54 protein-coding genes (2 of these 54 only partly in view) are annotated in these 56,563 nt (G+C 72.2%); 24 read left to right on the plus strand and 30 right to left on the minus strand.

The window, feature by feature from the left end; all coding sequences use genetic code 11:
• The 4 genes from ASG88_RS20070 to ASG88_RS20085 all read left to right on the plus strand — a co-directional run.
• Positions 1-779 carry the 3' portion of a polysaccharide deacetylase family protein gene (locus tag ASG88_RS20070; RefSeq protein WP_056889210.1) on the plus strand. The gene continues 4 nt to the left of window position 1, outside the view, so only the last 779 of its 783 coding nucleotides appear in the window; the start codon falls outside the window, past its left edge; it ends in the stop codon at positions 777-779.
• A gap of 1 nt (position 780) precedes the next feature.
• Positions 781-1,383 (plus strand): glycosyltransferase, encoded by a 603-nt coding sequence (locus tag ASG88_RS20075; RefSeq protein WP_056889211.1) that lies wholly within the window; start codon positions 781-783, stop codon positions 1,381-1,383.
• Between the two features lie 128 nt (positions 1,384-1,511).
• Positions 1,512-2,312 carry a class II glutamine amidotransferase gene (locus tag ASG88_RS20080; protein WP_200956513.1) on the plus strand — a complete coding sequence of 267 codons (801 nt, stop codon included), beginning with the start codon at positions 1,512-1,514 and terminating at the stop codon, positions 2,310-2,312.
• 102 nt (positions 2,313-2,414) lie between these two features.
• Entirely contained in the window at positions 2,415-3,257 is an 843-nt protein-coding gene (locus ASG88_RS20085) for an SDR family NAD(P)-dependent oxidoreductase (RefSeq protein ID WP_200956514.1), read from the plus strand.
• Positions 3,258-3,321: 64 nt separating this feature from the next.
• On the opposite strand, the gene ASG88_RS20090 is transcribed toward ASG88_RS20085, so the two are convergent.
• Entirely contained in the window at positions 3,322-4,239 is a 918-nt protein-coding gene (locus ASG88_RS20090; protein WP_056889213.1) for an NAD-dependent epimerase/dehydratase family protein, read from the minus strand.
• A 34-nt stretch (positions 4,240-4,273) separates the two neighbouring features.
• Between ASG88_RS20090 and ASG88_RS20095 the strand changes: the two genes are divergently transcribed.
• Complete coding sequence (locus tag ASG88_RS20095; RefSeq protein ID WP_056889214.1) at positions 4,274-4,930, plus strand: SDR family oxidoreductase; 657 nt, start codon at positions 4,274-4,276, stop codon at positions 4,928-4,930.
• Here the strand turns inward: ASG88_RS20095 and ASG88_RS20100 are convergent.
• A complete protein-coding gene (locus ASG88_RS20100; RefSeq protein ID WP_056889288.1) occupies positions 4,918-5,268 on the minus strand; it encodes a DUF2200 domain-containing protein in 351 nt (116 codons plus the stop codon). The genes ASG88_RS20095 and ASG88_RS20100 overlap by 13 nt on opposite strands.
• A gap of 25 nt (positions 5,269-5,293) precedes the next feature.
• On the opposite strand from ASG88_RS20100, the gene ASG88_RS20105 reads away from it, so the two are divergent.
• Entirely contained in the window at positions 5,294-6,544 is a 1,251-nt protein-coding gene (locus tag ASG88_RS20105; RefSeq protein WP_056889215.1) for a sulfatase-like hydrolase/transferase, read from the plus strand.
• 2 nt (positions 6,545-6,546) lie between these two features.
• Here ASG88_RS20105 and ASG88_RS20110 read toward each other — a convergent pair whose 3' ends face one another.
• Positions 6,547-8,232: a bifunctional 3'-5' exonuclease/DNA polymerase gene (locus ASG88_RS20110; RefSeq protein ID WP_082600790.1), complete on the minus strand. Its 1,686-nt coding sequence runs from the start codon at positions 8,230-8,232 to the stop codon at positions 6,547-6,549.
• A 316-nt stretch (positions 8,233-8,548) separates the two neighbouring features.
• Between ASG88_RS20110 and ASG88_RS20115 the strand changes: the two genes are divergently transcribed.
• Positions 8,549-9,493: a DMT family transporter gene (locus tag ASG88_RS20115; RefSeq protein WP_056889216.1), complete on the plus strand. Its 945-nt coding sequence runs from the start codon at positions 8,549-8,551 to the stop codon at positions 9,491-9,493.
• Between the two features lie 7 nt (positions 9,494-9,500).
• Here ASG88_RS20115 and ASG88_RS20120 read toward each other — a convergent pair whose 3' ends face one another.
• The gene (locus ASG88_RS20120) at positions 9,501-10,670 is read right to left on the minus strand and encodes a PucR family transcriptional regulator (RefSeq protein ID WP_157559846.1); all 1,170 of its coding nucleotides are present in this window, start codon (positions 10,668-10,670) and stop codon (positions 9,501-9,503) included.
• A gap of 113 nt (positions 10,671-10,783) precedes the next feature.
• Here ASG88_RS20120 and ASG88_RS20125 point away from each other — a divergent pair, with 113 nt between their 5' ends.
• Positions 10,784-12,439 (plus strand): FAD-binding dehydrogenase, encoded by a 1,656-nt coding sequence (locus ASG88_RS20125; RefSeq protein ID WP_056889218.1) that lies wholly within the window; start codon positions 10,784-10,786, stop codon positions 12,437-12,439.
• A gap of 13 nt (positions 12,440-12,452) precedes the next feature.
• Positions 12,453-13,382: an MBL fold metallo-hydrolase gene (locus tag ASG88_RS20130; RefSeq protein WP_056889289.1), complete on the plus strand. Its 930-nt coding sequence runs from the start codon at positions 12,453-12,455 to the stop codon at positions 13,380-13,382.
• Between the two features lie 6 nt (positions 13,383-13,388).
• On the opposite strand, the gene ASG88_RS20135 is transcribed toward ASG88_RS20130, so the two are convergent.
• Genes ASG88_RS20135 through ASG88_RS20150 form a run of 4 tightly spaced genes read right to left on the minus strand, consistent with a single transcriptional unit; the run spans position 13,389 to position 16,826 of the window.
• Positions 13,389-14,168: an MBL fold metallo-hydrolase gene (locus tag ASG88_RS20135; RefSeq protein ID WP_056889219.1), complete on the minus strand. Its 780-nt coding sequence runs from the start codon at positions 14,166-14,168 to the stop codon at positions 13,389-13,391.
• 5 nt (positions 14,169-14,173) lie between these two features.
• Positions 14,174-14,677, minus strand: a complete 504-nt coding sequence (locus ASG88_RS20140) for a hypothetical protein (protein WP_157559847.1) — start codon at positions 14,675-14,677, stop codon at positions 14,174-14,176.
• Between the two features lie 4 nt (positions 14,678-14,681).
• Positions 14,682-16,331: an alpha/beta hydrolase gene (locus ASG88_RS20145; protein ID WP_082600792.1), complete on the minus strand. Its 1,650-nt coding sequence runs from the start codon at positions 16,329-16,331 to the stop codon at positions 14,682-14,684.
• A gap of 3 nt (positions 16,332-16,334) precedes the next feature.
• A complete protein-coding gene (locus ASG88_RS20150) occupies positions 16,335-16,826 on the minus strand; it encodes a DUF1269 domain-containing protein (RefSeq protein WP_056889222.1) in 492 nt (163 codons plus the stop codon).
• A gap of 180 nt (positions 16,827-17,006) precedes the next feature.
• On the opposite strand from ASG88_RS20150, the gene glsA reads away from it, so the two are divergent.
• From glsA to ASG88_RS20170, 4 genes are all read left to right on the plus strand, one after another.
• Complete coding sequence (gene glsA / locus ASG88_RS20155) at positions 17,007-18,005, plus strand: glutaminase A (RefSeq protein ID WP_056889223.1); 999 nt, start codon at positions 17,007-17,009, stop codon at positions 18,003-18,005.
• 105 nt (positions 18,006-18,110) lie between these two features.
• Positions 18,111-19,625 (plus strand): leucyl aminopeptidase family protein, encoded by a 1,515-nt coding sequence (locus tag ASG88_RS20160; protein ID WP_056889224.1) that lies wholly within the window; start codon positions 18,111-18,113, stop codon positions 19,623-19,625.
• A complete protein-coding gene (locus ASG88_RS20165; RefSeq protein ID WP_056889225.1) occupies positions 19,622-21,277 on the plus strand; it encodes an AbgT family transporter in 1,656 nt (551 codons plus the stop codon). Before ASG88_RS20160 ends, ASG88_RS20165 begins: the two co-directional genes overlap by 4 nt.
• Positions 21,278-21,296: 19 nt before the next feature.
• A complete protein-coding gene (locus tag ASG88_RS20170; protein WP_056889290.1) occupies positions 21,297-23,090 on the plus strand; it encodes an SLC13 family permease in 1,794 nt (597 codons plus the stop codon).
• Between the two features lie 3 nt (positions 23,091-23,093).
• On the opposite strand, the gene ASG88_RS20175 is transcribed toward ASG88_RS20170, so the two are convergent.
• Entirely contained in the window at positions 23,094-23,594 is a 501-nt protein-coding gene (locus ASG88_RS20175; RefSeq protein ID WP_056889226.1) for a hypothetical protein, read from the minus strand.
• 236 nt (positions 23,595-23,830) lie between these two features.
• On the opposite strand from ASG88_RS20175, the gene ASG88_RS20180 reads away from it, so the two are divergent.
• Complete coding sequence (locus ASG88_RS20180) at positions 23,831-24,631, plus strand: META domain-containing protein (protein WP_056889227.1); 801 nt, start codon at positions 23,831-23,833, stop codon at positions 24,629-24,631.
• 57 nt (positions 24,632-24,688) lie between these two features.
• On the opposite strand, the gene ASG88_RS20185 is transcribed toward ASG88_RS20180, so the two are convergent.
• The gene (locus ASG88_RS20185; protein WP_056889228.1) at positions 24,689-25,522 is read right to left on the minus strand and encodes a universal stress protein; all 834 of its coding nucleotides are present in this window, start codon (positions 25,520-25,522) and stop codon (positions 24,689-24,691) included.
• A gap of 121 nt (positions 25,523-25,643) precedes the next feature.
• On the opposite strand from ASG88_RS20185, the gene ASG88_RS20190 reads away from it, so the two are divergent.
• The gene (locus ASG88_RS20190; RefSeq protein WP_056889229.1) at positions 25,644-25,859 is read left to right on the plus strand and encodes a hypothetical protein; all 216 of its coding nucleotides are present in this window, start codon (positions 25,644-25,646) and stop codon (positions 25,857-25,859) included.
• A 112-nt stretch (positions 25,860-25,971) separates the two neighbouring features.
• Positions 25,972-26,661, plus strand: a complete 690-nt coding sequence (locus ASG88_RS20195; RefSeq protein ID WP_056889230.1) for a M23 family metallopeptidase — start codon at positions 25,972-25,974, stop codon at positions 26,659-26,661.
• A 4-nt stretch (positions 26,662-26,665) separates the two neighbouring features.
• On the opposite strand, the gene der is transcribed toward ASG88_RS20195, so the two are convergent.
• The 7 genes from der to ASG88_RS20230 form a co-directional block, all read right to left on the minus strand.
• Entirely contained in the window at positions 26,666-28,027 is a 1,362-nt protein-coding gene (der, locus tag ASG88_RS20200) for a ribosome biogenesis GTPase Der (RefSeq protein ID WP_056889231.1), read from the minus strand.
• Positions 28,024-28,770 carry a lysophospholipid acyltransferase family protein gene (locus ASG88_RS20205; RefSeq protein ID WP_056889232.1) on the minus strand — a complete coding sequence of 249 codons (747 nt, stop codon included), beginning with the start codon at positions 28,768-28,770 and terminating at the stop codon, positions 28,024-28,026. The genes der and ASG88_RS20205 overlap by 4 nt, the downstream gene beginning before the upstream one ends.
• Complete coding sequence (gene cmk, locus ASG88_RS23215) at positions 28,767-29,456, minus strand: (d)CMP kinase (protein ID WP_157559848.1); 690 nt, start codon at positions 29,454-29,456, stop codon at positions 28,767-28,769. Before cmk ends, ASG88_RS20205 begins: the two co-directional genes overlap by 4 nt.
• A gap of 11 nt (positions 29,457-29,467) precedes the next feature.
• A complete protein-coding gene (locus tag ASG88_RS23220; protein ID WP_056889234.1) occupies positions 29,468-30,541 on the minus strand; it encodes a prephenate dehydrogenase in 1,074 nt (357 codons plus the stop codon).
• Positions 30,531-30,917 carry a chorismate mutase gene (aroH, locus tag ASG88_RS20220; RefSeq protein ID WP_056889235.1) on the minus strand — a complete coding sequence of 129 codons (387 nt, stop codon included), beginning with the start codon at positions 30,915-30,917 and terminating at the stop codon, positions 30,531-30,533. Before aroH ends, ASG88_RS23220 begins: the two co-directional genes overlap by 11 nt.
• A gap of 127 nt (positions 30,918-31,044) precedes the next feature.
• Entirely contained in the window at positions 31,045-33,315 is a 2,271-nt protein-coding gene (gene katG / locus ASG88_RS20225; protein ID WP_056889236.1) for a catalase/peroxidase HPI, read from the minus strand.
• 19 nt (positions 33,316-33,334) lie between these two features.
• Entirely contained in the window at positions 33,335-33,769 is a 435-nt protein-coding gene (locus ASG88_RS20230; protein WP_056889237.1) for a Fur family transcriptional regulator, read from the minus strand.
• A gap of 144 nt (positions 33,770-33,913) precedes the next feature.
• On the opposite strand from ASG88_RS20230, the gene ASG88_RS20235 reads away from it, so the two are divergent.
• The 4 genes from ASG88_RS20235 to ASG88_RS20250 all read left to right on the plus strand — a co-directional run bounded on the left by ASG88_RS20235 (position 33,914) and on the right by ASG88_RS20250 (position 37,665).
• Entirely contained in the window at positions 33,914-34,552 is a 639-nt protein-coding gene (locus ASG88_RS20235) for a TetR/AcrR family transcriptional regulator (protein WP_056889238.1), read from the plus strand.
• 205 nt (positions 34,553-34,757) lie between these two features.
• The gene (locus tag ASG88_RS20240; RefSeq protein WP_056889239.1) at positions 34,758-35,918 is read left to right on the plus strand and encodes an ABC transporter substrate-binding protein; all 1,161 of its coding nucleotides are present in this window, start codon (positions 34,758-34,760) and stop codon (positions 35,916-35,918) included.
• A gap of 25 nt (positions 35,919-35,943) precedes the next feature.
• Positions 35,944-36,339, plus strand: coding sequence for a rhodanese-like domain-containing protein (locus ASG88_RS20245; protein WP_056889240.1), 396 nt, complete (start codon positions 35,944-35,946; stop codon positions 36,337-36,339).
• Positions 36,340-36,426: 87 nt separating this feature from the next.
• Positions 36,427-37,665: a cation:proton antiporter gene (locus ASG88_RS20250; RefSeq protein WP_056889241.1), complete on the plus strand. Its 1,239-nt coding sequence runs from the start codon at positions 36,427-36,429 to the stop codon at positions 37,663-37,665.
• A 15-nt stretch (positions 37,666-37,680) separates the two neighbouring features.
• Here the strand turns inward: ASG88_RS20250 and ASG88_RS20255 are convergent, their stop codons facing one another.
• Genes ASG88_RS20255 through ASG88_RS20275 form a run of 5 tightly spaced genes read right to left on the minus strand, consistent with a single transcriptional unit; the run spans position 37,681 to position 41,426 of the window.
• Positions 37,681-38,481: a pseudouridine synthase gene (locus ASG88_RS20255; RefSeq protein ID WP_056889242.1), complete on the minus strand. Its 801-nt coding sequence runs from the start codon at positions 38,479-38,481 to the stop codon at positions 37,681-37,683.
• Complete coding sequence (gene scpB, locus ASG88_RS20260) at positions 38,478-39,224, minus strand: SMC-Scp complex subunit ScpB (protein WP_082600800.1); 747 nt, start codon at positions 39,222-39,224, stop codon at positions 38,478-38,480. The genes ASG88_RS20255 and scpB overlap by 4 nt, the downstream gene beginning before the upstream one ends.
• Positions 39,221-40,150, minus strand: coding sequence for a segregation and condensation protein A (locus ASG88_RS20265; RefSeq protein ID WP_082600802.1), 930 nt, complete (start codon positions 40,148-40,150; stop codon positions 39,221-39,223). The genes scpB and ASG88_RS20265 overlap by 4 nt, the downstream gene beginning before the upstream one ends.
• On the minus strand, positions 40,147-40,503 hold the full coding sequence (locus ASG88_RS20270) for a hypothetical protein (protein WP_056889243.1): 357 nt from the start codon (positions 40,501-40,503) through the stop codon (positions 40,147-40,149). Before ASG88_RS20270 ends, ASG88_RS20265 begins: the two co-directional genes overlap by 4 nt.
• Complete coding sequence (locus tag ASG88_RS20275) at positions 40,488-41,426, minus strand: ParA family protein (protein ID WP_321163836.1); 939 nt, start codon at positions 41,424-41,426, stop codon at positions 40,488-40,490. The genes ASG88_RS20270 and ASG88_RS20275 overlap by 16 nt, the downstream gene beginning before the upstream one ends.
• Before the next feature lie 437 nt (positions 41,427-41,863).
• Between ASG88_RS20275 and ASG88_RS20280 the strand changes: the two genes are divergently transcribed.
• Entirely contained in the window at positions 41,864-43,252 is a 1,389-nt protein-coding gene (locus tag ASG88_RS20280; protein WP_056889244.1) for a GntP family permease, read from the plus strand.
• A 20-nt stretch (positions 43,253-43,272) separates the two neighbouring features.
• On the opposite strand, the gene ASG88_RS20285 is transcribed toward ASG88_RS20280, so the two are convergent.
• Positions 43,273-43,959, minus strand: coding sequence for a FadR/GntR family transcriptional regulator (locus ASG88_RS20285; RefSeq protein WP_056889294.1), 687 nt, complete (start codon positions 43,957-43,959; stop codon positions 43,273-43,275).
• Between ASG88_RS20285 and ASG88_RS20290 the strand changes: the two genes are divergently transcribed.
• Both ASG88_RS20290 and ASG88_RS20295 read left to right on the plus strand, forming a co-directional pair.
• Complete coding sequence (locus ASG88_RS20290) at positions 43,945-44,520, plus strand: gluconokinase (protein WP_235534931.1); 576 nt, start codon at positions 43,945-43,947, stop codon at positions 44,518-44,520. The genes ASG88_RS20285 and ASG88_RS20290 overlap by 15 nt on opposite strands.
• Positions 44,521-44,607: 87 nt before the next feature.
• On the plus strand, positions 44,608-45,714 hold the full coding sequence (locus tag ASG88_RS20295; RefSeq protein WP_157559850.1) for a lysylphosphatidylglycerol synthase transmembrane domain-containing protein: 1,107 nt from the start codon (positions 44,608-44,610) through the stop codon (positions 45,712-45,714).
• Positions 45,715-45,760: 46 nt separating this feature from the next.
• On the opposite strand, the gene ASG88_RS20300 is transcribed toward ASG88_RS20295, so the two are convergent.
• The 4 genes from ASG88_RS20300 to ASG88_RS20315 form a co-directional block, all read right to left on the minus strand.
• Entirely contained in the window at positions 45,761-48,361 is a 2,601-nt protein-coding gene (locus ASG88_RS20300) for a DEAD/DEAH box helicase (RefSeq protein ID WP_056889246.1), read from the minus strand.
• Positions 48,358-49,260, minus strand: coding sequence for a site-specific tyrosine recombinase XerD (gene xerD / locus ASG88_RS20305; RefSeq protein WP_200956526.1), 903 nt, complete (start codon positions 49,258-49,260; stop codon positions 48,358-48,360). The genes ASG88_RS20300 and xerD overlap by 4 nt, the downstream gene beginning before the upstream one ends.
• A gap of 23 nt (positions 49,261-49,283) precedes the next feature.
• On the minus strand, positions 49,284-50,399 hold the full coding sequence (ald, locus tag ASG88_RS20310) for an alanine dehydrogenase (protein WP_056889247.1): 1,116 nt from the start codon (positions 50,397-50,399) through the stop codon (positions 49,284-49,286).
• 82 nt (positions 50,400-50,481) lie between these two features.
• Entirely contained in the window at positions 50,482-51,120 is a 639-nt protein-coding gene (locus ASG88_RS20315) for an NUDIX domain-containing protein (protein ID WP_056889248.1), read from the minus strand.
• A 26-nt stretch (positions 51,121-51,146) separates the two neighbouring features.
• Here ASG88_RS20315 and pepN point away from each other — a divergent pair, with 26 nt between their 5' ends.
• Positions 51,147-53,594: an aminopeptidase N gene (pepN, locus tag ASG88_RS20320; protein WP_056889249.1), complete on the plus strand. Its 2,448-nt coding sequence runs from the start codon at positions 51,147-51,149 to the stop codon at positions 53,592-53,594.
• 49 nt (positions 53,595-53,643) lie between these two features.
• Here pepN and ASG88_RS20325 read toward each other — a convergent pair whose 3' ends face one another.
• The 3 genes in view from ASG88_RS20325 to steA are tightly spaced (at most 11 nt apart) and all read right to left on the minus strand, a layout consistent with a single transcriptional unit that may run on beyond the window.
• Positions 53,644-55,341, minus strand: coding sequence for a CTP synthase (locus ASG88_RS20325; RefSeq protein ID WP_056889250.1), 1,698 nt, complete (start codon positions 55,339-55,341; stop codon positions 53,644-53,646).
• Positions 55,342-55,352: 11 nt separating this feature from the next.
• A complete protein-coding gene (locus tag ASG88_RS20330) occupies positions 55,353-56,231 on the minus strand; it encodes a copper transporter (RefSeq protein ID WP_056889251.1) in 879 nt (292 codons plus the stop codon).
• Positions 56,231-56,563: the 3' end of a putative cytokinetic ring protein SteA gene (gene steA / locus ASG88_RS20335; RefSeq protein WP_056889252.1), read on the minus strand. Its footprint extends 867 nt past the window's final position; only the last 333 of its 1,200 coding nucleotides appear in the window; its start codon lies off the right edge, out of view; it ends in the stop codon at positions 56,231-56,233. The genes ASG88_RS20330 and steA overlap by 1 nt, the downstream gene beginning before the upstream one ends.

Genomic DNA, 56,563 nt, shown 5'->3' on the forward strand with positions numbered 1-56,563 from the left:
ACCACAGCGTGGCGGCCGCGGCGTCGCCGGCGTTCCGGACCTTCGTGACCGACCCTGCTGTCTTCCGGGACCACATGGCCGCCCTGGTGGACGCCGGCTACGCGGCGACGACCGTGAGCGACCACGTCTCCGGGACGCGCACCGAGCCGGGCGACCGGGGAGTGGTGCTGACCTTCGACGACGCCTTCCAGGACTTCCACACGACAGTCCTGCCCGTGCTGGCCGACCTGGGTCTGAGCGCGACGCTCTACGTCCCCACGTCGTACGTCGGGCGGACCAGCCGGTGGCTGCAGCCCGACGGCGAGGCGGACCGACCGATGATGTCGTGGTCCGCCGTCGCCGAGGCCGCGGCGTCGGGGGTCGAGATCGGCAGCCACAGCCGGACCCATCCCCAGCTCGACCGGCTCCCGGGCGACCGGGTGCGTGCGGAGGTGCGCGACTCGAGGAGCCTGCTCGAGGACCAGCTCCAGCAGGAGGTCCGGAGCTTCGCCTACCCGTTCGGCTACCACGATGGGTCCGTCAAGCGCGCGGTCGCGGAGGCCGGATACCTGTCGGGCTGCGCCGTGCGGGACCTGCTCAGCACGACCGACGACCCGTTCGCGATCAGCCGGCTGACCGTCACACACGACACCGACGCAGCCGCGCTGCTCGACCTCCTGGACCGCCGGAGCGGTCTGCTGGACGAGGTCCGGTCGGCAGCCCGGGCGCGGGTCTCCCGCGCCCTGCGCCGGGTGGGAGCCAAACGCCGCCATGCTGCTGCGTCGTGGGACGAGGACTGACATGGCGACACCTCCCACGACCACCGCTCGACAACCGTCGTCGTCGTTGCTGCTCGTGACCGTCGGCTCTGACCACCACCCCTTCGACCGGCTCATCGACTGGGTCGACGGCTACCTCGACTCCCGGCACCACACCGACCTGCGCTACGTCACCCAGCACGGGGCCGCGCGTCGACCGCGGCTCGGCGAGCACCATACGTTCCTCGACCACGACCGCCTCCTGCAGCTGCTCGGGGAGGCGTCCGCCGTGGTCTGCCACGGTGGACCGGGCACCCTGCTGGAGAGCCTGCGCTGCGGTCGCATCCCGATAGCCGTGCCCAGGCAGAAGCGCCTCGGCGAGGTCGTCGACGACCACCAACAGGCCTTCTGCGAGTTCCTCGCGCAGCGGCAGCAGGTCCTGCTCGCGGACACCGAGGCGACGCTTCACCAGCTGCTGGACCGGGTGCTGGGCGCCCCCGGTGCCTTCACGGCCCGCAACCCGACGTACGACACGGAGCACGCGGCGACCATCGAGAGGTTCGCGGAGCTGGTCGACCACTGCCGGCCGGCCGGGCGGGGTCAGCTGCTCACCTCGTGGCGACCGCGGCGACCCGGGAGGGTGTGACTTCCCCGAGCCCCCCGGTCGGGAGTTCATCCTCTCCGGATGAGGCGCCGCACCTCTCCCCCGCCCGAGCATGGGTGACGACCAGGGAGGTCGACATGTGTCGTTGGCTGGCGTACTCAGGGTCCCCGGTGTCCCTGGAGGACCTGCTGTTCAAGCCCAAGAACTCATTGGTGGTCCAGAGCCAGCACTCGAAGCTGGGGGCGACCACGACCAACGGGGACGGCTTCGGGGTGGGGTGGTACGGCGCCTCGGCCCGACCGGGCGTCTTCCGGAGCATCGAGCCGGCGTGGAACGACCGCAACCTGCGGGAGCTGTCCGCCCTCGCCAGCTCACGGCGGGTCTTCGCGCACATCAGGGCGTCAACGGGCTCGGCCGTGCAGCAGACCAACTGTCACCCGTTCCGGTACGGCAACTGGCTGTGGATGCACAACGGGGTGATCGCCGGGTTCCACGAGATGAAGCGGGACCTGGCGATGGCGGTGGAGCCGACCCTGTTCCCGGAGATCGAGGGGTCCACCGACTCGGAGATGCTCTTCTTCCTGGCCCTCACCTTCGGCCTGGCCGACGACCCGCCCGCGGCGGTGGCCCGGGCGGTCGGGCTGGTCGAGGCCACCGCCCGGACGCACGGCGTCGAGTTCCCGGTGCAGATGACCGTCGCGACCACCGACGGCGACACGACCTGGGCGTTCCGGTACTCCAGCGAGGGCCGGTCCCGTTCGTTGTTCCACAGCACCGACGTGTCGACCCTGCGCGAGCAGCACCCCGACAACCCCGTGCTGCACGCGCTGTCCGAGGACTCCCGTCTGGTGGTCTCGGAGCCCCTGGGCGACCTGCGGGGCGCCTGGCGCGAGGTGCCCGAGTCGTCGGTGCTCACCGTCCACGGGGACGGGGAGCAGCTGAGCGACTTCGCCCCCATCGACCTCGGGTAGCCGGCCCGACAGCGCCCCGACCGGGGCACCGACCCCGGCAGCGCGATCCGGTCCGCAAGAGGCACGTCCGGGGTGTGCCGGTGCCCCACCTAGGCTCGCGGCATGACTGATCAGACGATGGCGGGCCGCACGGTCCTGGTGACCGGGGCGAGCGACGGGATCGGGGCCGAGGCCGCGCGCGTGCTCGCCGGCAAGGGCGCGACGGTGCTCGTGACCGGACGCTCCGCCGACAAGCTGCGTCCCGTGGCCGAGGCGGTCGGCACCGAGCCGCTGGTCGCCGACTTCGCCCGTCTGGACGACGTACGACGCCTCGCGTCCGAGGTGGGCGAGCGGGTGGAGAGGCTCGACGTGCTGATGAACAACGCCGGCGGCACCATCTCCCCGAAGAAGCGGACCGCTGACGGCCATGAGCCCAACTTCCAGGTCAACCACCTCGCACCCTTCCTGCTGACCAACCTGCTCCGGCCGCAGCTCGCGGCCGCCGGCTCGTCGCTGGTCGTCAACACCTCGAGCGTCGGCAACCTGATCGGCAAGATCGTGCTCGACGACCTCGACTACGAGCACCGGCGGGCGATCGAGTTCCCCGCCTACGGCACCGGCAAGCTGATGAACATCGTCTTCACCCGAGGCATCGCCCAGCGCTGGGCCGACGACGGCATCGTCTCGGTGGCGGTGCACCCCGGTCCGGTGGGCAGCTCGTTCGGGCGCGACTCGTGGCTCGTCGGCCTGCTCTACCGCTCACCGCTCAAGCGTTTCGCCACCATCAGCGTGCCCGAGGGCGCGGCACCGCTGATCGCCCTCGCCGAGCGGGGTCCCGACCCGGCCGTCAACGGCCGCTACTGGAGCCAGTTCAAGGCCGACGGGCGTGAGAACAGGCAGGCGAGCGACCAGGCGATCATCGAGGGCCTCTGGGAGCGGTCCGCCGCGCTGGTCGGCCTGGCCTGAAACGGACGCGGCACCCGCTGGTCCGACAGCAGCCGCGGCTCCGGACAGGAGGTCGTGCGCGCCGTCAGTCGCGCAGCCCGGCCTCGAGCTCGGCGAGCGCCTCGTCCAGGCCGGTCCTCGGCGACCATCCCCAGCGTCGGGCCCGGTCAGCCATGATCCGCCCGGTCCACGCGGGACCGTCCTCCCACACCGGCTCGACGCCGAGGGCCCGGGTCACGGTCCCCAGGTAGTCGCGTTGCGTGGCCACCTCGGCGGCCACGTTGACCGCGGTGCACCCGCCGGCCACCGGTCCGGCCTCCGGGTCGTCGGAGGTCGCCACCGCACCGACCGCGACGTCCGCCGCGAGGTCGGCCAGGTCGTCGACGTGGACCCAGTTGAAGGACTGCTCGGGGATCGAGCGGCGCGCGCGCTCGTCGTCGCGGACGTGCGCCGGGCGCACCGAGTTCCAGACCGAGGTCTCCCCCGCGCCGAGGATCGCCGGCGGTCGCAGCAGCACCCGGGTCGGGCCATCGACCTCGGCCAGGGCGAGGTCGACGTCGCGCTTGACCACCGCGTAGTCGCCGGCGTCGTCGGGCGCGAGGGCGGCGTGCTCGTCCACGTCGCCCAGCCCGGGGCTGCGGTCGTAGACCGCGGCGGTCGAGACGTGCACGAGCCGCTCGACACCGGCGTCCGCGGCGGCCCTGGCGATGACGAGCGTCCCGTCGAGCCCGACCTTCCGCTGGCTCTCGCCGTCCCCGCCGAGGGGATGCACGGTGGTGACGAGGGCGTCGGCGCCGGCGACCACCTCGGCGGCGTACGCCGGGTCGGCGAAGTCGCCGACCCGCTCCTCGACGCCGGGGAGGTCCGGTGCCGTGCCGGCGCGGCGTACGACGGCGCGCACGGTCGCGCCGCGCTCGCTGAGGGCCGCGACGATGCGGCTTCCCACCAGGCCGTTGGCCCCGGTGACGACGACGGACGAGGGGGACGAGGTCGGGTCGGTCATGGCCCCACGATGTCAGGCGGAGTAGAACGTCTCCATGAGCAGACCAGTCATCGTCGTGGTGGGAGCGGGTCCGGGGGTGAGCGGGTCGGTGGCCCGCCGTTTCGCCGACGAGGGGTACGACGTGGGGTTGCTGGGGGTGGACCGCCAGGTGCTCGACGACCTCACCGCCGACCTCGAGGGCCGGGGCGCCACCGTGCTGCCGGCGCAGGTCGACGTCACCGACACCGCCGCTGCCACGGCGGCTGTCCGGGCCGCGGGTGAGGCGTGGGGGCGGATCGACGTCCTGCACTTCAACCCCAGCGCCTACCGGGAGAAGGATCCGCTGGAGCTCACCGTGCCCGAGCTGCTCGAGGACGTCGCGCTCGGCGTCGGCGCCCTGCTGACCGCCGTACAGGCCGCGCGGCCGTTCCTCGCTGCCGGCAGCCGGATCAGCGTCACCGGGTCGATGGCCGCCGACCGGCCGTGGCACGGCGCGGCGTCGCTCGGCGTGCAGAAGGCCGGGGTCCGCAACCTCGTGCGCAGCCTCGACGACGCCCTCGCACCGGAGGGGATCCGGGCGGTGTCCCTCACCGTGCGGGGCACTCTGGCGCGGGAGGGCGCCTTCACGCCCGACCGGGTGGCCGACGCGATCTGGCGCGCGGTCACCACCGGCGAGGAGGAATGGGCCAGCGAGGTGCCCTACGCGGGCTGAGTGCGCAGGACCTTCTCCATGGGGCGGCCCTTCGCCACCTCGTCCACGAGCTTGTCGAGGTAGCGGATCTTCTGCATGAGCGGGTCCTCGACGTCCTGCACCTTCACGCCGCAGACGCTGCCCGTGATCGTGGACGCGAGCGGGTTGAGGCGGGCGTCGGCGAAGAAGTCCTCCAACGTCGTGCCGGCCTCGAGGTGGTGGGTCAGCGCCGCCTCGTCGAAGCCGGTGAGCCACTCGATCACCTCGTCGAGCTCGGCCTTGGTGCGGCCCTTGCGCTCCACCTTGTTGACGTAGTGGGGGTAGACCGACGCGAAGCTCGTGGTGAAGATCCGGCTCATCCACGAGAGCGTAGTCTCGCGCCACATGGCCGACAACGTGCTCTGGATCATCAGCGACGACCAGCCCCGCTCGACGTTGCGCAGCATGGACCGGACGTGGACGCGCCTGGTCGAGAAGGGTGTCCGCTTCCGTCGCGGCTACACGGCGATGCCGTGGTGCGGTCCGGCCCGTGCCTCGATCCTGACCAGCCGCTACCCGCACGACCACGGCTGCCCGGACAACCAGACGCACCAGCCCTTCGTCGCCCAGGGACACGACCGCGACACCGTCGCGACCCGGATCCGCGGCGCCGGCTACGACACCGGATACTTCGGGAAGTACATGAACGGCCTCGGCGAGGACCCGGAGTACGTCGCCCCCGGCTGGGGCCGCTGGGTGGCCACGGTGGGCAAGCGCGGGCAGGTCAACGTCGACGGGGAGCTCCGCGACCTCGACGGCCAGCGCCCGGCCGACGCCTTCGCCGCGGAGCGGCTGCGCACCTTCGTCGAGCGGCACCGCGACACCGGTCCGTGGTTCGCGGTGTGGGGGCCGTCGATCCCGCACGACCCCTACCGCCCCAGTGCCGAGCACCGGCACGACTTCGACGGCGTCACCTGGGACCCGCCGGCCCTCAACGAGGCCGACATGTCCGACAAGCCCAGCTGGCTGCGGGGCCTGCCCGCGCAGGACCCGGACCGGATGAGGGACGTCCGCGAGGGCAAGCTCGAGGAGCTTCGGGACCTCGACGACGAGATCGGCCGGCTGCTCGACGTCCTGTGGCGGACCGACCAGCTGAGCCGGACGTGGGTCTTCTTCGTCTCCGACAACGGCTACCTCCTCGGGGAGCACCGGCTCTTCCGCAAGGAGCAGCCCTACGAGGAGTCCGCCGGCATCCCGTACGTCGTGCGCGGGCCCGGCGTCGCTCCCGGCACCTCGAGCGCGTTCGTGTCCCAGGTCGACCTGATGCCCACCGCGCTCGACATCGCCGGACTCGACCCGGACGAGGGTCGCGAGCTCTCCGGCCGCTCGATGCTGCAGCCCCTGCGGACCGGCGACTGGTCCTCGTGGCGGCGCCGACTGCTGGTCGAGAACACCAACCTCGACTGGGCGATGCTGCGCGAGGGTTCCGAGGCGTACGTCGAGCACCACGAGACCGACGAGTGGGAGCTCTACGACCTGGCCGCCGACCCGCACCAGCTCGCGAGCATCGCGGACGCCGACGTCACGGAGCAGTCGGCGCTGGTCACGGCGATGCGGCAGGCCCGCGGCCGGGCGCTGCGGGACCTGGAGGAGTAGCGCTACTCCCCCGCCGGGCCGGTGTGCGGCGTGCCCGCGTCCGGATGGTCTGGGGCACCGGGCTTTCCCGCGTCGGCGTACGACTGCACGACCGAGACGTTGAGCGGGAAGTCGATGCTGAGGTCACGGAAGAGCAGGCCCGCGGCGGTCGAGGCCGCCGCGGCTGCCTGGGCGGCGACCTGGTCGGCGAGGGCGGCCGGGGTGTGCACGACGACCTCGTCGTGGAGGAAGAAGACCAGGTGCGGCCGGTCGACCAGGCTCCCGGCGGCACCCAGCCCCCACAGCCGGTTGCGCAGGTCGGCGATCCAGCACAGCGCCCACTCGGCACCGGTGCCCTGCACCACGAAGTTGCGGGTGAAGCGCCCGTAGGCCCGGCGGAGACGGGCCTGGCCGTCAGGATCCGGCGGACCGTCGTCGACCACCCGGTCCCACACCTCGCCGAGGCCCGGCGAGCCCCGTCCCAGCAGCGTGCGCACCACCTGGCCGTGCTCGCCGGCCCGGGCCGCGGTCTCCACGAGCCCGAAGGCGTCCGGGTAGCGGCGGGTGAGGCCGGCGACCATCCGGCCGCTCTCGCCGCTGGTCGCGCCGTACATCGCACCGAGCAGGCCGAGCTTGGCGTCGTTGCGGCTCGCCACCGCACCGTCGTCGACCATCCCCTGGTAGAGGTCCGCACCACGGGCGGAGCGGGCCAGCGCCCGGTCGCCGCTCATGCCGGCCAGCACCCGGGGCTCGAGCTGGGCGACGTCGGCGACCACGAAGGTCCAGCCGTCGTCGGCCACCGCTGCGGGTCGCACCTGCACCGGGAAGGACAGCGCTCCCCCGCCGTTGGAGGACCAGCGTCCGGTGCTGGAGCCGGCCGGCTGGTACGACGGCCGGAACCGGCCGCCGCCGACCCACTGGTCGATCCACGTCCACCCGTTGGTCTGGAACAGGTGGGCCAGCTGCTTGTAGCGCAGCAACGGTTCGATGCCGGGGTGGTCCAGCGCGCGCAGCGAGGAGGCCCGGGTGTCCGTGACCTCCAGGCCGGCGCGGCGCAGCGCGGCCAGCAGCTCGGGACGCGAGTCCGGGTTGAGACCGGGTGCCTCGAAGGCCCGGCGTACCTCGGCGACCAGGGCCTCGAGCCGCTGCGGCCGGGCCCCGCGCGGCGGCCGGGGACCGAGGAGGTCGGCGAGCAGGCGCTCGTGCACGTCGACGCGCCACGGCACGCCGGCCCACGTCATCTCGGCCGCGACGAGCGCCCCCGCCGACTCGGCGGCGAGCAGCAGGCCGAGGCGGGCGGCCTCGCCGGACGCGGCGACGGTCGCCCGCTGCCGGGCGTCCTCGACGTCGGCGCGCAGGTGCTCGGCCGTGTCGTCGACCGAGAAGAGCGTGGGGTGCGAGGGCGTGCTCGGCCCCAGCCGGTCCCAGTGCTCCGCGTGCTCGCCCTCCATCAACCGCTGATCCGCCGCCGGTGCCCGGCGCAGGATCCGTCGCCCGAGCCGCAGGTCGTGACAGCGCGTGATCCTCACCCCGGCGGTCAGCAGGGGCGGGTACCACCGCACCGTGTCGTCCCAGACCCAGCGGGGCGCGTCGGCCTCCCGCTCCGCGACGTACGACGGGAGGTCGGCCAGGGCGAGCTCGCGCTCGACGTCGCCGTCCACGACGAGCACCCGCTCCTCCGGCAGGCGCGAGAGCGCGACGCGGGTCATCGGGTCCGCCTCACCACGGGCGGGACGGGACGCTGCCCCGCACCCGATCCCTCATGGCCGCGAGCGTGCCACACGCGACCGACGCTGCTCCCGCGGCGTACAGGAATCTCTCCGTGTGTGCGGTCCCGACGAGTGTGCGTGGAAGCACCCCTTACCCGGCGCAGGTGGTGCTTCCACGCACACTCGTCGTCACGGCCGGGCCACCGTGCCGGCGTGGTGGAGCTCGACGCCGGTCGCGGCGTCGGGCGACGGCCGGACCGTGCCGAGGCGCGGTCGCAGGAGGTCCGGAGGCCCGGCCCTCGGTAGGTTGAGCCGCGTGAGCGTGGAGACCGGGACCGGGCGGCGCAACGCCCGGATCGGCCTCCTCCAGGTCTGCGCGGCCGGCGTCCTGTGGGGCACCGGAGGGCTCGTCGTCACCCTCCTGCACGACCGCGACGGACTGGGGGCGATGACGGTCAGCGCCTGGCGGATGGCCCTGGCGGCCGTGGCCCTGGTCGCCTTCGCCGCGGTGACGGGCCGTGCCCGCACCGTCGTGGAGACGATGCGCACGCACCCGGTGCCGGCGGTCGTGGTCGGCTGCGGCACCGCGCTCTACCAGGGCCTGTACTTCGTGTCCGTCCTGCTCGTCGGCGTCAGCGTCGCGACCGTCGTCTCGCTCGGGCTCGCACCGGTCCTCGCCGCGTCCTGGGAGCACCTCGCCGCACGGACCCGCCCGTCGCGGCGCGAGGTGGGCGTCCTCGCCGCCGCCCTGCTGGGCCTCGTGCTCATCAGCGCCTACGCCGGTCACGGTGCCGGACCGGCTGCGGAACGACCCACCCTCGGGCTGCTCCTCGCGGTCGCCTCCGGGACGACGTACGCCGCGACGACGGTGCTCGCCCACCGGCTCGCCCAGCACGTCGACCCGGTCGCCCTCACCACCTGCGCCACGGGCGCGGGTGCGGTCGTGCTCGCGCCGTTCCTGGTGATCGCGGCGGCCACGCAGCGCCCCGTGGTCCCGACGGACGCCGGGTCGTGGGCGCTGCTGGTCTACCTCGGTGTGGCCACGATGGCGCTGTCCTACGGGCTGTTGTACGCCGGGCTGCGCACCACGTCCGGTTCGGCGGCCACCGTGGCGACGCTGGTCGAGCCCTTGTCCGCGGCCGCCCTGGCCGCGGTGGTGCTGGGCGAGCGCCTCGCCTGGCCCGCCCTCCTCGGCGGTGCGCTGATCCTCGCCGCCGTCGTCGCGCTCCGGCCCGCCGAGGAACAACCGGTGCCTGCGTGAGGAGGACCTACGACCGCCCGCCTCCCAGGACCGCCGCCTCCAGCACCAGTCGGTCCCAGCCGTGGCGCGGGTCACGACCGGTGACCTCGCGGAGTCGGCCCAGCCGGTAGCGCATGGTCTGCGGGTGGAGTCCCAGGAGGACGGCCGCCTCGGCGGCCGATCCGGCGTCGAGGTAGGCCTCCAGGCCCTCGAGCAGGTGGTCGGCAGGTGCGGCGAGCAGCGGCGCGAGCACCACCTGTCGCAGCCGGTCGGCATCGGCGTCGCGGTGGCCGGTGAGCACCGCGATGAGGAGCGCGTCCGCCTCGTCGAGCACCGTCCGGTGCGCGAAGGCGCGCCCGGGGGCGTGGGCCAGCAGGTGCGTGCCGACCCGCAGGGCACGCGGGAGGTCGGCGATGGCCAGCCCGGCCATCAGGCAGCCACGCCACCGCCGCTCGGTCAGCAACGCGGCGGGCAGGGTCGCGTGCTCCGGGACGATGACCACCGCCTCGTCCGCGCGGACCCTCATCAAGGTGCTCGATCCCCCTGCGTGGACCGCGTCGCCGAGCAGGCCCTCCAGCGCCGTGGGCGTGACCTCCGTGCCAGCGCCGCGGGGGCGCAGGACGAGCAGCCCCACCCGCGGGCCGAGCGACAGGCCGAGCTCGCGCAACCGGTCGGCGAGACCGGTCCGGGTCACCTGCCGACCCAGCAGGAGGTCGTCCACGAGGTCGCCGACCGCCAGCGACCGGTCTCCCGCAGCGCGGTCCGCGGCCGCGACGTGCCCGGCGTACAACGCCTCCGAGAGCGTGTCGATCGTCGCCATCCAGAGCCTCGAGAGCGCCAGCACGTCGGACATGTCGAGCCGTGACCGACCATGTGCCTCGACGAGGTCGAAGATCTCGCTGCCGGCGAGGCGGTAGGCACGCAGCACGCCGGGCAGGGGACGGCCGTCCAGTGCCCGCGCGGCACCGATCCCCCGGAACCTGCGGACGTCGGCCTCCCCCAGCTCGCCGTCCTCCACCCACAGGTCGAGCACGCGACGCAGGCCCCACTCCACGATGGCGCTGACCTCGGCCAGCTGCGGGCCGGTCAGGTCGGCGTACGCCGGGATCTCGTTGACGATCGCGGTCACCACCGTGGCCCTGACGTCGTCCAGACCGTCGAGCAGCTCGTCGCGCACGTCGTGCCTCACCCTGCTCACGCCACTCACTGTGGCACAGGATCTCTCATCACCCGCTGACAACCGAGGTTGCCGGTGGACGTGCCCGGGTCGACGGTGTGGCTGAGCACGGATCATCCGACCGGAGGAGAGACATGGACGCCGACATCATCGTCGTGGGAGCTGGCATCGCAGGCCTGGTGGCGGCCGCCGAGGCCGCGGACGCGGGGCGCCGCGTCCTGCTGGTGGACCAGGAGGGCGAGCAGAACCTGGGCGGCCAGGCCTGGTGGAGCCTCGGCGGACTCTTCATGGTGGGCAGCCCCGAGCAGCGCCGCATGGGGGTCAAGGACTCCCTCGACCTCGCCCGACAGGACTGGATGGGCTCGGCCCAGTTCGACCGCGAGGAGGACCGCTGGCCCCGGGCATGGGCGGAGGCCTACCTCCAGTTCGCCGCCGGCGAGAAGCGCTCCTGGCTGCACTCCATGGGGCACCGCCTCTTCCCCGTGGTCGGGTGGGCGGAGCGGGGCGACGGCCGGGCGAGCGGGCACGGAAACTCGGTCCCCCGCTTCCACCTGACGTGGGGCACGGGACCGGGTGTCGTGGCTCCCTTCGAGCGACGTGTGCGTGAGCACATCGCGTCCGGGCGCATCACGGGCGCGTTCCGGCACCAGGTCGACGAGCTGATCGACGAGTCCGGCACCGTGACCGGGGTCCGCGGCACCGTGCTGGAGCCGACGACCGTGGAGCGCGGCAGGCCCAGCAGCCGGAGGGCGGTGGGTGAGTTCGAGCTCCGGGCACAGGCCGTCGTCGTGAGCAGCGGCGGGATCGGTGGCAACCACGACCTGGTCCGCAAGGCCTGGCCGGCGAGGCTGGGCACGCCACCCACCCGCATGGTGTCGGGCGTGCCCGCCCACGTCGACGGCCGGATGCTCGCCATCACCCAGAGGGCCGGTGCGAGCCTCATCCACCCGGACCGGATGTGGCACTACGTCGAGGGGATCCGCAACTGGGACCCCATCTGGGACAACCACGGCATCCGCATCCTGCCCGGCCCGTCCTCGCTGTGGCTGGACGCCGCGGGCAACCGCCTGCCCGCGCCGTACTTCCCGGGCTTCGACACCCTCGGCACGCTGCGGCACCTGCGCTCGACGGGCTACGACTACTCGTGGTTCGTGCTGTCGCAGAAGATCATCGAGAAGGAGTTCGCCCTCTCCGGGTCCGAGCAGAACCCCGACCTGACCGGCAAGGACGTCCGGCTCCTCCTCTCCCGCCTCGGGAGCGGCGCCCCCGCCCCCGTCGAGGCCTTCAAGCAGCACGGCGAGGACTTCGTCGTCGCGGACACGCTCGAGGAGCTCGTGGCCGGGATGAACAGGGTGGCCGACGAGGACGCTCCCCGGCTCGAGGTCGGACCGCTGCGCAGCCTCGTCGAGGAGCGGGACCGCCAGCTCGACAACACGTTCACCAAGGACGCCCAGGTCATGGCCATCCGCTCTGCCCGCACCTACCGCGGCGACAAGCTGGTCCGCACCGCCTCGCCCCACAAGCTCCTCGACCCCGCGGCGGGACCGCTGATCGCCGTGCGGCTCAACATCCTGTCCCGCAAGACGCTCGGCGGGCTGGAGACCGACCTCGAGGGACGCTGCCTGACCGGAGGCGGGTCGGTGGTGCCGGGTCTGTACGCCGCCGGCGAGGTCAACGGGTTCGGTGGCGGCGGGATGATGGGCTACAACGCGCTCGAGGGGACCTTCCTCGGCGGCTGCCTGTTCTCGGGCCGGACCGCCGGTCGGTCCGCCGCTGCCGCCACCGCCTGAGACAGGAACAATGATGCGCCTCAAGCCCGGACGCCCTGACATCGCGACCTACGCGGACCGCTTCGACGTCCCCGGGGCCGGTGACGACTTCTCGGTCACCTTCCTCGGTGTCGCGACCGTCCTCCTCGACGACGGCCACACCGCCGTCATGACGGACGGCTACTTCTCCCGACCGGGACTCCTCCGCGTGCTGGCACGACCGCTGGCGCCCGACCACCCCCGGATCGACGGGGCGCTTCGTCGGCTCGGGTTCGGGCCAGGTGCTCGGTCGCTGGCGGCGGTGGCACCGGTGCACACCCACTTCGACCACGCCCTGGACTCGGCCGAGGTGGCCGGGCGCACGGGCGCGGTGCTGGTCGGTGGCGAGTCCACGGCCAACGTCGGTCGGGGTGGGGGCCTCGGTCCCGACAGCATCTCCCTCGTCGTCCCGGGCGAGCCCCGGACCTTCGGTGGGTTCACGCTCACCCACGTGGTGTCGTCGCACTGTCCCCCCGACCGGTTCCCCGGTGACGTCACCGAGCCGGTGGTGCCGCCGGCCAGGGCGGCCACCTACCGGTGCGGGGAGGCGTGGTCGATCCTCGTGGAGCACAGCAGCGGGCGGACCGCACTGCTCCAGGGCAGCGCCGGGTACGTCGAGGGGGCACTCCTCGGCAGGCACGCCGACGTCGCCTACCTCGGGGTGGGCCAGCTCGGTGTGATGCCCGAGGACTACATCCGGACCTACTGGGCCGAGACCGTCGAGGCCGTCGGGGCCCGGCGCGTGGTCCTCACCCACTGGGACGACTTCTTCCGTGGCCTCGACCGGCCGCTGCGGGCCCTGCCGTTCGCCGGCGACGACCTGCACGTCACGATGCGTGTCCTCACGGCCCTGGCGACCGAGCAGGGCGTCCACCTCCACCTACCCACCGTGTGGCGGCGCGAGGACCCCTGGTCGGGTCTCTGACCCCCGTCAGCCCCCGGTCCCCGGCAGCGTCACCGACCCGCCCACGTCGAGGACGAACGCCCGGCAGTCCGGCGCCTCGCGAGCCAGGGCCTCCTCGAAGCGGGGACCGGCCGCATCCATCCAGCCGCGCGGGCGGTGGGCTCCGGCGGGGACGTGGAGCGTCTTCCAGTGCACGGGGACCGCTGCCCGCGCACCGCTGACGCCGCAGGCGACGGCTGCCTCGTGGGGGCCCATGTGCCCGGGCGACAACCGGGGCCCCCACCCGCCGATGGGTACGACGGCCAGGTCGAGCGCCGCGCCGGCCATCTCGGGCAGCCGCTCCATCGCGGCATGGAGGTCGGTGTCGCCGGCGATCCACACGACACCGGACGGTCCCCGCACCAGGTGCCCGTGCGCGGCGTTGGGCCGGTGCGGCATCGGTCGCGAGTGGTGCACCGCCGGCACCAGCCGGATCGTGACGTCGCCGCTCTCACCGACGGGCACCCACTCGTCGTCCGAGAGACCACGCCCGGTCAGGCCCTTGCCGTCCACCCAGGTGACGTTCTGCGCGCCGGTCAGCACCGGCACGGCGCCCAGCATCCGGAGCGACGCCACCTCGGCGTGGTCGTGGTGCAGGTGCGACAGGAGGACCGCGTCCGCCCCCTCCCACGTCGCCCGTGACGGGGGGTCGCCACGTCGTCGCAGGATGCCGTTGTGACGCCTGAGGAGGGGATCAGCAACCAAACGCACCCCGTCGATGTCGAGGACGACGGTCGCGTGGCCGAGCCAGGTCAGGGTGATCGTCATGGCGCTCAGTCGAACCTCAGGCCCAGGGCCCGGCCGAGCCGGGCCGCGGCGTCGTCGGGGACGTCGGCGTACAACAGGGTCACCCCGCCGCCGGCGAGACCGCGCTCCACCACCGGCCGCACCGTCTCGGGATCAGCCGTGCCCGAGAGCACCATGAGGGTGGAGTGCCCGGGGGCGAGGTGGTCCACCACCTCGAGGAGGAAGCCCGGCGTGATGCCCGTCCCGTCCAGCACCGCGGCCAGACCCGTCAGCGAGCCGTCGGAGGCGTCCGGCGTCCCGTCGAGCGCCAGGCGGCGGAAGAGCCCGGCCAGCACGGAGTGGTCACCGACCGGGGAGGGCATCCGGGGGCGCACCGGGGTCAGCCGGGGCTGGTGCGCGCCCTGGACCCAGGTCACCGTGATCGCGTCCAGCACCTCGAGGGCCTCCAGGTCCACGAGGGTGCGCAGGCGCACCGCTCCCGCCCTGGCTCCCAGGGGGGTCTGGTACTGCCACGCCGTCAGGGTCGCCATCACGTCACTGCTCGCGCCGGAAGACCTGACGGAGCGCCTCGGCGTCGTCCTCACCCAGGTCGTCGATCCCCAGGACGGCCGCCCAGCCGTCCACGTGCTCGCCGCTGAAGTTGTGCCCGTGACCGGGCGTGGTCGAGAAGCCGAGGGCGAGATCGACCGAGACCTGCCAGAAGGTGACGAGCGGGATCCAGCGGGTGTCCTCGAGGACGTCGCGACCGCGCGGCTCGTCGAGCCAGTCGGGCTTGCTCAGGATCAGGTCGGGACTCCACCACGTGACGGGGTCCGACGCGTGCTGCATGTACAGGACCCGGGTGCCCGGCCACGCCGACTGCGGCTCGATGGATCGCGCCGGCAGGGTCGTGAAGCGGATCGTGCGCCCCGCGCGGTAGACCGGCTCCACCTCCTTGCTGCCGGGGTCCCGCCCCTCGACGAAGTCGCGGTAGAGCGGATTGAAGTTGGGCGGACCGACGAACAGGGCGCCGTCGAGCCGGTTGCGCAGGTCGAACTCCCCGCTGAAGGCCGTCTCCCCGCCGAAGGACCCGAGGCTCTCGCCGAAGACGAACAGTCGGGGTCGCTCCTCCGGCGGCATGCGCGACCAGCGCTCGTAGACGGCGTCGAAGAGCCCCCGACCGGCCTCGCGTGCCTTCTCCTGGTCGACCAGGAACGAGAGCCACGACGGGAGATGGGAGTACTGCATGGAGACCACGGCCGAGTCGCCGCGGGTGAGGTACTCGAAGCTCCCGGCGGCGCTCGGCTCCACCCACCCGGTGCCGGTGGCCGTGACGACGAGGAGGCTCTCGCGCTCGAAGCCGCCCGCCCGCCACAGGTCCCGGACGGCCAGGTCGGCGCGCTGCTCGGTGTCGTCGGCCGACGACAGCCCGGCGTAGATCCGGATCGGGTCCAGCGCCGGCTCCCCGTCGTGGAACGCAGAGATCTCCGCGCTGGTCGGCCCGCGGCCCGTGAACGACCTGCCCTCCCGGCCGAGGCTGTCCCACTCCACCAGTGAGCCCGGCCCGCCCGACCGCAACCCGGTGCTCGGCTGGGTGGCGCCGTCCGGTGTCGAGCCGTCGAGGGTCGCGTAGACGCGGTCGGCGAACCGCATGGACGCGTCCCAGAGGACGCCGCTGGCGAGCAGCACGGTCACGGACACGAGCGCCAGCAGGCCCGTTGCCCGCGCGGCCCGCTCACCCATCCGTCGGGCGAGCCACGTGGACACCCGTCCGTACAGGTTGCCGATCGCCCGACCGAGGGCGACCAGCAGCACGAAGACGGCGCCCCCGACCAGGGGCACGAGCAAGGTCGCCCAGGCGCTCTCCGGCTCCGCGTCGACGATCCGGCTCGCCTGCACGTGCCAGCGCCGACCCACCAGGGTGGCGCCGACGAGGGCCAGGACGGCGACCACCCGCCACACCCGGCGGGCCCGCTCCGACAGCTCGCGCGGCCCGCGGTCGGCGAACTCGCGCCACACGAAGGCCCCCAGCACCCCCAAGCCGTAGCCCAGGGCCGCGTCGATGCCGACCACGGCACCCTGGAAGGCCGCCGGCCGGGGCAGGAGGGACGGGGTGAAGGACAGGCACGCGAGGACCAGCGCCACCCAGAGTCCGGGCAGCGTGTAGTCCCCCACCCCGAACCTGCGGGTGCCCGTCCGTGGCACGGGTCAGTCCTGCTCGGCGAAGACCTCGCGGATGGCGCTCTCCTGCTCGTCGCTCAGGTTGGTGAAGATGAGCTCGGGCTGCGACCCGGCGAAGGCGTCGCGGACCTTGTCCATGACCGCGTCGGAGGACAGGACGAACAGGGCCGACGTCCCCGGCGTCACCTCGTCACGGACGCGGTTGATGAAGCCGTCGTCGATGCCGACGTCGCCGAGCGAGCCCGCGAGGGCCCCGGTGGCGGCTCCGATCGCGGCGCCCAGCAGGGGCACGAAGAAGATCAGGCCGAAGAGCATCCCCCAGAAGGCTCCTCCGAGGGCACCCGCACCCGCGAGGTTGTTGAGCTGACGCGTCTTGGGCTTCTTCTTCCCGGTCTCCCAGCGCACGGTGGCGGCATCGTGGATGGTGATCAGGTTCTTGCTGGCCAGGTCGCGCAGGATCCCGGTCGCCTCGTCGGCCCCGTCTGCCGAGTCGAACTTCCAGACCGTGAGTGTTCCCATGGTGTTCCCTCCCGTTGCTGTGCAGTCCTCGCATCGTGCCGTCGCCACGCGGTCGGGGTCTCCCCCTAACCGGGTGAGAGGTACGTCGGGCACGCTCACCCGAATCAGGGGTGCGTGTGCGGACCCGCATCGGGGATCGTGGGCGCCACCCGTTCCCGCGGCCGACGGAGGTACGCCGACATGTCCACGTTCGGGCTCGGGGAGCGGTACGTCTCGGCCGGCCGCCTGCCCGCGGCGGGGACCACGCGCGCCCGGGTCGAGGAGGCCCACGAGCTCTACGGCTCGGTCGACGAGGGGTCGCTGTCCGCGGTCTACCCCGCCCTGGCCATGGCGGACCCCGACCTCTTCGGCCTCAGCGTGGTGTCGACCTCCGGGGACCTCGTCGAGGTCGGGGACGCCCGGGTCCCGTTCCCGGTGATGAGCGTGACCAAGCCCTTCGTCTTCGCCCTCGCCTGCGAGCTGCGCGGTGTCGAGCACGTACGCCGCGTGGTCGGCGTCAACGCCACCGACATGGCCTTCAACTCGACCGTCCCCGTGGAGCGGGACCCATCGGGTCGCACCAACCCGATGGTCAACGCCGGGGCCATCGCCACCACCAGCCTGGTGGCCGGGCGCGACGTCGAGGAGCGCTGGGCGACGGTCCACGAGGGCCTGTGCCGCTTCGCGGGGAGGCGCCTCGAGATGGACGAGGCGACCCTCGCCTCCGCGCTCACCAGCAACCACCGCAACCGGGCGCTCGCCAACATGCTCGTCGCCGCGGGGGCCGTGGAGGGCGACCCCGCCGACGCCGTGGAGGTCTACACCCGGCAGAGCTGCCTCGCCGTCACGGCCGTCGACCTCGCCGTCATGGGCGCCACCCTCGCCGACGGCGGCACCAACCCGGTCACCGGCGTCCAGGTCGTCGACGCGGAGATCGCGCACGCCGCGCTGGCCGTGATGACGATCGCGGGGATGTACGAGACGTCCGGCGACTGGCTCTTCGACGTGGGGATGCCCGGCAAGAGCGGGATCGGCGGGGGGCTGGTGACGGTGTCTCCCGGCAAGGGGGCGCTGGCCACGTTCTCCCCCCTGCTGGACGCCGCCGGCAACAGCGTCCGGGGCCAGCTCGCGGCCCGCTATCTCGCCCGCCGGCTCGGGCTCGACCTTCTGGCCTCCGAGGCCGTCCCTCCGGCCCGGTGACCGGCCGTCGACCGGCCCTCGCAGATCGCCCGATTCGGGGGAGCACCCCCAGGTGTGGAGCCGGGAGTCTCAGCGTGAGTCCACCGGCCCGAACGGAGTTCCACGGTGAGCAGTCCCGCACCCCGCGACATCGACCCGGTCCCCACCCTCAGCGCGCGCGTGGACATCCACGTCGTCGAGGAGCTCCCCCCGGTCTCGGACGCCGCCGCTCTCGCCGTACCCGTCATCGAGGGCGACCGCCCACCGGCGGACCTCGGGACCGACTGGAGCCAGCTCCACGCCGTCGGCTTCACCGCGGCCCCGGGCCAGGCCGCGGTCCTGCCGGGCCCCGACGGGCGCGCCCTCGTCGCCCTGGGCGTCGGCGACGCGAGCACCGTGGACGCGACGCGGGTGCGGGACCTGGCGGCGACGTTCGCGCGTGCCGTGCCGCAGCACCACACGCTGGCCGTGGAGCTGGCCGACGGGGAGCTCGCCCTGTCCCCCGCCGACTTCGCCCAGGCCGTCGTCGAGGGTGTGCTGCTCGCGCGCTGGCGCTTCTTCGTGGGTGCCGGGGGCGACGAGCCGACGCTCGCCTCGCTCACCATCGTCGCCGGGTCGGCCCAGGTGGACGAGGTCCGCGCCGGCGTCGAGCGCGGCCGGGTGACGGCCCGGGCCGCGGCGATCAGCCGCGACCTCTCCAACTGCCCCGCCAGCACCCTCTCGGCCGAGCGGATGGGCGAGGTCGCCCAGCAGGTCGCGCCGCTGGCCGACCTGGACGTCGAGCTCTTCGACCGCCAGCAGCTGCACGAGATGGGCTGCGGCGGCATCCTCGGGGTCAACCGGGGCAGCGTCGAGGAACCCTGCCTGATCAAGATCAGCTACCGCCCCGACTCCCCCAGCGGCCACCTCGGGCTGGTGGGCAAGGGGATCATGTACGACTCGGGAGGCATCAGCCTCAAGCCGAGCGACGAGTCCCACGCGCAGATGAAGAACGACATGACCGGGGCAGCCGCGATCCTCGGTGCCATGACGGCCCTGCGCGACGTGGGGTGCACGACCGCCGTGACGGCGTACCTGTGCTGCACCGACAACATGCCGTCGGGCTCGGCGATGAAGCTCGGCGACGTGCTGCGGATGCGCAACGGCAAGACGGTCGAGGTCCTCAACACCGACGCCGAGGGGCGCCTCGTCATGGCCGACGGGTTGTGCCTCGCGGTCGAGGACGGAGTGGACGCCGTGGTGGACATCGCCACGCTGACCGGCGCCTGCCTGCGGACCTTCGGCGTCGACGTGGCCGGGGTGATGGGCAACGACCCCGGGCTCGTCGACCAGCTCAAGCGCGCGGGGGCGGCCACCGACGAGCCCCTCTGGGAGCTCCCGCTGCACCGCCCCTACCGCGCGCAGCTCGAGTCCCCCATCGCGGACATGACCAACATGGGCGGGGTCAACGCCGGATCCATCACCGCCGGGCTCTTCCTGGAGGAGTTCGTCGACGGGATCCCGTGGGCACACGTCGATATCGCCGGCACCGCCCAGCAGCCGGCGGTGCGGACGTGGCGCAACAAGGGCGCCAGCGGATTCGGCGCACTCCTGCTCGTCGAGCTGGCCACCCGGTTCGCGTCACCCCGGTCCGAGCCGTGAGCACCGCGGCGGCCGCGGAGAAGTCCTCCGGAGGGTTCCTCGGCTGGATCGAGCGGGTCGGCAACAAGGTGCCCCACCCCGCCATCATCTTCCTGGCGCTGATCGTCGGCGTGATCGTGCTGTCGGCGATCCTCGCCTGGGCCGACGTGAGCGTGACCACCGAGGTGGCCGAGCCGGAGGACACCACGGTCAGCCAGGAGTACAACGGCGGCACGTCCTACCCCTCGCTGGACCACGAGCCCGAGGAGACGATCCCGGAGTACACCGTCCGGACCGAGACGATCGAGGTCGAGAGCCTCCTGTCCGGCGACGGGATCCGCTACATCTTCACCACGGCCGTGCAGAACTTCAACGACTTCGGCGTGGTCGCGGTCATCCTCGTCGCGATGATCGGCGTCGGCGTCGCCGAGGAGGCAGGACTCATCGCGGCGCTGATCCGCAAGATGGTCCAGGTCGCCCCGGCAGGTGCGATCACCTTCATCATCGTGCTGCTGGGCGGCATCTCCAGCGTCGCCTCCGACGCGGGCTACCTCGTGCTCATCCCCCTCGGGGCCGCTGCGTTCGCCAGCCTGGGACGCAACCCGCTCGTCGGCATCGCCGCGGCGTACGCCGGCGTCAGCGCGTCGTTCTTCGTCAACCTTCTGATCACGCCGGCGGACGGGATCATCACCGAGGTCACCAACGAGATCATGGCCGGGGTGGCGCCCAACGCCGAGCCGCTCAACGTCACCAACAACTTCTACTTCGCGATCGTGTCGACGCTCTTCACCGCCGTCGTGATGACGATCCTCACCGAGCGCTACATCGAGCCCCGCGCCGGCGCGTGGGACCCGGCCGAGCGCCCGGCGGACGCACCCGTGGACCACGTCCCGTCCGGGGACGAGCTCTCGCACGAGTCGCGCGGGCTGCGGATGGCCGGGATCTACAGCCTCGTGGCCATCGCGATCATCTCGGCGCTGACGTTCCTGCCGAACGCGCCGCTGCGCAACCCCGAGACCGGCGAGATCTTCGGCAGCTCCCCGTTCATGAGCAGCCTGCTCTTTATCATCTCCATGCTGTTCCTCGCGGCCGGGCTGGGGTACGGCGCGGGCTCGGGCAGCCTGACGGGTGCCACCAACGTCATCAACGCGATCATCAAGACCTTCAACGGCCTGGGCGGGCTCATCTTCCTGATGCTGCTGATCGCCCAGTTCATCGCGTTCTTCAACTACTCCAACATCTCCAACGTGGTCGCCACCCAGCTCGCGGACCTGCTGGGCCGGGCCGACATCGGGGCGCTGCCGCTGCTGATCGGATTCATCCTGCTGGTCGTCGTGATCGACATGATCATGCCGGGGGTCATCCCCAAGTGGGCGATCATCGCGCCCATCTTCATCCCGCTCTTCTACAACCTCGGGATCGCGCCGCAGACCGTGCTCGCGGCCTACCGGGTGGGGGACGGCCCGGTCAACGTGATCACGCCCCTGATGGTCTACCTGCCGTTCATCATCCTGGTCTGCCAGCGCTACCGCGCCTCGGCCGGCATGGGCACCGTCATCTCGATGATGATCCCGTACACCGTCGTCGTGCTGGTCACCTGGACGCTCCTCTTCACCGGCTGGTACCTGCTGGACATCCCTTGGGGCCCGGGATCCCCGGTCCAGCTCGACTAGGGCCCCGGGCGGGATGGTGATGGACGACGCCACCACGGCGCTCGTGGTCCTGGCCGTGGTCGTCGGCCTCTTCGTGTGGAACCGGCTCCCGGTGGGAGCGGTCGCGATCCTGGCGGCCCTGGCCCTGTGGGCCACCGGCCTGGTGAGCACCGACGAGGCGGTCGCCGGCTTCGGGGACCCGGTGGTCATCTTCATCGCCACGCTCTTCGTGGTCAGCGAGGCCATCGACTCGACCGGGGTGACGACGTGGGCGGGACGCTGGCTCCTCGACCACGCCGGGACGGGCGCCACCCGGGTGCTGGTCGCGGTGTGCCTGCTCTCGGCACTGCTCACGTCGCTCATCACCCTCAACGGCGCGGTCGCCGCCCTGCTCCCCCTCGTCGTGCTGATCGCCCACCGCCTCGGGCTCTCCCCCAGCCAGCTGCTCATGCCCGTCGCGTTCGCCGGCAGCGCCGGCGGGATGCTCATGCTGATGAGCAGCCCGGTCAACGTGATCGTGTCCGAGGCGGCCCGCGACGCGGGCGAGGGACCGTTCCCCTTCTTCTCCTTCGCGCTGGTCGGGATCCCGCTGCTGGCCGGCACCGTGCTGCTCTGCGTCCTGCTCGGCCCCCGGCTGCTGCCCCGCCGGGTGCCCGAGCACTCACCTCCCGACCTGACCGGCCATGCCGACACCCTGGAGTCGCAGTACCAGCTCACCGACGGCTTCTACCGCCTGCGCGTGCGCTCACGCTCCGACCTCATCGGCCAGGGCCCCGCGGGCAGCCTGGGCGACGGCGCCTCCGTCCGGGTCGTCGCCGTCGAGTCCCCCGACGGACGGGCGGTCGTCGGGCTCGTGGGGGACGACGACACCCTGGTCGTGACCGGCCCCGCCCACGACGTCACCCGCTTCGCCGTCGAGCACGGGCTGGCAGTGGGCATGGTCGGGATCGGCGACGCCCGGGACCTGATGACCCGCGAGGCGGGCGTGGCGGAGGTCGTCGTACCGCCCCGGTCGCGGCTGGTGGGCGAGCGTGTCCACCGCGGCATGGAGCGCGAGAACGCGCTGGTCATCCTGGCCACCCAACGGCTCGGCAAGGACCTGGGCGACGGACCCGTCGAGCTCGCCGAGGGCGATGCCATCCTGCTGCACGGCCGGTGGTCGGCCCTGGACCAGCTCAACCGGGACCGCGACGTCCTGCTGGTCGACTCCCCCGACCTGGTGCGCCGGCAGACCGTCCCCTGGGGCGCCCGGGCGACACGCGCCGTGCTGGTGCTCGCCGCGCTGGTCGTCATGCTCGGCTCGGGGCAGGTGCCCCCGGCGATCGCCGGGCTCGTCGCCGCAGTGTCCCTCGTGCTGCTGCGGGTGGTCGGCGTCGCCCAGGCCTACGGATCGGTCTCCTGGCAGACGGTGGTGCTGGTCGGGGCGCTCATCCCCCTCTCGACCGCGATCCAGACGAGCGGCGCCGCGGACCGCGTGGCCTCCGTGCTCATCGACGCGGTCGGCAGCGGGCGTCCCTACGTCCTCCTCGCGGTCCTCTTCCTCCTGACCGCGTCGCTGGGGCAGGTGGTGAGCAACACCGCGACGGTCCTGGTCGTGGTGCCGATCGCGCTCGCGGCCGCCGAGGCGACGGGCACGTCGGCCAAGCCGGTCCTGATGGTCGTGGCCATCGCCGGCTGCGCCGCGCTGCTCACCCCCATCTCCACCCCCGGCAACATGATGATCATGAGTCCCGGGGGCTACCGCTTCGGCGACTACTGGAAGCTCGGGCTGCCGATCATGGTCTGGTGGTTCGTGGTGAGCCTGACCGTCGTGCCGCTCGTGTGGAGGCTCTAGGCGTCAGCGCGAGTCGCGCGCCTTCTGGCGGCGTGCGCCCTTGGCCTGGGAGGAGGCGTCCTTCTTGACGCCGCCCGTCGTCCGGACCGACGCGCGGCGGGTGCTCGGCACCGATGCGGCCTGCTTCGCGACCGCCTGCTGCTCCGGTCCGCCGCCCTTCGCGGCCCGTGCCTCGGCGATGCGCTCGGCACGCAGGTCGTCGGAGGCACGCTTGGACACCACCGCGAGCTGCCTGCTCACCCGCGACAGCAGCCCCTCGAAGATCTCGGCCTTGTCGCGGGCGCGCTGCTGGCGCTTGTACGACGACCCGCGGGCACCGACCTCGCCCACCGCGGCGCTGGCGCCCCGCCGGTAGACCTTGACGTGCTTGGTGCGTGCCCGCTGCACGCGGGTGTGGAGCGCGAGGAGCTGGTCCTCGTCGAGCTCCTGCAGCTCGGCGGGCTCGGTCTCCCGCACCAGCGCGCTCTCCGGCTCGGTCAATGAGTTCAGCACGGCCTTGTTCACGAGGAGTCCTGGGGGTCGGTGGGCACCTTCCGCGGACGGTCCGCGGCCCGTCTCGACGCTAGGCATCCGCCGCGGGGCACGCCTCACCCGATTCCCGTGAGGTCGTCCGCGTCGACTCGCAGGAGGTTGGTGACCCGGGCGCACCGTGGCGCCCACCCCGAGGGAGGACGATCCCCGTGTCGATGCCGAGCTCGCGACCCACCAGCCTCCGGACGAGCCCCCCACGACGTGCGCGCGTGGCCACCACAGGAGCCCTGCTCGCCGTCGTGACCAGCCTCGTCGGTGCCTGCGGAGAAGACGACGCCGCGGACACCGAGCCCTCCTCGGACGCCACACCGCTCAGCGCCGACGCCGCGTTCCTGGAGCTCGGCTCCTTCGTCTCCACCGAGGTGGAGGGCCACGACATGCTGGAGGACTCCACCATCAAGCTCGGGTTCGCCGACGACACGATGTCCGTCTGGGCCGGGTGCAACACGATGTTCGGCGCCTTCGTGGCGGAGGACGGCGTCCTGCGGTGGAGCCACGAGCCGGCCTCCACGATGATCGGGTGCGAGGAGGACCTCGCGGTCCAGGACGAGTGGCTGCGCGACCTGTTCCTCGCCGGGCTCACGGCCACCACGGACGGCGCGAACCTCGACCTCGCCGTCGACGACGTGACCATCGCGATGGAGCCGGAGCCCCAGGCCGATCTCGAGACCCTCCTGGGCCGCACCTGGTCGGTGGTGGGGACCATCTCCGACGGCACGACGTCGCGCGTCCCCCCGCGGGTCCGCACCCCCCGCCTCGTCGTGGGGGACGACGGCCTCGCCCGCCTCGACACCGGCTGCAACACCGGCCGCACCAGGGTCACCGTCGACTCGGTCTCCGTGACCTTCGCGCCCCCGACGACCACGCGCGCCGCCTGCCCGGAGCCCACCAGCAGCGTCGAGCAGATCGTGCTGTCCGTCGTGGACGGGCGGTCCGACTACCTGCGCTACGACGGCTCCGTCCTGGTCCTCGTCAAGGACGGCGCCGGACTCGTCTTCCAGATCACCTGAGCGGGCTCAGCCCCACGCCGACACGTCGCCGGGCGGCGTACGGCAGGCCGTCACCCGTCAGCGCACGATCGCGACCGGACAGTGGGCGCGGTGCAGCACGTCCTGGCTGACCGATCCGAGCAGCAACCCGCTGAAGAAGCCACGACCACGGGAGCCCACCACCACGAGCGAGGCGTTGGAGGACGCATCGACCAGCGCGTCGCCGGGGGCGACGGGGATCGCCTCGCTGACCACCACGACGTCCGGGTAGGCACCCCGCATGCCCGCGATGCTCTCTCCCAGGAGCACCTGCTTCTCCTCCAGGGTGTCGGTCACGGACCGAGCCGTGCTGCTGAAGACGTCGGTCGAGGGCGTGTGCACCTTCCAGCCGTGGATCGCCACCACGATCTCCCCCGTCCCCTCGGCCCGCCGGCAGGCGTAGTCCAAGGCCGCCTCGCTCATCGCGGAGCCGTCGAGCCCGACCACGATCCGCCCCGCGTCGCGTCTCCTCGGCGGGCGTACGACGACCACGGGACACACTGCGTGGCGCGCCACGTGCTGGCTCACCGACCCGAGGAACGTCTCGGGGACCCGGCCGCGCCCGTTGCTGCCGAGGACGACCAGCGACGCCGACTCGGACATGTCCAGCAGCGTGCTCGCGACGTTGCCGACCCGGCGCTCGACGACACCGTCCTCGACCCCCAGGTCGCCCAGCACCGCCTCGGCGTGCGCGACCATCTCGGGGTCGCGCACCCAGATCTCGCCGCCCCACGGCGACGTGGACACGTCGTCGATCGTCACCACCCGCAGCGGCGAGCCGGTCCGGAGGGACTCGTGGGCGGCCCAGATCAGGGCGCGCTCGGCGTCCTCGGAGCCGTCGTACGCCACCAGGACCGGTTGGTTCGTCGTCATGCCCCCACTGTCCGCCCGCCGGCGCACGCCGGGCAGGGTCGATGGTCCCGGTCCGCTCGGGCGTCGGTCCCCCACCCCACGGGGTCTGGACACGCCCACCCGGGGGACCTAGGTTCCGGTCATGTCCAAGATCCTGTCGCTGCTCATCGTCGTGTGGCTCGTCATCGGAGCCTTCGCGGCCTACCAGCGCGACTACTTCTCCGACACCGACACCAACTGCGCCGAGGCGAGCAACATCGCCCTCACCGTCGTCGCCGGTCCCCTCAACTACTTCGGCGTCAACCCCGAGGTCGACTGCGCCGACGTGGGCGTGGACGTCCCCGAGCCGTCCGAGTGACCTCCTGACCCCTCCGAGGTCCAGACCACACCGGGGGATCTGTCCGTTCGGCTGAGGACGCCGCGGGTCCGCGCGCACCATGGAGCCTCGTCCACGGTCCGGGGGGTCCACCATGTCGAACCTCGTTGCCGTGCGCCCAGCCGCCGGCGCCGGGCTCCTGCTCGGCACACTCCTGTTTCTGCTGAGCCCTGCCCTCGCCGCGCCGTCGTACGCCTCGCCGGAGGCGGCCACCGAGGTCGCCGTCGTGAGCGTCTCGCGTCTCGACGTCGCACTGGAGAAGCAGGTGGACCGGCGCGAGCAGGCCCTGGCGGCGATGTTCGCGGTCGCCGAGCAGCACGCTCGGGTCGAGCAGGTGCGCTCCGACAGGCTCCGGGCCCTGGGCTACACCGGGGACCTCACCGAGCTCGAGACGATCCTGCCCATCCACGACTACCACCTGTCGGCCGGCTTCGGCGCGAGCGGTCCGCTCTGGGAGGCCGACCACACCGGGCTGGACTTCGGGGCGTCGTCCGGCACCGACCTGGTCGCGGTCGCTGACGCGACCGTGACCGAGGTCGCCGACGCGGGCCCCTACGGCCTCCGGACGGTCATCACCCTCGAGGACGGCACCGACGTCTGGTACTGCCACCAGCTGGCGGCACTCGTCTCCCCCGGCCAGGTGGTGGAGATCGGCGAGCTCATCGGCCTCGTCGGCTCGACCGGCAACAGCACCGGGCCGCACCTGCACCTCGAGGTGCACCCCGACGGCAGCGGCGCGACCGACCCGGCCGCGTGGTTGTCGTCCGCCGGGATGACTCCCTGACGGGTCAGCGCTTGCGCTTCTCGCGGGGCCGCTGCTGGATCACGATGGGCGTGCCCACGAAGCCGAACTGCTCACGCAGGCGACGCTCGACGAAACGCTCGTACGACGCGTCCAGCTTGCCGCTGGTGAAGAGGATGAACGTGGGCGGCGAGGTCGAGGGCTGCGTCGCGAACAGGATCTTGGGCTGCTTGCCGCTGCGCACCGGGTGCGGGTGCTCCCCGACCAGACGACCGAGGAAGGTGTTGAGCGCCCCGGTCGGCACCCGGGTCTCCCAACCCTCGAGGGCCTTGTCGAGCGCCGGCACCAGCCGGTCGACGTGCCAGCCGGTGCGCGCCGTGATGTTGATGCGCGGGGCCCACTGCACCTGCACGAGGTCCCGCTCGATCTCACGCTCGAGGTAGTAGCGGCGCTCGTCGTCGACGAGGTCCCACTTGTTGAAGGCCACGATCATCGCCCGGCCGGCGTCGCGGATCGTCTGGATGATCCGCATGTCCTGCTCGGACACCGACTGGCCGGCGTCGAGGACGAGGACGGCGACCTCGGCGCGGTCGATCGCGGTCGAGGTGCGCAGGGAGGCGTAGTACTCGTGGCCGGACGCCTCCTTGACCCGCTTGCGGATGCCCGCGGTGTCGATGAAGCGCCAGGTGGTGCCGCCGAGGTCGATCAGCTCGTCCACCGGGTCCACCGTGGTGCCGGCGACGTTGTCGACGACCACGCGGTCCTCGCCGGCGAGCTGGTTGAGCAGCGACGACTTGCCGACGTTGGGCTTGCCGACGATGGCGATGCGGCGCGGGCCGCCGACCTCGCCGAAGGACTGCTCCGGGGTCTCCGGGAGCGCCTGGAGGATCGCGTCCAGCATGTCGCCGGACCCGCGGCCGTGCAGTGCCGAGACCGGGAAAGGCTCGCCCAGACCGAGGTTCCACAGGCCGTGGGCCTCGGCCTCGGTGCGCTGGTCGTCGGTCTTGTTGGCGGCCAGCACGACGGGCTTGCCGCTCTTGCGCAGGATCCGGACGACGGCCTCGTCGGCGTCGGTGATGCCCACCGTCGCGTCGACCACGAAGAGCACCGCGTCGGCGAGGGACACCGCCACCTCGGCCTGGGCCTTGATCCGCTCGGCGAGGCCGCGGGCATCGGGGTCCCAGCCGCCGGTGTCGACCACCGTGAAGGCGCGGCCGTTCCAGTGGGCGTCGTAGGAGACACGGTCCCGGGTGACGCCCGGACGGTCCTCCACGACTGCCTCGCGGCGGCCGATGATGCGGTTGACCAGCGTCGACTTGCCGACGTTGGGGCGGCCGACCACGGCGAGGACCGGCGTCGGGCCGGTGACCTGCTCCTCGGGGACGCTGGCGTCGTCGTACTCGGTCATGATGCTCCTTGGTGGTGCTCGACGAACCCGGTGTCGGGGTCGTCCTCGATGTCTCCCGCCGGCAAGGGGCCGGGGAGGGCTCGCCCGGTGAGGGAGAGCGCGCGCGACTGCTCGTCGCGCAGGTGCTGCCACAGCAACGCTGAGGTGGCGAGGGTGTGTTCCCGGGTGCGGGGCCACGGGGTCTGTGTGGTGCGCCACGGCTCGCCGAGGACGACGTCGATCCGGCTTCCGCGCGGCGGGAGCGACGAGGTGCCGCCGCCCGGGAGCCGGGTGCCGATCATCGTCACGGGCACGACGGGCGCGCCGGAGACGAGCGCGAGGTACGTCGCGCCGTGGTGGAAGGTGTCGTACGTGCCGGGGCCGCGGGTGCCCTCCGGGAAGATGCCCACTGCTCCCCCGTCACCGAGCACCCGCAGGCAGGCCTTCACGGCCCCCGGGTCCGCGCCGAAGCGATCCAGCGGGATCTGTCCGGACCCGCGCAGGAAGGCGCCCATCCGGCCGTCGAACATCTCGCGCTTGGTGAGCGCGTGGACCGGACGCGGCGCACAGATCGCGAGCAGCGGCCCGTCGAGCCAGCCGACGTGGTTGCAGGCGAGGACGACCGGCCCGTCGGCCGGGACGAGGTCCTGCTGGTGGACGTGCAGGTCCCACCAGCGGCCGACGCCCACCCGGAGGACGGGACGCAGGCCGCGCAGCATGGCCCGGCGAGGATGCTCCTCGCTCGGTCGGGGCAGGGCGGTCACGCGTCTGCCTCGACCGCCTCCACCAGCGCCACGACCTGGGAGACGACCTCGTCCAGGGTGTGCGGCGTGGTGTCGATGTGCACGGCACCGTCGGCCCGCACGAGGGGCGCGGTGGCGCGGCCGGAGTCGATGCGGTCGCGGGCGAGCAGGGACTGCTCGGTCGCGGCGACGTCGCCACCGGCCTCAGCGGCGCGGCGGGCGGCGCGGGCCGCGGGGTCCGCGGACAGGTAGACCTTGACGGCCGCGTCCGGGGCCACGACGGAGCCGATGTCGCGTCCCTCCACGACGATGCCGCCGGAGGCCAGGCCCTGCTCGATGATCCGGCGCTGGAGGTCGAGCAGCAGGGCACGCACCTCGGGGACGGCGCTGACCGGGCTGACCGCGGCGTTGACCTCGTCGGAGCGGATGCCGACGGCGACGTCCGCGTCGTCGACGGCGATGGTCGGCCCCAGCGGGTCGGTGCCCGAGCGGATCACCGGCTCGTGCACGCGCGCGGCCACGGCGGCGGGGTCGTGCACGTCGACGCCGTGGCGCAGCATCCACCAGGTCATCGCACGGAACATCGCCCCGGTGTCGAGGTAGGCCAGCCCGAGGCGGGCGGCCACGCCGCGTGATGTGCTCGACTTGCCGGAGCCGGAGGGTCCATCGATCGCCACGACCAACGGACTCACAGGCAGGGAACTCACGAGCGCTGAGACTACCGGTGAGTGGTCCACCCACGAGATTCCAGAGCACCCAGCAGGTGCTCGGCCTCGTCCTCGAGGACGAGGAGCTCGGTGAGGCCGACCGGGCGGCCGGGGTCGTGGTCGATGTGCACGTCCTCGATGTTCACCCCGATCTCTCCGGCATCGCCGAAGAGGCGGGCCAGCTCGCCGGGGTGGTCGGGCACCGACACGAAGACCGAGCGCATCGGGCGCACCGGACCGCCGTGCTTGCCGGGGATGGCCAGGGTGCCGGCCACGCCGGCGCCGAGGATCGTCTCCAGTGCATCCCGGTCGCTGTCGCGGACCGCGGCGATGAGCACGTCGAGCTGCTCGCGCACCTCGCCCAGCAGGTCGGTGACGGCACCGGCGTTGGCGCCCAGGATCTGCTGCCAGAGCGCCGGGTCGCTGGCCGCGACCCGGGTCACGTCGCGGACGCCCTGCCCCGAGAGGGCCAGGTGCTCGGGGGGTGCGCCCTGCAGGCGGCCGGCGACGAGCACGGCGGCGAGGTGGGGCAGGTGGGAGGTGCGCGCGACGGCGCGGTCGTGCTCCTCCGGGGCCAGCCGCGCCTCCACTCCCCCGCACAGCCGCACCAGCGCGGCGACGAGGTCCACCGCAGCGTGGTCGGCCCCCTGGTGCGGGGTCACGGCCCAGGGCCGTCCGTCGAAGAGCGCCGCGCTGGCCGCGAGGGGTCCGGACCGCTCGCTGCCGGCCATCGGGTGCGACCCGACGTACCGCGTCAGCGTCGCGGGATCGACCCGACCGGCCACGTCGGCCAGGGGGGCCGCCTTGACCGAGCCGACGTCGGTGACGACGGCGTCGCCCGCCACCAGGGCCGCGGTGATCGCGTCGGCGAGGTGGTCGGGCGGCACGGCGACGACGACCAGCTGCGGTCGGTCGTCGGGGCGTCGTACGCGTCCGGCTCCGAGGCCGGTCGCCGTGCGCACGTGCTCGGGGGCGACGTCGCTGAGCAGGACCTCGAGCCCCGCCCGGCGGCAGGCGAGGGCGATCGAGGTGCCGAGGAGACCGGTGCCGACGACCTCGACCGGGCCGGTCAGCTCACTGGTCATCGGGGACGTCGCGGGTCTTGGTGAGGTCGCGGCGCAGGTTGGCGGCACCGTGCAGGTAGACGTGCGTCACCTCGCCCTTGGTCAGGTCGGTCTCCACGTGGGCCATCATGCGGACCACCCGCGGCATCGAGCCCGCGATCTCGAGCTCGCGGGCGCAGATGAGGGGGACGTCGCCGAACCCGAGCCGACGGGCGGCGTACGCGGGGAACTCGCTGACCAGGTCGCTGGTCGCGGTGAAGATCACCGAGATGAAGTCGTCGACCTCCAGGTCGTTGGACGCCATCACGTCGAGCACCATCTCCGCCACCCGGTCCAGCATGTGCTCGCGGGTGTCCTCGTCGAGCTGGGTCGCCCCTCGCACGGCTCGCACGGCCATGTCCCTGCCCTTCCTCGTCGGTCAACCCGGCAAGGCTAACGACGACGGCGACGGCCCCCGCACCGTGTCTCACCGGTCCGGGGGCCGCCACTGCCCGGGGCTGTCGCCCGGGCCGTCGATCGTTCGCTCAGCGCAGGTCGAAGCGGTCCAGCTCCATGACCTTGACCCAGGCCGACACGAAGTCGTGCACGAGCTTGTCGACCGCGTCACCGCTGGCGTAGACCTCGGCCAGTGCCCGCAGCTGCGAGTTGGACCCGAAGATCAGGTCGACCGGGGACGCGGTCCACCGCACCTCGTCGGTCGCGAGGTCGCGGATCTCGTAGACGTTCTCCGCGTCCGACGCCTTCCACCGGGTGCCCGGGGAGAGCAGGTTGACGAAGAAGTCGTTGCTCAGCACACCCGGCCGGTCGGTGAGCACGCCGTGCTCGGTGCCGCCGACGTTGGCGCCCAGCGAGCGGAGGCCGCCGACGAGGACGGTCATCTCGGGTGCCGTGAGGTCGAGCATGTAGGCGCGGTCCAGGAGCAGGACCTCGGGCTGCGTCTTCTCACCCGCGCGCAGGTAGCTGCGGAAGCCGTCCGCGCGGGGCTCGAGCACCCGGAACGAGTCGATGTCGGTCTGCTCCTGCGTGGCGTCGGTGCGACCGGCGTGGAACGGCACGGTCACCTCGACACCCGCGTCGCGGGCGGCCTTCTCGACCGCGGCGGAGCCGGCCAGCACGATGAGGTCGGCGAGCGAGATGCGGGCCCCGCCGGCCTCGTTGAAGTCGCGCTGGATGCCCTCGAGGGTCTCGAGGACGGTCGCGAGCTGCTCGGGCTGGTTGACCTCCCAGCTGCGCTGCGGCTCGAGGCGGATCCGGGCACCGTTGGCCCCGCCGCGCTTGTCGGTGGAGCGGAAGGTCGCCGCCGACGCCCAGGCGGTCGAGACCAGCTGGGCGGTGGTGAGGCCGGAGTCCAGCACGGTGGCCTTGAGCGCGGCGACGTCGTCGTCCGAGACGAGCTCGTGGTCGACGGCCGGGACCGGGTCCTGCCACAGCTGCGGCTCGGCCACCCACGGACCGAGGAAGCGGCTGACCGGGCCCATGTCGCGGTGCAGCAGCTTGTACCAGGCCTTGGCGAAAGCCAGGCGGAACTCCTCGGGGTTCTCCAGGAAGCGGCGCGAGATCTTCTCGTACACCGGGTCCTCGCGCAGGGCGAGGTCGCTGGTCAGCATGGTCGGCTTGCGCTTCGGCGCGTCGGCCGTCGGGCCGGGGATGATGTCCTCGGCGTCCTTGGCGACCCACTGCTTGGCTCCGGCCGGGCTCTCGGAGAGCTCCCACTCGTAGCCGAAGAGGATCTCGAAGTAGCGGTTGCTCCACTGGGTGGGCTTGTCGGTCCAGGTGACCTCGAGACCACTGGTGATGGTGTCGGCACCCTTGCCCGACGCGTGGGAGCTCATCCAGCCGAGGCCCTGCTCCTCGAGCGGGGCGCCCTCGGGCTCGGGGCCGACGAGGTCAGGGTTGCCCGCGCCGTGGGTCTTGCCGAAGGTGTGGCCGCCGGCGATGAGGGCGACGGTCTCCTCGTCGTCCATCGCCATCCGCGCGAAGGTGTCGCGGATGTCGCGGGCGGAGGCCAGCGGGTCGGGGTTGCCGTTGGGGCCCTCGGGGTTGACGTAGATGAGGCCCATCTGGACCGCGCCGAGCATCTCGCTGAGCTCGCGCTCACCGGAGTAGCGCTCGTCGCCCAGCCAGGTGTCCTCGGGACCCCAGAAGATCTCCTCGGGCTCCCAGACGTCCTCGCGACCGAAGCCGAAGCCGAAGGTCTCGAAGCCCATCGACTCGAGCGCGACGTTGCCGGCCAGGACCAGCAGGTCGGCCCACGAGATCGACTGTCCGTACTTCTGCTTGACCGGCCACAGCAGGCGGCGGGCCTTGTCCAGGTTGGCGTTGTCGGGCCAGCTGTTGAGCGGGGCGAAGCGCTGGCTGCCGTCGCCGGCGCCGCCGCGACCGTCGTAGATGCGGTAGGTGCCCGCGGAGTGCCAGCTCATCCGGATCATCAGGCCGCCGTAGTGGCCGAAGTCGGCCGGCCACCAGTCCTGGGAGGTGGTCAGCACCTCGGTGATGTCCCGCTTGAGGGCCTCGACGTCGAGGCCCGAGAACGCCTCGTCGTAGCGGAAGTCCGCACCCAGGGGGTTGCCCTTCGAGGAGTGGGCGTGCAGCACCGACAGGTCGAGCGAGTTGGGCCACCAGTCCTTGAGCGTGTGCGGGCGTCCGCCGGTCTTCGGGGTGGGGGCGTCGATCGCGGGGTTCTCGCTCTCGCTGCCCTGCGCGGTCGCGGAGTCGTGCGCGACCGGGCAGCCGGCCGCGGCCTTCTCGTCCACGCCCTGCGGGCTGGTGGGGGCGTTGTCCTGGTTGTCGCTCATCGGGTTCCTTCCGAGGGGATCACTGTGGGGTGCGGAGGGTGGCGCAACCGGGGCAGGTGCCCCAGTAGACGACCTCCGCCTCCTCGACCGCGAAGCCGTGGTCGTGGGAGGCGGTGAGACACGGAGCTTCGCCGACGGCGCAGTCGACGTCGGCGATGGCGCCGCACGAGCGGCACACGACGTGGTGGTGGTTGTCCCCCACCCGCGCCTCGTACCTCGCGACCGACCCGGCCGGCTGGATGCGACGCACCAGGCCGGTGTCGGTGAGGGCGCGCAGGACGTCGTACACCGCCTGGTGCGAGACCTCCGGGAGAGCGCGACGGGCACCACGGATGATGGCGTCGGTGTCGGCGTGCGGGTGTGCGTGCACGGCCTCGAGGACCGCCAGCCGCGGGCGGGTGACCCGCAGGGACGCGCTCCGCAACAGGTCCTGGAGCTCCTGTGCGTCGGTCATGGCCCGAGTCTCGCGCCTCTTCTGGAGCCAGTCAAGATTGACGCGCCGAGCCACGCGGCAACCCTCCCTGCCCGATGAGCCGTACCTGGCCGGGCTGGATGCGTACGCTTGTTCACGATCCGGACACCCGAGGGGGCACCTGACATGAGCACCCGACCGGGTCGCACGCCCGGCCCGCGACGTCCGGCCGGCACCCCCGTCGGGCCCGACGAGGTCCGACGTGCGGTGCTGGAGGCCGCCGCACTGCTCTTCGCCGAGCGAGGAGTCGACGCGGTGTCCTTGCGTGACATCGCGGCACAGGCAGGCGTCCACCTCGCGCTGATCCCTCGCTACCTCGGCAGCCGGGACGAGCTCGTGATCGCCGTCTTCGACCACCTCTCCGACCGGGTCGCCCAGGCGGTCATGGACAACCCCCTCTCCGGACAGGGGTTCACCCCCGACACGGTCATGGGGCAGTGGGTCCGGGTCGCGGGGGCTCTCGCCATCTCGGGGCGGATCCGGGAGAAGCGCTCCGACTTCAACCCCGTGACGGCCATGGCCGCGACCCTGGCCGAGGGGTACGGGCTCGACGAGCTGTCCGCGCGCGTCCGCGCGACCCAGATCGTGGCCGCAGCACTCGGGTGGCGGATCTTCGAGGACTACCTGCTCGAGGCCGGCGACCTCCAGGACGTGCCGCTGCAGGACCTGCGCGACGACCTCGCGCACAGCGCGCGGCGTCTCGGCGCAACGCCCTGGCCCTCGCCGCCCAATCCCACGCCCCGGCACGACCAGCGGAGCAGCTGAAGCTCCGACAGCCACTGCGCCGGGCGGCTCGTACGTCGTTTCAGGTCCCGGCCCGGACCGGCCAGCCCCGGCTCCCGGCGACCGCGGGACCTTCGGCACTGTCATGTCGACCCAGCGGGTGGTGCGATGTGAACAGTCGTACAAGTTGGACTCCACTCCTTGATCCCGGGCGATGTCGTGGGGCCCCCGAGCGAAGGACGAGCCAATGACCGAGAACGTGTCCTCGACAGTTCCCCTGGACTGGAGCGAGGTCTACTACACCAACTGCCCCCTGGTGTCGGCGAGCAACGTCGACCAGGAGCTGGGCTGGACGCGGGAGGAGTTCAAGAAGATCGGCGTGCAGTATGCGTTCCTGCGCTCGCGCCGCGAGAACAACTGGTACCCGCACTACATCCACAACCTGGACAACCTGATCCGCTTCGGTGGGCTGTTCCCGCCCGTCCACGTGCACGCGGATCTCCGCCGCACGGTGCTGCTGGGCGCCACCCACGCCCCCCACGAGGGCGGCTGCATGCTGGTACGGGCCCGCGACGACATCTACCGGATGACCGACCTGCGCGGGAAGAAGATCGGTCTCACCAAGAGCCTGAACACCATCAAGAACGACTGGTGGCGCATCCAGGAGGAGCAGGGCATCGAGCTGATGCTGCGGATGAACGGCATGACCCGTGACGACGTCGAGATCGTCGAGTTCCCCTACCCCGACGACTGGTACGACAAGCCGGAGATGCTGGACCCGATGGACAACCCGTCGGAGCTGTGGCTCAAGCGCGACCACAAGCACGACCTCGCGTTCCGCCCCCTGGAGACCTCGCTGGAGAACGGCACGGTCGATGCGATCTACACCCAGAGCAAGCCCTTCCAGCACCTGCAGGAGGAGACGGGCAAGTTCAAGGCGATCGAGGACCTCTCCCGCTACCCGGACTGGACCCTGCAGGTGGCCAACATCCCGGCGGTGATCACCTGCACCACCGAGATGGCCGAGCAGCACCCCGAGCTCGTCGTCGCCTTCATGAAGGGGATGATCAAGGTCGGACGCTGGGCCAACGACAACAAGCGGGCCGCCGCGGTGATCCTGAACCGGCAGACGTTCTACGCCGACGTCGACGACACCTACGAAGGCATCAAGCACATCGACATGGTGCCCAACTTCTCGCCGAAGAACATGGCCTCGGTCGAGATCGGCAAGGACTTCATGCTCAGCCACGGCTACATCAAGAACGACTTCGACGTGTCGGAGTGGGCCGCGCCGGAGTTCCTCGAGCAGGCCGCGAAGCAGCTGCTCGAGGAGGAGTGGGCACGGCTCACCCTGGAGAAGGTCGGCACCGCCGAGACGCTCGGCATCGAGCACGTCCGGGTCGGCTGACTCCGATGGGAAGAAGGAGATCGCGATGACCAAGTCCGCGATGCAGATGCTCGAAGAGGCCAGGGCCGAGGTCGGCGCCGTGGCGCCCGTCGAGGCCGCCGCCCAGGTCACCGCCGGGGAGGCGGTGCTCCTCGACGTGCGCGAGGGCGAGGAGTGGCAGCACGGCCACATCGACGGCTCGGTGCCGGCGCCGCGTGGACTGCTGGAGTTCCTGGCGGACCCGACCAGCCCTCGCCACAAGACGGGTCTCGACCCCGCGCGCCGCGTGATCGTCGTGTGCGCGTCCGGCACCCGCGCCACCTTCGCGGCCGCCACGCTGAAGACCCTGGGCTACGTGGACCCGGTGGTCCTCGAGGGCGGGATCACGGCGTGGGCGGCCGCCGGGCTGCCCGTCAACGAGCACGAGTACACCGGCATCTGAGTTCGGCCCTGCCCTGGCGGCGACACACTCACCGCCAGGGCACCGCAGCCGACCCGACCCACCCGTGCACGAGGAGGCGAACCGACCATGGACGTCACGGTGGTCGTGGTGGCGATGGCGGCGCTGTTCGCCTGGGGCCTGCTGTCCCACCGGCTCGAGCGGGCCGACCTGACTGCCCCCATCGCGTTCATCGCCGTCGGGGCCGCCTTGGCCGGGCTCGACCTGGTCGACGGCTCGTCGGACGTCGAGACGGTCACCCCGCTCGTCGAGGTCACCCTGGTGTGGGTGCTGTTCTCGGATGCCGCCCGGCTGCCGTTCCAGCAGCTGCGTCGGGACCGGGGCCGGTACCTCAGGCTGTTGGCCGTCGGCCTGCCGCTGACCATCCTGAGCGGCTGGCTCGTGGCGGACTGGCTCTTCCCCGGACTGGGCCTCTGGCTCGCCCTCCTCGTCGGGGCGGCCCTCGCCCCCACCGACGCCGCCCTGGGGATCCCGGTCGTGACGAATCCACTCGTGCCCGCCCGCATCCGCCAGCTCATCACGGTCGAGAGCGGCCTCAACGACGGCATCGCCACTCCCGTGGTGATGCTGGCGATCGCCGGCGCCGCCGCCGCTGCCGGTCTCGAGCACGCCGAGGGTGCCGGCGGCGCCGCCCTCGAGCTGGTCCTCGGAGTCGCCGTGGGCGTGATCGTCGGCGGCGCGGGTGGCGCGGCCCTGAGGTGGGCGCGCCGACACCGGCTCGCAGCCGAGTCGTTCGCAGGAATCGCGGTCCTGGCGCTGGCGCTCCTGTCCTACGCGTGCGCGATCGTGCTGGACGGCAACGGCTTCGTCGCGGCCTTCTGCGGAGGGCTGGCCTTCGGGGTCTTCGCCGGTCGGCGCGCACCGGCCGAGCTGGAGTTCCTCGAGCAGACGGGGACCCTGCTGGCGTCGTTGGTGTGGATGGCCTTCGGAGCCATCGCCGTCCCCATCACGGTCGACGCCATCGACGCCACGACCGTCCTGTACGCCGTCCTGAGCCTCACGGTGATCCGCATGGTCCCGGTCGCGGTCGCCTCGATCGGGGCGGGTCTCGACCTCAGGACCATCCTGTTCGTCGGGTGGTTCGGCCCCCGCGGGTTGGCGTCCCTGGTGTTCGCACTGCTCGCCCTGGAAGCCCTCGGGAGCCACGCCGACGAGGCCGTCGCCATCCTGACGACCACGGTCCTGCTCAGCGTCCTGGCCCACGGGCTCACCGCGGCGCCGCTCGCCCGGCGCTACGGAAGGTCCGCCGCGGCCGCACCCGAGCCACGCGGCCCGGTGTCCGACCCGCCGGCCCAGTCTCCCGCGTAAAGGGAGCCGGACCCGTCAGAGCTGGGCGCTGTCCATCAGCTCACCGAGCTCGGTGAGGCTCAGCTCGCGCATCTCCCCCACCGGCAGCCTGCCGAGCTCCACCGGCCCGATGGAGGTGCGGGTCAGCTGGGTCACCGGGTGCCCGACGTGCTCCAGCAGGCGGCGCACGATGCGGTTACGACCCTCGTGGATCACGAGCTCGACGATCGTGCGGTCCCGCGAGGTGCGGCCGTGGCTACCCTCGACGATGCGGGCCCGGGACACCGCCACGGGGCCGTCGTCGAGCGTGACGCCGGCCAGGAGCTTCTTGATGATCCCCTTGTGGAGCTGGCCCTCGACCTCCGCGACGTACGTCTTCTCGATCTCGTACGACGGGTGCGCGAGGCGCTGGGCGAAGTCACCGTCGTTGGTGAGGATCAGCAGGCCCGACGTGTCCGTGTCGAGCCGGCCGACGTGGAAGAGCCGCTCGGGGCGGTCGGCCACCAGGTCGCCCAGGCAGCGGCGCCCCTCGGGGTCGGACATCGTCGACACCACGCCGCGGGGCTTGTTGAGCACGAGGTGGACGTGTGCCGAGATGGGCGGCAACCGTCGGCCCTCGACGCGGATGACGGCGGTGCGTGGGTCGACCTTGGTGCCGAGCCGCGTGACGACCTCACCGTCGACCTCCACGGCGCCCTCGAGCATCAGCTCCTCGCACTTGCGGCGGCTGGCGACGCCGGACTGGGCGAGCAGCTTCTGCAGCCGGATCAGCCCGTCCTCGTCGGTGTCGGGCCGCTGGGAGGCGGGGTGGGTGTCCTTCTCGTCGTGCGGCTTCATGCGGGCTCGGTGCCCCCGTCGGGCTCGGTGCCGGCACCACTGTGCGGCGAGTGCGGGTGGTGGGGTGCGGGCGGTGCCGTCTCAGGCGTCGGCTCGGTCGTCGGCTCGGGTGCCGCCTCAGGCGGCATGCCGGCCACGCTCGCCAGCTCGTCCTCGAGGTCGTCCATGTCCGGCAGGTAGGGCGCCAGCTCGGGCAGCTCCTCGATCGAGGTGATGCCGATCCGCTCGAGGAAGTAGGTGGTCGTGCGGTAGAGGTTGGCACCGGTCTCGCCGTCCTGCCCAGCCTCCTCGACCAGGCCGCGGGTCAGCAGGGTGCGCATCACGCCGTCGACGCTGACGCCGCGGATTGCCGACACCCGGGCCCGGGACACCGGCTGCTTGTAGGCGACGACGGCCAGGGTCTCCAGCGCGGCCTGCGTGAGCCGCGCCTGCTGCCCCTCCAGCACGAAGCCCTCCACCACCGCGGCGTACTCCTCGCGCGTGTAGTAGCGCCAGCCGCCCGCCACGTTGCGCAGCTCGAACCCTCGACCCTGCTCGGTGTAGGTGGCCGCGAGCTCGTCGAGCGCGGCCTCCACGTCGGCGACCGGGTGACCTACGACGGAGGCGAGCTGCACCTTGCCGAGGGGCTGGTCGGCCACCATCAAGATGGCCTCGAGCGACGGGTGGAGCGCGGCCACGGCGACGTCGAGCGTCTCCGGCGAGGCGTCGGTGTCGGTCACGTTCTCGATATCGGTGTCGCTCACGGGCTCTCCTCCTGCGGTAGTACCGGACCTTCGGGTGGCGACACGCCGAGATCCTCCACCCGATCGTCCTGTACTACCCCACCGTCGTCGGGCTCGGCACCGTCGAACTCGTCGTTGATGTCCACCTCACCCTCCTCGGCACCGGTCCAGCGGATCGTCAGCTCGCCGAGCGGGGTCACCTGGTCGAAGCCCACGGCACCCTCCCGGAACAGCTCGAGCAGCGAGAGGAACCTCGCCACGGTGGTGAGCTTGTCGGGCGAGTCCCCGCACAACGCTCGGAAGGTCATCGTCCCACTGCGGCGGAGCCGGTCGACCACGAGAGCCGCCTGCTCGCGGACGCTGACCCGGGCGGCGTGGATGTGCTGGAGCGAGACCTCCAGGACGGGCTTGGGCTCCATCGCCCTGGCCGCGAGGCGGGCGAACTGGTCGAGCCCGATCCCGATGAGCACCTCGGGCAGCAGGGAGGCGAAGCGGTCCTCCATGCCGACCTGGCGCGGGTGTCGCGTGGACTCGGCGGCGAGCCGCTGCTCGAGCACGCCGGCCACCAGCTTGAAAGCGCGGTACTGCATGAGCCGGGCGAAGAGCAGGTCGCGGGCCTCGAGGAGCGCGAGGTCCTCCTCGTCCTCGACGTCGCCCTGCGGCAGCAGGCGCGCGGCCTTGAGGTCGAGCAGGGTCGAGGCGACGAGCAGGAAGGAGGTCGTCTGCTCCAGGTCCCAGACCTTGCCACCGGCCTTGACGAAGCCGATGAACTCGTCGGTCACCCGGGACAGGGCCACCTCGGTGATGTCGAGCTTGTGCTTGGCGATCAGCGACAGCAGGAGGTCGAAGGGGCCCTCGAAGTTGTCGAGCCGGACCGCGAACGCCGGCGCCGCCTCGCCGCCGGTCACCTCGAGGTTCGCAGCGGAGGTCGCGGCGGTCGTCGTCACTCCTCGGTCAGCCGTCGCACGAGCGCGCTGTCGGCACCGTGGGCCTCGAAGTCGGCCAGCACCAGCGCCAGCGCCTCGCGCACCACGCGGCCACGATCGACCGCGAGGCCGTGGGTCCGGCGCAGCACCAGGCGGGTGTGCTCGATGTCGAGGAGCTCGTCGGAGGTGACGTAGACCGTCATCTTCTCGTCGTGGCGCACCCGGCCGCTGGGCTTGCGGGGAGCGGCGTCCGGCTCGGGCTGCGGGGTGTCGCTGACGGCACGGACGGCACGCTGCGGCTCGGCCTGGCCGCCCTCCGGTGAGGTGGGGCGGAAGAGGTCGTCGGCCGCCGGCAGGCTCACTCGGCGGGCCACCGGCCGAGCACCTCCTTGGCGAGCTGGCGGTAGGAGCCGGCCCCGGCGGACGAGGAGGCGTACGACGTGATCGGCTCACCCGCCACGGTGGAGTCGGAGAACTTGACCGTACGACGGATCACCGTGTGGAAGACCGTGTCGCCCCACGCCTGCACCAGGCGCTGCATGACCTCGCGGCTGTGCAGGGTGCGACCGTCGAACATCGTGCCCAGCACGCCGTCGACCTCGAGGCGCGGGTTGAGCCGCTCGCGCACCTTGTCGATGGTCTGCTTGAGCAGAGCCACCCCGCGCAGCGCGAAGTACTCGCACTCCAGCGGCACGATGACGCCGTCGGAGGCGGTGAGGGCGTTGACCGTCAGCAGGCCGAGCGAGGGCTGGCAGTCGATGAGGATGACGTCGTACTGGTCGAGCGCCGGCGCGAGCACCCGCTGCAGGGTCTGCTCGCGGGCGACCTCGTGGACGAGCTGCACCTCGGCGGCCGACAGGTCGATGTTGGACGGCAGCAGGTCCATGCCGGGCACGCCGGACGGGACCACGACGTCGTCGAGGGTCACGTCACGCTGCATCAGCAGGTTGTAGATCGTCAGGTCCATCTCGTGCGGGTTGAGGCCGAGGCCGACCGACAGCGAGCCCTGCGGGTCGAAGTCGACGAGCAGCACCTTGCGGCCGTACTCCGCGAGCGAGGCACCGAGGTTGATGGTGGTCGTGGTCTTGCCGACGCCACCCTTCTGGTTGCACATCGAGACCACCCGGGCCCGCGTGGGTCCGTCACCGACCGGGGGCGGCTCCGGGAACGACGGCATCGGACGACCGGTCGGGCCGAGCTGCTCGGCGGCCTCGACCTCGGTCAGCACGTCGCCCTGCGCCTGCTGCGCGCTCGGGCGCGCGATCTCGGGACGCTGGAAGGGAAGGGGGTCGCTCACGGGATGACTGTCCTCGGGGGAAGGTGCTGGATCGGGACGTCGGACGAGGGGAGGCATCTCCGACGCGCTGCTGCCGGACTGGCCCGGGAAGCCTGCGAAACCGCCACCACTCATGGACATCTCCTCTTGTCGACTCGTACCGATTGGACCACGCGGGACGCTGCTGGACTTTGTCGACACGGCGACATCTCCCCGAGAGTTCCGGGCGACTCTAGGACCGGTGGGCGGCAGCCACAACACGTGGGCCGCAACCCCCAGCCCGCCGGGCAAATCTGTGCACTCGGACCCGGTCCCCTGCACAGGTCGGGCCCGCCTGTGCACAAACCTGTGCACTCGGAACGGCCGCAGGAGTTGCAAAGGTACTACCTTTCAGGCAGCATGCTCCACCGACCCTGTGACCGCGCTCACAACCCGTCCCAGACACCGGAGCTGCACCCATGGAAAACCTCGAACCGGCGTACGGCACCGCCGTCCTGCTGCTCATCGCGGCGGCCGCCGTCGCGCTCCTCCTCTTCCTCATCATCAAGGTGCGGCTCCACGCGTTCATCGCGCTGGTGCTGGTCAGCCTGCTGACCGCCATCGCCGCCGGCATCCCCCTGGCGCTGGTCCCGGCGGCCTTGCTCAGCGGCTTCGGCTCCACGCTCGGATCCGTGGCCCTGCTGGTCGGCTTCGGCGTGATGCTCGGCCGGCTGCTGGAGGTGACCGGGGGCGCGCAGGTGCTCGCCGACAGCCTCATCAACCGCTTCGGCGAGCAGCGGGCGCCCTTCGCCCTCGGTGTCGCCGCCCTGTTCTTCGGCTTCCCGATCTTCTTCGACGCCGGTCTCGTCGTCTTCCTGCCGATCATCCTCACGGTGGCCCGCCGGTTCGGCGGCTCGGTGCTCTTCTACGCCCTGCCCGCGGCCGGCGCCTTCGCGGCCATGCACGCCCTCGTGCCCCCGCACCCGGGTCCGGTCGCTGCCGGCACGGCCCTCGGCGGCGACATCGGCGTGATCCTGCTCGTCGGCCTCCCCGTCGCGGTCATCTCCTGGTACGTCGGCGTCTACCTCGTCTCCAAGGTGCTGGGCAAGCGGTACGACGTCGCCGTCCCCGACCTGCTGTTCGGCGAGGTCAACGGCGGCGACGACCGGCCCGCCGCCGCTCCCCCGGCCTTCGGCACCGTGCTCTCCCTGCTGCTCATCCCGCTGGTGCTCATCTCGTTCAACACCGTCCTCACCACTCTGGTCGCCAACGGCACCCTCGAGGAGGGCCAGGCGTGGGTCGAGCTCCTCCAGCTGCTCGGCAACACCCCGGTGGCCCTGCTGGTCAGCCTGCTCGCCGCGATCCTCGTGCTCGGACGGCACAACGGCTCGTTCGACGAGACCATGAAGGTCCTGGACCAGTCCCTCGGCCCGATCTGCTCGATCATCCTCATCACCGGCGCCGGCGGCATGTTCGGTGGCGTGCTCCGCATCAGCGGCATCGGCGAGGCCCTCACGTCCTCGCTCTCCGACCTCGGCCTGCCGCTCCTCCTCCAGGCGTTCCTCATCGCCACCGCGCTGCGCGTGGCCCAGGGCTCGGCCACCGTCGCGCTGACCACCACGGCGGGACTGATCGCGTCCCAGGCCGCCGGGCTCGACAACTTCCACATCGCCCTGCTCGTGGTGGCCATCGCCGCCGGCGCGACAGTGCTCTCGCACGTCAACGACTCCGGCTTCTGGCTGGTGAGCCGCTTCTTCGGGATGGACGAGAAGACCACCCTCAAGACGTGGACCGTCATGGAGACCACGCTGGGTGTCAGCGCGTTCCTGCTGGCCGTGATCCTGTGGCCGGTCGCGGGCCTGCTGTGACCCACCGCGCCGCGGTGGGGTCAGTGGGCGTGGCCGAGGTCGGAGACGACCTCGGCACAGATCGCCGTCATGGCGAAGCGGGCCACCTCGGCCTCTCCCCCGGCGACCGCCTCGGCGACGACCTGGTGCAGCCGACGGGCCTCCTGCTTGGGCTCGGGCGGCATCAGGTCGTGGTCGGTGCGTCCGCGCAGGACCTCCTCGACCACGTCGGAGAGCCCGGAGAACATCATGTTGCCCGAGGCCCGGAGCAGCAGCCGGTGGAAGGCGACGTCCTGCTCGAGGAAGGTCCGGAGGTCCCCGGCGGCCCCGGAGACCTCCATCTCCTCGGCGATGCGCACGATCTCGGTGCGCTGGCCGTCGTCGGCGTGCGTGGCGGCCAGCGCCGCGGACGCGGGCTCGATGGCGGCACGGAGCTCGCCGAGCTGGTGGAGGAGCAGGACCCGGTCCTCGCCCTCCAGCCGCCAGCGGATCACGGCCGGGTCGTAGTCGTCCCACGCGTCCCGGGACAGGATCCGGATCCCGGTCCGGCGCCGGCTCTCGACCAGGCCCATCGAGACCAGCACCTGCACCACCTCGCGGGCGACGGTCCGCGAGACGCCGTACGCCTCCCCCAGCCACTCCAGGGTGATGACGGACCCCTCGGCCAGGTCTCCCCGCACGATGCGGGGGCCGACCTCGGCGAGGACGGTGCTGTGGGCGGTCGACACGAGCAGCACCCTAGCCGCGAGCCGGCCGCCACGACCGGCCCCGACACGGGCGACCGGCCGCGGCACGTGGTGGTGATGGGCGTGTCCGGCACCGGCAAGACGACGGTGGCGGCCCGACTGGCCGACCGCTTCGGATGGACGTTCATCGAGGGCGACAGCCTGCACCCGCCGGCCAACATCGAGAAGATGTCCGCCGGCATCCCCCTCGACGACGACGACCGGCGCCCGTGGCTGGAGGCGCTGGCCTCGATCCAGGCCTTCCACCACGGCGACGGGGTCTCGACGGTGCTCACCTGCTCGGCGCTCAAGCGGGGCTACCGCGACGTGCTGCGCGGCGGCGTACCGGACGGCACGGTGTTCTTCGTCCACCTCGCCGCACCGTTCGAGGTGCTGCGGACGCGGATGGAGTCACGCGAGCACTTCATGCCCCCGTCCCTGCTGCAGTCCCAGTTCGACACGCTGGAGCCGCTCGGCACCGACGAGCCGGGAACCGTCCTCGACGTCTCTCAGCCACTCGACGCCGTCGTGCGCGCAGCCCGGGCGGCCGTCGGGGAAGCGTAGGCGCGTACCCCCACCTCCAGGGTCCTGCCCGTCGCGTCTCGGCCTCGGAGGCAGTTCCCCGAGCGCGCACGCGGCTAGTCTCGTCACGTGAGCGAAACGGATCCGCCCACGCCGCCCGGGAACGACGAGGCACCCGGCGACCTGCCGCCGCTCCTCGATCCGGACACACCCTCCCCGGCACACCAGATGGTGCGGGTGGCGCTCACCCTGCTGCTGCTCTACCTCGTCTTCGGCGTCCTGATCCCGAGCTTCGCCTCCTACGAGGACGTCTGGGACGCGCTCACCTCGCTCGACCCGGTCATCGTGATCCTGCTGGCCGCGCTCACCTTCGTGGTGGAGGGCTGCAAGGCCGGCGCGTTCGCCCTGCTCATCGGGCCGCTCCGCTTCCCCGACGCCTTCCTCGCGCAGGAATCGGCCGCCGTGGTCTCCAACACCGTGCCGGGACCCTCCGGCACGGCAGCGCGCTACGGGATCTACCGCAAGCTCGGGATCAGCACCGAGGACTTCGCCACGTCGTACGTCGTCAACAGCTCGGTCAGCAACGTGCTCCCCCTCGTCCTGCCCTCGATCGGGCTCGCCCTCCTCTCGACACAGGAGGACGTGCCGGGAGCCGTCTGGACGCTCGCCCTGGTCGGCCTCGGCATCTCGCTCGCGCTTCTCGTCCTGGCGGTCCTCATCGTGCGCAGCGAGCAGTTCGCCCGCGCGTTCGGGGCCCGGCTGGGACGGTTCCTCAACTGGCTCCGCGGGATGGCCCGCAGACCCCCGGGCGACGACCTCGGGGACACCGTCGTGGAGTGGCGCAGCAACGTGGTCGGCCTCTTCCGCACGCGCGTCCTCGGCCTGGTGGGCCTCTTCGTGCTCCGTGAGATCGCCACCTACCTGATCCTCCTCGCCTCGCTCCGCGGGCTGGGCGTCGGCGCTGGCATCCTCACCGCCATCGAGGTCTTCGCCGTCTACACGGTGGTCCGCCTCGCGACGCTCGTGGAGATCACCCCCGGCAACGTCGGTATCACCGAGGCGCTCTACATCAGCGCCTTGAACTGGGCGGCGGGCGGCCGCGAGGCCGACGCCATCGTGGCCGCCGTGTTCGTCTTCCGGATGTTCACCTACCTGGGGCCCATCCTCATCGGTGGCGTGTGCACGGTCCTGCTGTCGCGGCGGTTCCGCAGGGCCGGAGCGGGGTCCGCGTCCTGACGGCACCTCCACCCGGTCGGCTCGTCATCGGCCGGGCCCCACCCGGTCAGAGCCGGTGCATCGCCACGGTGGCGAGCATCAGCTCGCCCGCCTCGTCCGAGGCGTCGCAGTCGACCACGGCGTCGATCACCCAGTCGTGATCGCCCGCCGGGTCGTGGATCGTCTGGCGTACGTCGCGCAGCCGGGCCGTGGTGCCCTCCTCCGCGCCGACGGGCTCACCCGTCCGCTCGTCACCGATGGCGAGCAGCTCGGGCCCCCGCGCGTCGCCGTCGACGACGACGGAGTCGTGGTCGGCGTAGTACGCCTCGATCGCGGCGTCCCAGACCGACCGGCCGACGACCACCTGGCGCGGCGGGTCGAGGCGGTCCGCCGCCGCCCGCTCGAGCCGCAGCAGCCCGTCCAGGTCGTCGCGGGAGACCAGGTCGACGCGCGCCCACATGGCGTTGCGGATCATCACGGTGAAGGGGCGGAGCTGCTTGCTGACCGGTCGCGGCGGGGGCGGCGGCTCGTGCGCCACGATCCGGCCGGGGACGTGCTCGGGGTCGGTCAGGGCCTCCCACTCGTCGAGGAGCGAGGAGTCGGTCTGGCGGATCGTCTCGCCGAGCCACTCGATCAGGTCCTCGAGCTCGGGGGTGCGGTGCGCGTCCGGGACGGTCTGGCGCAGCGTGCGGTAGGCGTCGGTGAGGTAGCGCAGCACCAGGCCCTCGGAGCGCGCGAGCTGGTAGCGACCGACGAAGTCGGTGAACCCCATCCCCTGCTCCCACATCTCCCGCACGACCGACTTCGGGCCGAGCGCGTCCTCGCGCAGCCACGGGTGCCGCTGGCGGTAGGTCTCGTAGAGCCCACCGAGCAGCTCGGCGAGCGGCTGCGGCCAGGTGATCTGGTCGAGCAGCGCCATCCGCTCCTCGTACTCGATCCCGTCGGCCTTCATCTCCCCCACCGCCTCGCCCCGGGCGGTGAACTGCTGCGCCATCAAGATCTGCCGGGGCGCCTCGAGCACCGACTCGATGACCGAGACGATGTCGAGGGTGTAGCTGTCCGACTCCGGGTCGAGGACGTCGAGGGCCGCCAGCGCGAAGTGCGCCAGCGGCTGGTTGAGGGCGAAGTCCGCGGGCAGGTCGACGGTGAGCACGTAGCGGCGACCGTGCTCGTCCCTCTCGTCGAGCCGGGTCATCACGCCCGACCGCAGCAACGAGCGTCCGAGCCGCAGCGCCCGCCGTGACAGGCGGAGCTGCTGGCGTCGCTCCTCGTGGTTGTCGGTGAGCAGCCGGCGCATCACCGCGAACGCGTCCTCCTCGCGGGTGGCCACGTTGATCAGCATCGCGTTGTCGACCCGCATCCGGGAGACCAGCTGCTCCGGGACGCCCGCCACGAGCTTGTCGTAGGTCTGCTCGGTCCACACGACGGTGCCCTCGGGCGGCTTCTTGAGCTGCGCCTTGGACTTGCGCTTGGCGTTGGCTCCGGGGGCGGCGTTCTTGGCCTCGGCCTTCTTCTTGGCACGCTCGTTGTCGATGACGTGCTCGGGCGCCTGGACGACGACGTACCCGGCCGTGTCGTAGCCCGCCCGACCCGCGCGACCCGCGATCTGCTGGAACTCGCGGGTCCGCAGCACCCGCTGGCGGCTGCCGTCGAACTTCGCGAGACCGGTGAAGAGCACGGTGCGGATCGGCACGTTGATGCCGACGCCGAGGGTGTCGGTGCCGCAGATGACGGTGAGGAGGCCGGACTGGGCGAGCTGCTCGACGAGGCGTCGGTACTTCGGCAGCATCCCGGCGTGGTGGACGCCGATCCCGTTGCGCACCAGCTTGGACAGCGTCTTGCCGAAGCCGGCCCCGAAGCGGAAGGCGCCGATCCGGTCGGCGATCGCCTCCTTGTCGACCTTGACCTTGGTGCCCTTGAGCAGGGAGGTGGCGTGCTCCACGGCCGCGGCCTGGGTGAAGTGCACGACGTAGACCGGGGCCTGCCCCGTCTCCACAAGCTCCTTGAGGGTGTCGTCGAGGTGCTCCATCGACCACGAGAAGTGGAGCGGGACGGGTCGCTCGGCGTCGGCTACGACCGCGACCTCCCGGCCCGTACGACGCGTCAGGTCGTCGACGAAGAACGAGACGTCGCCGAGGGTCGCCGACATCAGCAGGAACTGTGCGTCCACGAGCTCGAGCAGCGGGACCTGCCAGGCCCACCCGCGGTCGGGTTCGGCGTAGAAGTGGAACTCGTCCATCACGACGAGGCCGACGTCGGCCGAGCGTCCCTCGCGCAGCGCGATGTTGGCCAGGATCTCGGCGGTGCAGCAGATGATCGGGGCGTCGGCGTTGACCGCGGCGTCGCCGGTGAGCATCCCGACGTTCTCGGCCCCGAAGACCTCGCACAGCGCGAAGAACTTCTCGCTCACCAGCGCCTTGATGGGTGCGGTGTAGAAGCTGACCTTGTCCTGGGCCAGGGCGGCGACGTGGGCGCCGAGGGCGACCATGGACTTCCCGGAGCCGGTCGGCGTGGCCAGGATGACGTGGTTGCCGCCGAGGAGCTCGATGACCGCCTCGTCCTGGTGGGGGTAGAGCTCGAGCCCCTGCTCCTCGACCCACCCGGTGAACGCGTCGTACACGCCGTCGGGGTCGGTGGTGGAACCGAGCCGCTCGTCCAGCCGGGTCACTCTCGGGCCCGGGGGTGTGCGGTCGCAAAGACCTCGCGCAGGTTGTCCACGGTCACCAGTGTGTACACCTGGGTGGTGGTCACCGACGCGTGGCCCAGCAGCTCCTGCACCACCCGCACGTCCGCACCCCCGTCGAGCAGGTGCGTGGCGAAGGAGTGGCGCAGCGTGTGGGGAGACACGTCGCGGGTCACACCGGCCCGGTCGGCGGCCTTGACCAGCACCGCCCACGCGCTCTGGCGGGACAGCCGACCGCCGCGGGAGTTGAGGAAGAGCGCCCCGCCCGGCGTCCGGGCCGCCACCAGGTCCGGACGGGCCCGGGTGAGGTAGGCGTCGACGGCCTCGAGGGCGTAGCCCCCCACCGGGACCAACCGCTCCTTGGAGCCCTTGCCCCGCAGCAGGACAGTGCCGTCGACGGTGTCGAGGTCGTCGACGTCGAGGCCGACTGCCTCCGAGATCCGTGCCCCGGTGCCGTAGAGCACCTCCAGCAGGGCGCGGTCGCGCAGCGCGAGCGGCGTGCCGGCGGCACCGGACGCCTCGAAGATGGCCTCGACGTCGGACAGCGGCAGCGCCTTGGGCAGCCGCTTGGCCGGCGTCGGGGGCTTGACGGCGCCGGCCGGGTCCACGGTGGCGAGCCCGTCACTGACGGCGAACTTGTGGAAGCCCCGCACCGCCACCACCGTGCGCGCCGCCGACGTGGAGCTGAGCGGCGGGTGGTCGGCGTCGCCCTCCCGGAGCCTGACCAGGAATCCCGACACCGTCGCCTCGGTGATCTCGTCGAGGTCGCCGATCCCCTGAGCCTCGAGGTGCGCGGCATACCTCCGCAGGTCGCGCCGGTACGACGACAGGGTGTTGGCGGCGAGCCCCCGCTCCACCGAGAGGTGGTCGAGGTAGGTGCGGATGGCCCTGGTCAGGCCGGGTGCGTTCAGGGCAGCACCGACTCCGGGGCGACGGCGTCGACGCCCACGGCCTGGCCAACGGGGATGTTGGTGAGCGCGCCGGCGTGGGTGTTGAGGCCCTTGAGCAGGCTCGCGTCGTCGCGGCAGGCCTGCGCCCAGCCCTTGTCGGCCAGGGCGACGGCGTACGGCATGGTCGCGTTGGTCAAGGCGTACGTCGAGGTGTTGGGCACCGCGCCGGGCATGTTGGCCACGCAGTAGAAGACCGAGTTGTGCACCGTGTAGGTCGGGTCGGCGTGCGTGGTCGCGCGCGTGTCCTCGAAGCAGCCGCCCTGGTCGACGGCGATGTCGACGAGCACCGAGCCCGGCTTCATCTGGGAGACCAGCTCGTTGCTGACCAGCTTGGGGGCGGCGGCACCGGGGATGAGCACGGCGCCGATGACCATGTCGGCCTCCATGACCTGCTGGCGGATCGCCAGCGCGGACGACGCGAGCCCGTGAACCCGGTTGTTGTAGCGCCAGAACGACATCCGCAGCTTGTCGAGGTCGGTGTCGAGCAGGGTGACGTCGGCGCCCATGCCGAGGGCGATGTTGGCGGCGTTCTGGCCCGAGACGCCGGCGCCGATGATGACGACCTTGGCGTTGGCGACGCCGCCGACCCCACCCATCAGCACCCCGCGACCGCCCTGGGCCTTCATCATCGAGTAGGCGCCGACCTGGGGGGCGAGGCAGCCCGCGACCTCGGACATCGGGTAGAGCAGGGGCAGCCCGCCGGAGGGCAGCTGCACGGTCTCGTAGGCGATGGCCGTCGTCCTCCGCGACAGCAGCTCGTCGGTGAGCGGCTTGTCGGCGGCGAGGTGGAGGTAGGTGAAGAGGGTGAGGTCCTCGCGGAGGCGGTGGTACTCCTCGGCGATCGGCTCCTTGACCTTGAGGACCATCTCCGCGGTGCCCCAGACGTCGTCCGCGGCGTCGAGCATCGTCGCCCCGGCGGCGACGTACTCCTCGTCGGGGATGTTGGACCCGAGTCCGGCACCCGCCTCGACGTAGACCTCGTGGCCGTGCTCGACCAGCTCGTGGGCTCCCACGGGGGTGAGCGCCACCCGGTACTCGTGGTTCTTGACTTCCTTCGGTACGCCGACCTTCACGACTCACTCCTCGACAGGGCAGTTCACACGGTGATGCGGGTCACAGCTCGTGACAGCAGACCGACGATATCGCCCGCGCCGCTCAGGTCGCGTCGAGGCCCCCGCGTCGCTTGAGCACGTCGTAGGCCAGCACCGCCTGGGCGAGCGGCCCCTGCCGGACGCGACCGTCGAGGACAGCGTCGAGCAGCTCGGCCATCGGCACCCAGAAGACCTCCATCTCGGCCTCCTCGGCGTGCATCTCGAAGTCGCCCCGGGAGGCCTCGGACAGGCCGCGGGCCAGGAAGATCTCGTGCACCTCCTCGGTGATGCCGGCACTCGCGTACGTCGCGAGGAGGAGCTGCCAGGACGTCGCGGCCAGCTCGGCCTCCTCGCGCAGCTCGCGCATGGCCGTCTCCACCGACGGCTCGTCGCCGGCATCGCGCAACCCCGCGGGGAGCTCGACGAAGTCCTGCCGGTTGGTGTGCCGGTACTGGCGCAGGCACAGCACCCGCTCGTCGTCGTCCACCGCCAGCACGACCACCGCGCCCGGGTGCTCCAGGGAGAGCCGCCGGAACCGGTCGTCGGGGTGCCCGGGCCGGGCGACGACGTCCTCGCGCAGCGCGACGATCCAGTCGTCGCGGTGCAGGTCGCGGGACCCGTGGACCGGCCACGAGGCGGGCCGGTCGGCGAGCGGGGCCTCCGGCGCCGGGGTCGCGGGGTCCAGACGGTCCTCGGAGCTCATGCGAGCGACGCTATACGGTCGGGCCCATGACCCTCCTGAGCCTGACCCGCGACGAGGCAGCGCGCCGATCCGCGCTGATCACCGTCGAGCGGTACGACATCCTGGCCGACATGTCCGCCCTGCTGGAGGGCGAGCGATTCGCCTCGACCAGCACGGTGACCTTCACCTGCTCGGCACCCGGCTCCTCGACGTTCGTCGACATCGCGGCCGACGTGCTGTCCGCGACGCTCAACGGCGTCGACCTCGACGTCTCCACCGCCGTCGACGGCCGCCTCCCCCTGCCGGACCTCGCCGAGCGCAACGTCCTGGTCGTCGAGGCCGAGACGACCAACACGGCCGCCGGGGAGGGCATCCTCCGCACCATCGACCCGACCGACAAGCTCGTCTACGTCTGGACGAGCCTCGAGACCGACGAGGCCCGCCGCCTGTGGGCCTGCTTCGACCAGCCCGACCTCAAGGCACCGCACCGCTTCACGGTGCTCGCCCCGGAGAGCTGGAAGGTCACCTCCAACTCCGCGCCCGACTCCGTCGAGACGACCGACCTCGAGGACGTGCGGGTCTGGCGCTTCCCCGACACTCCCCCGCTCTCGACGTACGTCGTGGTGGTCAACGCCGGTCCGTTCCACGAGGTCCGGCAGCGGCACGACGGCTACGACCTCGGCTTCTACTGCCGCCAGTCCCTGGTGCCGCACCTCGAGCGCGACCTCGACGAGCTGGTCACCCTCACCCGCCAGGGCCTGGCGTTCTTCGGGGAGAAGTTCGGCGTGCCGTTCCCGCAGGAGCGCTACGACCAGGTGTTCGTCCCCAACCTCGGCGGTGCGATGGAGAACTGGGGGTGCGTGACGTACGGCGACGGGCAGCTCTTCCGCACCCCGCCCACCCACCAGCAGCGCCAGGTCCGCGCCGAGTTCGTCTTCCACGAGATGGCCCACATGTGGTTCGGCGACCTCGTCACGATGCGCTGGTGGGACGACCTGTGGCTCAACGAGGCCTTCGCGTCCTGGGCCGCCAACTGGGGCCTGGCCAACGCCAGCGAGTTCACCGAGATCTGGTCGAGCTTCCTCGCGCTCTTCAAGCGCACCGCCTACGAGATGGACATGGGGCCGGCCGCGCACCCGATCCGCGGCGAGGTCCACGACGTCTCCCAGGCGATGGCCAACTTCGACGCGATCACCTACGTCAAGGGCCAGAGCGTGCTGCACCAGCTCGCGGCCTTCATCGGCGAGGACGCCTTCGTCGCCGGGCTGCAGACCTACTTCGCCCGCCACTCGTGGGGCAACACGGTCCTCTCCGACCTGATGACGGCCTTCGGCGAGGCCGCCGGACGCGACCTCGGCGACTGGACGCGGGCCTGGCTGGACCGGGCCGGCACCGACGTCCTCACCCTGGAGGACGGCGTCCTCCTCGCCACGTCGCCCGACGCCGAGCCGCCGCGGCCGCACCGCGTCGACATCGCGTCGTACGCCGTGGTCGACGGGGGACTGGAGGCCACCGGCACCACGCCGGTCGTGCTCTCCACGCCCGAGGCACCGGTGGACCTGCCGCGGGGCGACCTGCGACTCGTCAACGCCGACGACCTGACCTTCGCCGCCGTGCGTCCCGACGCGCAGTCGCGTCGACTGATGTTCGAGCACATCGCCGACCTCCCCGACCCGCTGTCGCGGGCGCTGGTGGTGGGCACCGCCTCCCAGCTGCTGCTCCTCGGCGAGCTGGCCCCGCGGGTGGCGGCCGGTGCCGTGACGCGTGGGCTGGCGAGCGAGACCAGCCCTGCGCTGGTCGAGGCGTTCCTGGCGATGGGCATGCAGTTCGCCGACCGCTGGGCACCCCAGGACGAGGCCCCGGCCCTGCAGGAGGCGATCGCCGACGCGGCGCTGGCGCTGGCGGACACGGACCTGCACCGCCAGCCCGCCCTGCGCGCGCTGGCCGGCTCGGCGTCCACCGAGGCCCACTGGAGGGTGCTCGACGAGGCCGCCGCGGCCGCCGACGACAACGACCTCGCCTGGCGCATCGCCACCCGCCGGGCGCAGCTCGGCGACTACGACGCCGACGCGGTGCAGCGGCTGCTGGACTCCGACCCCGACCCGGACGCCCACACGCGGCGGCTCGCCGTGCTGGCGGCCCGGCCGGACCTGGAGTCCAAGCAGGAGGTCTGGGACGCGTTCTTCGTCGACTACAGCATCCCGGCCAGCCGCGAGACGCTCGTGCTGGGCGCGACCTTCTGGCGTCCCGGGCAGAGCGAGCTGCTGGCGCCGTTCGCGATGCGCTACCTCGAGGAGCTGCGCTCGCTCAAGGGCGGGCTGCTCAACCAGGGCCTCGTCATCCGGGCGATGTATCCCCTCGGCGTCGGCGACGAGCACTTCCTCGTCGCCGCCGAGAAGGCCTCGCACGACGAGTCGCTGAGCGCCTACGCGCGCAACCAGCTCACGTCCAACTCCTACGTCCAGGCGCGCATCCTGGAGGCCCGCAGACTCTGACTCAGCGGCCCGCTGACTCCGACGGAGCCGCGGGCCGGCCCGCCCCGGGCTACGGGGCGGGCACCTCGTCGTCGGCGTCGATCCGGCGCACCTCGTCGATGGGGAACCGGAGCTCCTTCTGCCGCTCGATCGCCGCGCCCACCAGGCCCGCGAAGAGCGGGTGCGGGCGGGTCGGGCGCGAGCGGAGCTCGGGGTGCGCCTGGGTGGCCACGTAGTAGGGGTGCACGTCGGCGGGGAGCTCGACGAACTCGACGAGCCCGAGGTCCGGGTTGATGCCGGAGAAGACCAGGCCGGCCTCCTCGAGGCGACCCCGGTAGGCGTCGTTGAACTCGTAGCGGTGGCGGTGCCGCTCCTCGACGCGGGAGGCGCCGTACGCCGCGTGCACGACGCTGCCGACCGTCAGCTCGGCGGGCTGGAGGCCCAGGCGCATGGTGCCGCCCAGGTCGCCGGCGCCGTCGACGTACTGCTTCTGCTCCTCGATCGTGGAGATGACCGGGTCCTGCGCGTCGGGCTCGAACTCGGTGGACCCGGCGCCTGTGATGCCGGCGACGTTGCGGGCGTACTCGATGACCATGCACTGCAGGCCCAGGCACAGGCCGAGCGTCGGGATGCCGTTGGTGCGGGCGTAGGTGAGCGCGCCGAGCTTGCCCTCGAGGCCGCGGATGCCGAAGCCGCCGGGGACGCAGACGGCGTCGACGTCGTGCAGGTGCTTGTGGGCGCCCTCGTGGGTCTCGCACTCGTCGGAGGCGATCCAGCGGATCTGGACCTTGGCCTCGTGGGCGAAGCCGCCGGCGCGCAGCGCCTCGCCGACCGAGAGGTAGGCGTCCGGCAGGTCGATGTACTTGCCGACCAGCGCGACGGTCACCTCCTCCTGCGGGTGGTGGACGCGGCGCAGCAGGTCGTCCCAGGCCGTCCAGTCGACGTCACGGAACGGCAGGTCGAGGCGGCGTACGACGTAGGCGTCGAGGCCCTCGCGGTGCAGCACCTTGGGGATGTCGTAGATCGAGGGGGCGTCGGCGGCGGTGACCACAGCCTCGTCGTCGACGTCGCACATCAGCGCGATCTTGCGCTTGATGCTGTCCGGGAGCTCCCGGTCCGCGCGGCAGACGATGGCGTCGGGCTGGATGCCGATGGAGCGCAGTGCGGCGACCGAGTGCTGGGTCGGCTTGGTCTTCAGCTCGCCCGACGGGCCGATGTAGGGCACCAGGGAGACGTGGATGAAGAAGCAGTTGTCCCGGCCGATCTCGTGGCGGGTCTGGCGGGCGGCCTCGAGGAAGGGCAGCGACTCGATGTCACCCACGGTGCCGCCGACCTCGGTGATGACGACGTCGATGTCGTCGCCCCCCATGGCCAGGATGCGGTCCTTGATCTCGTTGGTGATGTGCGGGATCACCTGGACGGTGTCGCCGAGGTAGTCGCCGCGGCGCTCCTTGGCGATGACCGTCGAGTAGACCTGGCCCGTCGTCACGTTGGCGATCTGGTTGAGGTTGGTGTCGAGGAATCGCTCGTAGTGCCCGATGTCGAGGTCCGTCTCCGCACCGTCGTCGGTCACGAAGACCTCCCCGTGCTGGAACGGGTTCATCGTCCCCGGGTCGACGTTGAGGTAGGGGTCGAGCTTCTGCATGGTCACGCGGAGACCGCGAGCCTTCAGGAGGGCTCCGAGGCTGGAGGCGGTGAGCCCCTTGCCGAGCGAGGAGGCGACGCCTCCGGTCACGAATACGTGCTTGGTCGGCGTCCGGTTCTTCACGGGGTTCGAGCCTACCCCAGCGGGACCGGACCGTCGGCACCCGACGCACCGAAGGACCCGCCCGGGGTCTCGATCGCCCGTGCCAGCGCGATCACGGTGGTCACCTGGCCGGCCGTCGTCTCGACGCCGTCGACGGTCGCGACCTCGGCAGAGACGGGCTCGGCACGCAGGAGTCCGAGCTGGCCCTCGCCGCCGTCCGCGGTGTCGCCCACGACGACGACGCCGGTCGCCGCACGGTCGAGCCCGGTGACGAGTCCGGCCAGGATCGCGTCGCCGCCCTCGGGGGACGGCTCCTCACCGAGGACCAGCAGCACGAGCGGTGCCCGGCGCTCGACGTCGGCGGGCGCGGTGACGAGGTCGGCGCCGGTGAGGCTCTCGAGGATCGCGCGGCCCTTGCCGTTGGTGGCCTCGCCCTCGGGGGTCGCGGTCGCCACCGCCAACCCCAGGAGCTGACCGATCCGGTCGTAGGTGGTCGCCTCGGGGGCGACCGCGTCGCCCTGCTGGGTCATCAGCTGGCTGCCGAGGGTGTCGACGAGCGTCTTCTGGTCGGGTCCGACCATGGTCTCGGTGAGGTCGTAGCGCGCCGACACCGCTCCCCCGGCGGCGGCGATCCGCTCGGTGAGCCCGGTGACCACCTGCTCGTCCGCACCAGGCACCGTCACCAGGGCGACCTGGCGGTCGGTCAACCGGCCGGCGACGAGGGCGGGGGCCACGGCGCCCGTGAAGCTCTCGGTGTACGCCGCCTGCGGGGCGGCCTCCGCGACCGGGGCGCTCGTCTCCGTCGAGGCGGCCTCGGTCACGTCGGAGAGCAGCCCGCCGCCGAGGACGATGCCCACGGCGAGGGCCACGAACACGGCGACGAGGGTGGTGATGTGCTGGCGGAGGGTCATCAACGCAGGAGTCCTTGCAGGCTGTCGATCAGGTCGGTGGTGGTGGGTCCGGCGGCCGTCACGATCGCGTCGGCCCACTCCTGCCCCACGGGGGTCACCCCGATGGCCGCGCCGAGGGCCAGGAGGCCGGCCACGGCGAGGGCGAGCAGGTGGCGGGGGCGCACGGCGCCGTCGTACAGCGTCGGGACGGCGGCGGCGTCGACGAGCCGCGGGCCCACCTTGAGGCGGGTCAGGTAGGTGCTGGCGAGGCCGGTGCGCCGTCGGTCGAGGAACTCGTCCAGGGTCGCGTGCATGCCGACGCCCACGATGAGGCTGGCGCGGCCGGTGTCGGC

It is taken from the genome of Nocardioides sp. Soil777 (genome assembly GCF_001428425.1).
GTDB lineage: Bacteria > Actinomycetota > Actinomycetes > Propionibacteriales > Nocardioidaceae > Nocardioides > Nocardioides terrigena.

Excerpts from the sequence above, each read along its gene's own strand:
- ASG88_RS20075 (WP_056889211.1), top strand. The coding sequence starts at position 781 with ATGGCGACACCTCCCACGACCACCGCTCGACAACCGTCGTCGTCGTTG.
- ASG88_RS20085 (WP_200956514.1), top strand. The coding sequence starts at position 2,415 with ATGACTGATCAGACGATGGCGGGCCGCACGGTCCTGGTGACCGGGGCG.
- ASG88_RS20090 (WP_056889213.1), bottom strand. The coding sequence starts at position 4,239 with ATGACCGACCCGACCTCGTCCCCCTCGTCCGTCGTCGTCACCGGGGCC.
- ASG88_RS20095 (WP_056889214.1), top strand. The coding sequence starts at position 4,274 with ATGAGCAGACCAGTCATCGTCGTGGTGGGAGCGGGTCCGGGGGTGAGC.
- ASG88_RS20100 (WP_056889288.1), bottom strand. The coding sequence starts at position 5,268 with ATGAGCCGGATCTTCACCACGAGCTTCGCGTCGGTCTACCCCCACTAC.
- ASG88_RS20105 (WP_056889215.1), top strand. The coding sequence starts at position 5,294 with ATGGCCGACAACGTGCTCTGGATCATCAGCGACGACCAGCCCCGCTCG.
- ASG88_RS20110 (WP_082600790.1), bottom strand. The coding sequence starts at position 8,232 with ATGACCCGCGTCGCGCTCTCGCGCCTGCCGGAGGAGCGGGTGCTCGTC.
- ASG88_RS20125 (WP_056889218.1), top strand. The coding sequence starts at position 10,784 with ATGGACGCCGACATCATCGTCGTGGGAGCTGGCATCGCAGGCCTGGTG.
- ASG88_RS20130 (WP_056889289.1), top strand. The coding sequence starts at position 12,453 with ATGCGCCTCAAGCCCGGACGCCCTGACATCGCGACCTACGCGGACCGC.
- ASG88_RS20135 (WP_056889219.1), bottom strand. The coding sequence starts at position 14,168 with ATGACGATCACCCTGACCTGGCTCGGCCACGCGACCGTCGTCCTCGAC.
- ASG88_RS20140 (WP_157559847.1), bottom strand. The coding sequence starts at position 14,677 with ATGGCGACCCTGACGGCGTGGCAGTACCAGACCCCCCTGGGAGCCAGG.
- ASG88_RS20150 (WP_056889222.1), bottom strand. The coding sequence starts at position 16,826 with ATGGGAACACTCACGGTCTGGAAGTTCGACTCGGCAGACGGGGCCGAC.
- glsA (WP_056889223.1), top strand. The coding sequence starts at position 17,007 with ATGTCCACGTTCGGGCTCGGGGAGCGGTACGTCTCGGCCGGCCGCCTG.
- ASG88_RS20170 (WP_056889290.1), top strand. The coding sequence starts at position 21,297 with ATGGACGACGCCACCACGGCGCTCGTGGTCCTGGCCGTGGTCGTCGGC.
- ASG88_RS20185 (WP_056889228.1), bottom strand. The coding sequence starts at position 25,522 with ATGACGACGAACCAACCGGTCCTGGTGGCGTACGACGGCTCCGAGGAC.
- ASG88_RS20190 (WP_056889229.1), top strand. The coding sequence starts at position 25,644 with ATGTCCAAGATCCTGTCGCTGCTCATCGTCGTGTGGCTCGTCATCGGA.
- ASG88_RS20195 (WP_056889230.1), top strand. The coding sequence starts at position 25,972 with ATGTCGAACCTCGTTGCCGTGCGCCCAGCCGCCGGCGCCGGGCTCCTG.
- der (WP_056889231.1), bottom strand. The coding sequence starts at position 28,027 with ATGACCGAGTACGACGACGCCAGCGTCCCCGAGGAGCAGGTCACCGGC.
- ASG88_RS23220 (WP_056889234.1), bottom strand. The coding sequence starts at position 30,541 with ATGACCAGTGAGCTGACCGGCCCGGTCGAGGTCGTCGGCACCGGTCTC.
- aroH (WP_056889235.1), bottom strand. The coding sequence starts at position 30,917 with ATGGCCGTGCGAGCCGTGCGAGGGGCGACCCAGCTCGACGAGGACACC.
- katG (WP_056889236.1), bottom strand. The coding sequence starts at position 33,315 with ATGAGCGACAACCAGGACAACGCCCCCACCAGCCCGCAGGGCGTGGAC.
- ASG88_RS20230 (WP_056889237.1), bottom strand. The coding sequence starts at position 33,769 with ATGACCGACGCACAGGAGCTCCAGGACCTGTTGCGGAGCGCGTCCCTG.
- ASG88_RS20235 (WP_056889238.1), top strand. The coding sequence starts at position 33,914 with ATGAGCACCCGACCGGGTCGCACGCCCGGCCCGCGACGTCCGGCCGGC.
- ASG88_RS20240 (WP_056889239.1), top strand. The coding sequence starts at position 34,758 with ATGACCGAGAACGTGTCCTCGACAGTTCCCCTGGACTGGAGCGAGGTC.
- ASG88_RS20245 (WP_056889240.1), top strand. The coding sequence starts at position 35,944 with ATGACCAAGTCCGCGATGCAGATGCTCGAAGAGGCCAGGGCCGAGGTC.
- ASG88_RS20250 (WP_056889241.1), top strand. The coding sequence starts at position 36,427 with ATGGACGTCACGGTGGTCGTGGTGGCGATGGCGGCGCTGTTCGCCTGG.
- ASG88_RS20255 (WP_056889242.1), bottom strand. The coding sequence starts at position 38,481 with ATGAAGCCGCACGACGAGAAGGACACCCACCCCGCCTCCCAGCGGCCC.
- ASG88_RS20280 (WP_056889244.1), top strand. The coding sequence starts at position 41,864 with ATGGAAAACCTCGAACCGGCGTACGGCACCGCCGTCCTGCTGCTCATC.
- ASG88_RS20315 (WP_056889248.1), bottom strand. The coding sequence starts at position 51,120 with ATGAGCTCCGAGGACCGTCTGGACCCCGCGACCCCGGCGCCGGAGGCC.
- pepN (WP_056889249.1), top strand. The coding sequence starts at position 51,147 with ATGACCCTCCTGAGCCTGACCCGCGACGAGGCAGCGCGCCGATCCGCG.
- ASG88_RS20330 (WP_056889251.1), bottom strand. The coding sequence starts at position 56,231 with ATGACCCTCCGCCAGCACATCACCACCCTCGTCGCCGTGTTCGTGGCC.